We start from the raw sequence: 56,908 nt of genomic DNA on the forward strand, positions 1-56,908 counted from the left end.
CAGGCCGCAAGCCTGCCCCAACGCCAGAGCTCGCCTCGAGGTCGGGCCTCCCACAAAAAGCAGCAAAGCCCCCACCAACCCGTGGGAGGCGCGCCCCCGCGGCGATAGCAGGCCGCAGGCCTGCCCCAACTCCAAAAGCGCGCCCTGAGGGGCGGGCCTCCCACAAAAGCAGCAAAGCCCCCACCAACCCGTGGGAGGCGCGCCCCGCGGCGATAGCAGGCCGCAGGCCTGCAACGAAAAAGCCCGGCATGAGGCCGGGCTTTTTTGCGAACAGTCTGCGAGGCGATCAGGCCTTGACGCGCGACTTGTATTCGCCGGTGCGGGTGTCGATTTCGATCGAGTCACCGATTTCGCAGAAGGCCGAAACCTGCAGCTCTGCGCCGTTCTTCAGGCGGGCAGTCTTCATGACCTTGCCGGAAGTATCGCCACGTACGGACGGCTCGGTGTAAACGATTTCACGAACGATGGTGGTCGGCAGCTCGACGGAGATCACCTTGTCGTTGTAGAAAACCGCTTCGCAGACGTCGGTCATGCCGTCTTCGATGAAGGTCATCACGCCTTCGAGGTCGTCTTTTTCGATTTCGTACTGATTGAACTCTTCGTCCATGAACACGTACAGCGGGTCGGCGAAGTAGGAATAAGTCACTTCCTTGCGCTCGAGAATCACCGGCTCCAGCTTGTCGTCAGCCTTGTACACGGTCTCGGTAGCCGAACCGTTGAGCAGGTTCTTCAGCTTCATCTTGACCACGGCACTGTTACGACCGGACTTGTTGAACTCGGCTTTCTGGATGACCCAGGGTGCGCCGTTGATGATGGCCACCTGGCCGGCACGGAACTCTTGTGCGGTTTTCATACGAATATCCGAAATGGAATTAGAGACAAAAAAACAGGCCGCGTATCATAGCCAATCTGTGTAAAAAAACACCAGCTTTCCGGCCAGATCACCGTTGGCAACCTGCCTGTGGGTCCAATCTTCGGCATGTGCGAGCAATGCGGGGTATTCGCGCTGCAGCGCACTCCAAGCCTCGCCGGCACCCTCGCCGGCATTCCATGCGCGCCAGAACCCACGCAGCGCCGTGCTGGCCACGGGCGACAGATCGTCCGTATAGAGATTCAGGAACGCATTGAGCTTGTCCCAGTGTGCGTCATCCTCCTGCGGATAGATGTGCCACACCAGCGGACGACCGGCCCACTGCGCACGGATGAAGGACTCTTCGCCGCGCACCGCGTTGAAATCGCAGCTCCAGAGCAACAGGTCGTATTCATCCTGCGTCATGAACGGCACGATCGATATCTGCAGACTGCCGCGCTGATGGCATTCTCCCACCCGCACCTTCGCAATGCCGAGCCAGGCCGCGACGTCGCCCAGCACCCGGCCATCCGGCACCAGCAGCTGATTGACACGCGCATCGGCGGCTAGCGCATCCAGCCAGCCGGCGACCGCAGGATTTTCGTAGGCGAACAACGACAGCAGGCGCGCTTCCGGCTGCCTCACCACGCCGAGGGTGGCGAGGAAGTCCGCCTGCTGCTGCGGTTCCCGCTGGAATCTGGCGCGGCGCTGCATCAGGTCGGCTTCGCGAATAAGGCCGCCAGTCTCGGCCTCGAAACCCGGGAAGAAGAAATATTTCTGCAGACCGTTGGCCTGCAGCGAGGGCAGCGCATGGCAGCCAACGATCCAGTCCTCGGCACTGAGGTACTCGAGATTCAGCCAGAGGATGCGCCGGCCACTGCTGGCCATCGCATTTATATAAGCCTGCGGCAGGTTGCAGGCGAACGCCTCGATGACGACGTCAGCGGGCTCGGCACCCGGCCACTGGCTCGCCCAAGGCCTGATCTCCACACCTTCCTGGATCTGTTGCTCGGCATCGGCACTGGCAGTCGGGCAGAGTCGGGCAAAGGTTTCCAGGTCATCGATCCATAGGCGGACGTGCTGCCCATGCTCGGCGGCAAGCTGCCGGGCCAGACGCCAGGTGACGCCGATATCGCCGTAGTTATCCACTACAGCGCAGAAGATGTCCCAGCGTGCTTTTGCAGACAAACCCATGCTCCTCAATCAGACCGGCCAGTTTCGTGCCACGGAAAATGCCGCGCAGGATACAGCTTGCCAGGTCCTCTGGCGCAACCGCCGGGAACACAGGCGGAAGTCGAACGATGGTCAAGCGGATCGCGTGCGAATAGGCCGGAACGTCGCGGGACGTCCGCGAAAAAACGAGAGGGGGATAAGCAAGAACGTTATGGAGGTGAACCCACCAGCCACACCCCGGCACTCGATGTTCCCGCTATGGCTGCTCCCTTCCGGGCCTGACCAGGTGGCATGCAAGCATGCTCGGCAATCAATGCAGGCCATATGGGGCAAGGGTTTCAGGCTGATGAGGTCGTTCACCACCCACCTTCGCAGACACTCAGCGTGGGCGCTCAAAAACTGGGGTGTAGCCAGCACTGTCACACTTTGCTGTAACACTTTGGTGTCACACCTATGGCCTACATCATCAAGCGCGGGGCGCTCTACTACCTGAATTTCAAGCTGCCAAAGCACCTCTTCCCGAGGTGTAACACTTTGCGATTGAGCCTGAACATTCGACATCGTCAGAGCGCCTTGATCGTTGCTACGTCACTTGTACAGCGGCTGCATCACCACCTCATCGAACACCCTCTCGCAGACCTCCAAACGCTTCGTGCGTTGTGTTCACAGTGGCGTGATGCAACCCCTAATCCAGCCATCCAAACCGCTCTACGGACATCTACAGCGGTTGCAGCGAAACGGAACAGCGACAGCCCTACCCTCTCTGCACTCTCCAAGCAGTACGTAGATGAAGGAAAACGCGGGAGCACATGGCGACAAACCAGCACCGAGGAAGTTGAGCGTGCCTTATCCGATCTGTTCGAGTTGCTAGGCGATATGCCCGCTGACGCATTCGACGCGCACCAAGCACGCTTGCTGAAGGATCGGCTAAGTCTCTGCCCGCAGTACTTCGGCTTACGGCCAGAGTTCAAGGGCAAGACACTGAAGCAGGTGATTGAATCAGGCGGTACCTATAAGACCATCACTGCCGTGACAGTGAACAATCGTCTACGCAAACTCACCGCCTTCCTGAACTGGTGCAAAGCGAACGGGTACGTGACAGACAACCCACTGGCAGGCATGAAAGTTATGACAGGATCAGCGAAGGAAGCTCGGTTGTCCTTTGAGCGACACGATCTAGTTGCCCTTCTGAACCATGAGACACTTAGAAAAGAAGCACGGAAGCATACATGGCGCTATTGGCTGCCACTCCTTGGGCGGACCACTGGTGCACGACTTGAAGAACTGTGCCAGTTGCGTGTCGATGATTTGATTGAGCTGCAGAGCACCCCCTGCATTCGCATCGATGACAGCCGTGAAGGCCAGAGTCTTAAGAATGCCAGCAGCCGCCGAGTACTTCCCCTGCACACTTCACTGATTGAGCTGGGATTGTTGCAGTACGCTGAATCGGTAAGGACAGATGGGGCTGATCGCCTGTTCCCCGAACTGGAAGCCGTGCGAGGAAAGCTCGGGCATTCGGCCTCGAAATGGTTTGGACGCTACAAGGCAAAACTCGGCATCACCGATACACGCAAAACCTTCCACAGCTTCCGTCACACCTTCATCGATGACCTGCGTGATGCTGGCGTGCAAGACTCACTGATCAAGCGGATGGTGGGCCACGAAGACAGCTCCGTCACCTTCGGCATCTACGGCAGCAGAACACCAATCAAGGCAATGGTCGAGGCGTTGAAGCACATCGGATAAACTCGAAAAACCCACCAATAACCTGCGTTAAACCTTGCCTTCAGCTCGAAGATATCCAGCCGCCTTTAATGCCAAACCCAATGTTTACGGGGCGAAGGGACGGTGTGGACTAAGCGAAGTGCGTTCCTCTCCACGAATACCGGTTTTTGGTGAAATCTGACTTGTCAAGTCTTACCTTGACCGACCGTCGCAGGACGTGTACAATTCGTCGCCTACCCAGCAGGTAGACAAACAACGTTGAAGCCCCCACTGCAGCCACCGAAATGGTGCCCTTGCAAGGGGGCTTTTTAACGCCTGCGTTTTACCAAACCAATCGGCAATACCCGAGGTAACGCCTATCGAAAATGAACTGAACAAGGAGGACATCCATGCCGTACCCACTCGCCCTGAATTCGCCCACCGCCACTGAACCCACACCTGCACTCAATCTGCTCTCCCAAGCGGAGCTGGAAGCGTTGGATGCGCAAATCTCAGCCAACGCTGATAAGTGGTTGGCAGAAAATGCACCAATGACCAAGAGCAAGATCGAACGCAAGCCCAAGAGCAATCGCGGAGCAAAGCCCAAGGTGATTGAGAATCCGTTCTATGGTTTTATCGGCTGCACAACGCATTGGGATCGCTACCCTGTGTTTGCAGAAAGCATTATCGAAGGAGTTGCACGACTGGACTGGCATGATCGCCCTGATGGGAAAGGTGGAAAATCAATGCCATTGTCTGTACTCAACCTTGCCGTGATTCTGGAAAGCCTGCCAGTCATCTCTAATGAAGCCGTTGAAGACTTGTTGCAACTGGGAGAGCGGCATGCTCGGCGCTATTTCAAAGCGATTCAGTTGATCATTCCCAGCATGATGGAAAGTCGCCCTCAGTCCCTCATCAACGAGATGGAAGGAATCGAGCCTGAACCGAAACCTTGTGAGTGGGAAGATTGGGATGAAGCACGCACACCGAGTGCTGAAGAACTGGCAAAGCTGCATCACGACCTTCGTACCTTGACCGAATACAGGACGGCAGAAGAGTACGAGGCGGACTATCCAACTCAGCCGAGCACAGGTGTCATCGTATCCTTGTCAAACCACCATACACTTCAGCACCGCAAACAGCACCCCAGTAAAGCAGAGGTTTTGGGAATGCTGGCACAAGGTCAAAGTGTAAAAGCCATCGAGCGAGAAACAGGCGTATCAGCAAAGACCATCAGAAAGTGGCGTGATGAGCTGCAGACCGTGCCGGATGAGTTGCAAGCCGCGTAAGCGGCCTTCTCACAGGGGGGGGGAATTAATACGGCCGCATGTATCATAGAAACAATTCAATGCGGAGCATTGGTCGGAACGCCCTTGCATGCGAGGCATTAGCCAGTACAGCAGCCGTATCACCCCGATGCAAGATCAAGCACACCATCCTCTCTAATAGCATCAGCACACACCAAAACTCATCGCTTTTGACCTTGATTTGCTTGGTATGCGGAGCATGGCGTGTGCTCCGTGCAAGCGACGCTTTCAGATTGCTCCCACTGAAAGGAAGGAATGATGAAAGATATGCAATATCATCCACCAAATCTGAAGGCTAACCGCCTTGTGGTGCAAACAGCCAAGCGAAGCTTGTGCAGGCACCACCGTTAGCTCTCTCTAACCACCATTCTTGCACCAACAATCAAGATCAAAGGCAAGAGCTGGATTGATACTGGTTTTTTCTGACTGCTCATCCAACCGACAGATCAGTGGTGATCCGACACGCCAGTCACTTACTCAGGCTTTCGTGAGCAACCCATACGGTGAGCCCATTATCGATTACCTTAACCTTGGTAGCACTGAACAGGTTCAGGTCCAAGATGATCACTTTGTAGTCTTTGTTGGTTGCTCCACAGCCATCAACAAACTCTTGAACATCATTAGCGAGGTACTTCATCTGCTCATCGAATGCCTCTTCCGACGCACAGAACAGTGACCCGCCTTGCAGAATCTTAGGGGCAGCCTGAGCACTGGTAGCGACGAGAAAACCCAAACCCAGTGCAAGAACAGCTTTCTTGATCATCATAGTCCTTGATGTATTGATGGCCTAAAGCCATACATCATAAACACACAACACATCTCCGCCAAGTATCTCTTTACAGTACCTACAAACTACCTGCTCTGCTGATACGAGTAATCGCTCATTCCTCGAAGCGTCAGTCAAATGATGTGCCGATTTCAGTATAGGTCAACGAGCACAGCCAGACGGCAACATCAGGGTGTACCGAATAAACCAGTAGACAACCCTAACGAGCACATCTATAGTCGGTACATCCAAAACGGTACAAGGCATCAGCCATCATGTTCATCCGTGCTTACCTCCGAGCTTCGACCGACTCCCAAGACGCCAACCGTGCCAAAGACGCTCTGGTTCAGTTCGCGACTGACAATGGCCATAAGATCGCCGCCTTCTACACAGAGAACGAATCAGGGACCAAGCTCCATCGCCCGGAACTGTTTCGCCTACTGGATGACAGTCATGATGGTGATGTTCTGCTGATTGAGCAGGTTGACAGACTGTCTCGCCTCTCTCCTGATGACTGGGCAAGCCTGAAAACCATCATCGCAGCCAAGAAAGTCACCGTGGTATCCCTCGACTTGTCTACCAGCCATGCCGCATTGAAGCCCACCCAAGGTCAAGACGACTTCACCAAGGGCATGATCAACGCCGTCAACGGGATGTTGCTCGATATGCTCGCGGTGGTAGCACGAAAGGACTATGACGACCGTCGCCGCCGTCAGGCAGAGGGCATCAAGAAAGCCAAGGACAGAGATGTGTACAAAGGCCGACAGGTGGATCAGTCACTTCATAACCGCATCAAAGAATGCCTTGATGCAGGCAAAAGTATCCGCAAGACTGCCGAGATTGTCGGTTGTGCAGTTTCAACGGTGCAACGAGTGAAGGCAGCGTAAAAACTCTGCCGCCAGCCCCGCCTCTGCCACTCAGATCAGGGGCGACGAAACAGAACTACCCCAACTTATTAGGGATTCAAGAATGATCCCTATTGCCCACCTCGCACTTGGCTTATTGCCTCGGGCAATACCGCCACATTACATTTCAGCCGTAGAATCAGACATTCATGAAAGCGCACTTGAATTTCTCGGGGCGGGACAAGGCTTTGCGTGCAGAAACACTGATCCTACGAATGCAACCCTCATTTCTCCCAATGAAGCGATGCAGCGCTTTAGCGGCTACTCGTCATCCTCATCGTCATCACTTGAAGAAGCCACTCCGCTGCCACCTTCCACATACGACTGACAACCTTCGTTGAATGATTGGGATGGCGTATCACAGGCATCTTCGTCATCAATATCGTTTTGCTCGGCCCAGTCATAACCTGCTTGATGACCCGAGCAGTCATCAGAGCATTCATAACCGTCGAAGGTATTGGCGTTAGCCGACGTGCTGCCCAGTATCAGCAAGGCCATTACAAAAACCGCCTTCATCATGATCCCCTATTACGCTGCTCACCATTCCCACTGATATCGGTAAGCAGGCCATCAAAGGCTTCTACCAGCCAAACGAAGCCATCCCTATGGGTATCCCACTCAGAATCTGTCACATGTAAACTTTCCATAGACTTGGGATGAACCAAGCGATTCCTGATCTTCATACTCGGCCCTACATGGCGCCAGTCAGCCCCGTTCCCAATGTTACATTCAGGCACGCTGAAGACCTTGGCGACCAGCTTGATTGTCTGCTCGATATTCGTGAGTGTCGCCGTTCTTGGCCGCTCTAGAAAAGCTGCCTCCTTTGGCTCCAGCTTACATGCACCCTCACTCACTAGCATACTCACCATAAGCTTGAACGCGTGCGTAATGGCCTCGACATATGCCCACGAGGCACGTACGAAGTTACGCCGAAGCACCTGACTGCGTTGATCCGGGAACGCGTCGAGTAGTGCGTTCAAGTCGTCCCGCAGAATGCCGTTCATATCCAGCAAGCTGATCAGCGCCTTGTCGAATCGCTCGCAAAGGCCTTGTGACTCCATGATCATTCCCCCAGACAAACTGAGTCATCAGTAGAGCATAGAGGCAAGGAACGGAGGTACTGACTTGGAGAGAGATGTAGAGCGAGCTAGAATGCCAGCACAGTGCACCACTTAGGTGTACCTAAACGCTGTCACACTTCGAGATTTTTAAGCGAGAAACCCTTGAGAATTCAAGGGCTTGCGTAATGGAGGCGGCCCCTACCAGCCACACCCCGGCACTCGATGTCACCGCTGCGGCTGCTCCCTTCCGGGCCTGACCGGGTTCACGGCTGATCAATGCGAGGGGACCGGCAGGGCCCACCATAACGAAACCCGCCTGGCGGCGAGCGGCGCCATTGTACCGGCTTGTCAGCAACTTACAACCACTGCCTGCGGCAGGCCATTGGCATTGAACGGGACGACGGGCTACCGCCGGTCAGCACCGGGCAGAATCGGGAGCTCGTTTGCCGCATTGCGTCGAAACTCCTCTAGCCAAAGGGCGATCTCTGTCCGAGGATGTGCTGGCTCAAGCGGTATCGAACGCTTGTCATGAAAACCTGCTGCGCAGCGCTTCGACTGTGTGGCGGATGGCATCAGCACACGAGGTAATCATGAGCAAGGCTCCAATCGCCATCATCGGAACCGGGATCGCGGGACTGTCAGCGGCCCGCACGCTTCACGAGGCCGGGCAGGCCGTGCATCTGTTCGACAAGAGTCGCGGCAGCGGCGGTCGCATGGCCAGCAAACGCAGCGACGCAGGCTCGCTCGATCTCGGTGCCCAGTACTTCACTACCCGCGACCGTCGTTTCAGCGAAACCGTGCGCCAGTGGCAGACCCAGGGCTGGGTCGATCAATGGTCACCTAATCTTTTCCAGGCAAGCGAAGGCCAGTTGCGCCCGTCCGCCGATGAGCAACTGCGCTGGGTCGGCGCGCCCACCATGAGCGCAATCACCCGTGGTCTGCTGGGCGAGCTGCCGGTGACGTTCAACTGCCGCATCACGGAGGTGTTCCGGGGCGAGCGGTTCTGGACGCTGGTCGATGCCAACGGTGCCAGCCATGGCCCCTTCAGTCAGGTGGTCATCGCGGCCCCCGCACCTCAGGCTGCCGCACTGCTGTCTGCCGCGCCCAAGCTCGCCGCCGTGGCAGCCAGCGTCGCGATGGAGCCGACCTGGGCCGTCGCCCTTGGCTTCGCCACGCCACTGGACACCACGCTGGAAGCCTGTTTCGTCCAGGACGACGCACTGGACTGGGTGGCACGCAACCGCAGCAAGCCTGGACGAGACGGCGACTTCGACACCTGGGTGCTGCACGGCACCAGCCACTGGAGCCGTCAGCATGTGGATCTACCCAAGGAGGCGGTGACCGAACGCCTGCTGGGCGCCTTCGCGGAGCTGATCGACTGCGTGGTGCCGGCGCCGGAATTCACCGTGGCGCATCGCTGGTTGTATGCCCGGCCGGCACAGGGCCACGAATGGAATGCGCTGGCCGATGGCGGGCTGGGGCTGTATGCATGCGGCGACTGGTGCCTGTCGGGCCGGGTCGAGGGTGCCTGGCTCAGCGGCCAGGAAGCGGCGCGCCGACTGCTGGAAAATCTCTGATACCACATGCTGTGTGCGGCTGACCCAGGTCAGCCGCACAAACAGGCCAACTGCTATCATCGCGCGCTTTCTGAACTTCCCCTTCAGCGGAGTCTCGATGAACCCCTCCACCCTGATCGGTATTCTCGCGAGCATCGGCCTGCTTGCCGTGGTCATGCTCTTTGCCGCCAAAGAGCCTGCCCTGTTCGTCGACCTGCCCAGCCTCGGCATCGTTCTGGTCGGCACGTTGGCGGCCACGTTCATCAGTTATCCGCTGCGCGAAGTCACTCGGGTTTTCGGCTTGCTGTGGACGGTACTGCGCAACGAACGCCTGTACACCCGCCAGGACCTCGAAGAGCTGGTGCAGATATCGCGACTATGGATCAGCGGCGATCTGCCTGCGGTGGAAAAGGCCGTCGAGGAAGTCAGCAACCCGTTCCTGCGCACCGGTGTTCAGTTGGTCATCGACAATACGCCAGAGGAGGACATCCTCGAGGTGCTGCAATGGCGCATCGCTCGCCTGCGCGCCCGGGAAAACGCCGAGGCGCAGCTGTTTCGCGCCATGTCCAGCTATGCCCCGGCGTTCGGCATGATCGGCACCCTGGTCGGGCTGATCAACCTGATGTTCATGCTCGGCAGCGGCGACGTGGAGCAGATCGGCCGCAGCCTTGCCGTGGCCCTGATGACCACCTTCTATGGCGTGCTGCTGGCCAACCTGGTCCTCAAGCCGGTAGCGGTAAAGCTGGAACGCCGTACCGAGCAGCGGGTGGCGCTGATGAATCTGGTCATGCAGGGCATTTCCATGATGTGCAATCGCCGCAGCCCTGCGTACATGCGCGAAACCCTGAAGTCGTTCATCGCGCATCACGATGATGAAATTCGCGACGGCGGCTCTGGCGCTCCACGTGTCAAGCCACAGGACGCCTGACATGAACGGACAGGCATCACCTGGTAGCCGTTTCTCCAGATGGCATATCGATCCGCAACGCGAGGAAGAGCAGGAAGCCTGGCTGATCACCTATCTGGACATGCTTACGCTGCTGCTGGTCATGCTGGTGATCATGCTGAGCATGGCCGGCAAGGGCGATGGCGAAAGCAACCAGACCGCCAACCCGGTGGCCGCTCCGCTCATGGCGAGTGGACAGTTGCCTGTTGAACGCCAGCCGGCAGCCCCGCCCATCGCCATCGACGTCCCGGTGCCGACGGACGCCACCCAGGCGCCCGACGCAGACAGCCGCGAAGCAGCGGCGGCATTGGCGCTGGGCGACGACATCGAGGTGATCGTCAACGACAGCAGCATCAGCTTTCGCATCAGCAGCGAGATCCTCTTCGCCTCCGGGCAGGCAGAGCTCGAGGACAGCGGACTGGACGTGATCGACCGCCTGGTGCCGACGCTGGCAGCGAGCCGCCATCGAATCGTCGTCGAAGGTCACACCGACAACCTGCCGATCCAGACCGAGCGTTTCCCGTCCAACTGGGAGCTCTCCGCCAGCCGCGCCAGCAGCGTGGTGCGCTACCTGCAACTGGCCGGCATCGAGGCGAGACGCATGAGTGCGACAGGCTATGCCGATACCCGCCCGATCGCCGACAACGGCGACGAGCGCGGCCGTGCGAGCAATCGCCGGGTCGAACTGATCATGCGCACCGTGCCGGACGGTGACTGACGGCCGATTCTGATGAAAGTCGGCCTCTGCGAAACTGCTTTTTCAGCAGTCAAAAATCGCTCGATCTTGGAGCTGCTACGTAAACCGAGAATGGTTCCGCTCTCAGGCGAGCCAGATGTCAATGTCGACCGATCCATCGTGGCCCGGTTTTTTTCAACTGCATCAGCCGGGAGGAGATGCCGGCGAAGGGGCAGCACCGGCCTTCTCTCTCCTTTCCAGGCCGACGTTCGGACCAGTCAGCCCAACGCGGTATCGAGGAACATCATTACCGCAAAACCAACCATCAGCCCCAGCGTGGCGGGCGTCTGATGTCCGTTGCGATGCGTTTCCGGAATCACCTCGTGGGATACGACGAAGATCATCGCCCCAGCGGCCAGGCCAAGGCTGACCGGATAGGCGATGGCAAAGCCGCTCGACATGCCGATGCCGACCAGGGCGCCGATCGGCTCCATCAGCCCGGACGCGGCTGCGATCAACACCGAACCCAAAGCAGACAACCCGGTCGTCCGCAGCGCCAGCGCAACAGCCAAACCTTCGGGGATATCCTGAATGGAGATTGCGGTGGTCAGCGGCAAACCGACGCTCAGATCGCCATTGGCGAAGCTCACACCAATGGCCATGCCTTCCGGGATGTTGTGCAGCGCGATGGCCAGCACGAACAGCCAAACCCGATTGAGTCGCTCGCATTCCGGGCCACAGGGCCCGCTGCTCTCATGCTCGTGCGGGGTGAAATAATCGAGGCCAAGCATTAACAGCACGCCAAGACCGAGCCCCACCACCACGGTCAGCGCAGCCGCCGGACCGCTGCCGAACAACTCGCGCCCCGCCTCCAGACCCGGCAGGATCAGGGAGAACGCACTGGCCGCCAACATCATCCCGGCTGCGAAGCCGAGCATGCTGTCCTGCGTGCGGGTCGAGATGTCGCGCAGGCCGATCGCCAGGAACGCCCCTACAGCGGTGGCAAGAAAGCCCGCGCTGCCACCCAGCATGGCGTAGCGAATGTTGCTCGTCTGGCCGCTTTGCAATGCATTGACGGCACCTGCCAACAGCAGAAGCAGGACCGCAGCAGCCGTTGCGGCAAGGCCGAGCGTGATCCAGGGTTTGGCCTGGGCCTGAGCGAGCCAGGCGGAGCGCAGGGTGGCAGCGGGACTTTGAGCAGTGGTGGCCATATCACGAATCCTGAAAGCGGGCCGCCATTGTACGCCGCCCTGCCCTGTCTCAGAGCCTATGGCCGCGATAGAGGCGCACCATCGAAGACATCGGTTGCCCGCGCAGTGGCTGCGACCGCCCGGACCGTACCCACGGCGACTGTTTGATCGTAAGCTTGTGGTGTCTTCGACGGCCATCACGGGCCGAATCAGGGAGTGGTCCGTCTTGCCAGCCGCAAAAACCGTCCGCCGCGCATTGCCACTGCTCGCTGCACTGCTGCTGCTCGCCGGCTGGCTGGCCTGGCATCAGTCGCAAGGGCCGCAATTGCCCGGTTATCGCCTGCAAGCGCGGCCTCTGGTGCAACGTGTGGTGGCCAGTGGCGAGGTCGACAGCCAGTCGCTGGCGCAGGTGGGCAGCGAGATCACCGGTGTCGTCGCGGCGCGTCATGTGCGCGAAGGCGACGAGGTGAAAGCCGGCGACCTGCTGCTGGAATTGCGCGACCACGAACAGCTCGCCCGTTTGCGCGAAGCCGAGGCCGCCCTGCGGCAACTAACCGACTCCACGCGTCCCCAGGCCGAAGCGACATTGCGCGAGGCCCAGCACAACCTCGAACAGGCGAGCCGCGAACTGAAGCGCCGGCAAACCCTTTTCGAGCGCAAGCTGCTCGCTTCCGAAGCGCTGGAACAGGCCCGCCGTGCGGAATTGAGCACCCGTGCCATCCGCGACCGGGCACGCATCGCGGCCGCGGCGCTGGCCGAGAAAGGCAGCGAAGAACAGCTGCTGCGCCAACGTCTGGAAGCCGCTCGCGCGACGCTGGCGAAGACGCGCATTCACGCGCAGGTGGATGGCGTCGTGCAGACGCGCGACGTCGAGCCCGGCGATCTGGTTCAGCCGGGCCGCACATTGCTCAGCATCGCCCGCGCGGACAGCAGCGAGATACTGCTGCCGCTGGACGAGAAGAACCTGGCACCGGTCCGGCTCGGCCAGGCAGCAAAGGTCATCGCCGATGCCTATCCGGAACGGGTGCTACCGGCCCGGGTCAGCTTCATTGCACCGGCTGTCGATACGGCGCGCGGCACCATCGACGTCCACCTCGATCTGCCGCAGCCTGCCGACTTTCTGCGTCAGGGCATGACCGTGTCGGTGAATATCGAGACCGGCCGCCGCGAACAGGCGTTGGTACTGCCCAACGATGCACTGCGCGCCCGCGACGGTACCCGCGCCCAGGTGCTGAGGGTCAAGGATGGTGTGGCCGAGCGGGTGAACGTGCGCCTGGGCCTGCTCGGCACTGCCCTCAGCGAAATCGTCGAGGGGCTGGCAGCCGGTGATCTGGTACTGCGCGCCGATGCCGAAGAAGGCCAGCGCGTGCGCGTCGCCGAGCAGCCGATACCCGGCAATATCCGGGACTGACCGCCGTGCGCCTGGCCGATTCGCTGTGGACCGAATGGAAGATCGCGCTGCGCTTCCTGCTCGACAACCCCATGCAGACCCTGCTGATCATCTTCGGCATCGCCGTCGGTTCGGCGGTGATCGTGTTCATCACGGCGCTGATCACCGGCCTGCAGGCCAACGTCATCGAGCGCACCCTGGGCACCCAGGCGCATATCCGCATCCTGCCGCCGGACGAGGTCAACCGCACCCTGCCCGCCGACCAGGACAGTTGGTCGCTGATACTGGAAAGCCCGCGGGCGCAGCGCCTGCGCTCGATCATCAACTGGCAGGACGTTCGCGACGTGCTCGATCAGGACCGGCAGATCCTCGCCGTTTCGCCGGTAATCAGCGGCCCGGCCATCGCCCGGCGCGGCGTGGCGCGTGCCTCGGTGGCGCTGCTCGGCATCGACCCGGTGCGCTACCAACGCATCATTCCATTGGCCGACGATCTGATAGCCGGGCAGTTCATGGTCGGTGCCGGCAAGGCGGTGATCGGCAAGGAGCTCGCTCGGGATCTGGGGCTCGGCATCGGCGACAAGCTGCGACTGGACGCTGGCGAAGGCCGCGAGGCGGTGATCGATGTCGCCGGCATCTTCGAGCTGGGCGTACGCGAACTGGATGAGCGCTATGTCTATCTCGATCTGAAGCAGGCGCAGACGCTGCTCGACCTGCCCGGCGGTGTCACCGTGATCGACACCACCGTCGGCGAAATCTTCCAGGCCGACCAGGTTGCCGAGCGCCTCGCGCGCCTCACCGGACTGCGTGCTGAAAGCTGGATGGAAAGCAACGGGCAATTGCTCAATGCGCTCAGTTCGCAAAGCATGACCACCGAGATGATTCGCGTGTTCGTCGGCATCTCGGTGGCCTTCGGCATCGCCAGCGTGCTGGCCGTGAGCGTGGTCCAGCGCACCCGTGAAATCGGGATCCTGCGCGCCATGGGTAGCCCACGCGGACAGATCCTGCGGGTTTTCCTGCTGCAGGGTGGCCTGCTGGGCTGCCTCGGCTCGGCGTGCGGTGGCGGCGTCGGCTGGGGCTTGGTGCAGGTGTTCAATCTGTTCGGACCGCGTTTGTTCTATATCCCCGTCGACCCGCTGCTGGTGCCGCTGGCCATGCTGGTCGCAACGCTCACCGGCGTGCTCGCTGCAGCCATGCCGGCGCGACGCGCAGCGCGCTACGACCCTGCGGCGGCAATCCGCTATGTATAAAGCCGTACCGACCCATGCTGACGAAGTCCTGCGCCTGGAGCAGCTGTGCAAGGCTTTCAATCCGGGCACAGCACTGGAAACAGAGGTCCTGCATAGCATCGACCTGCGCCTGTGCCGTGGCGAGCTGGCGGCGCTGATCGGGCCATCCGGGTCAGGCAAGAGCACATTGCTGAACGTCATCGGCCTGCTCGACACCCCCAGCTCGGGTGAGCTGTATCTGCTCGGCCAGCCGACCCGCAACAGCGATGACGAGGCGCGCAGCCATTTGCGCAACAGGGCCATCGGCTTCGTTTTTCAATTTCACCACCTGATTTCGGCCTTCAGCGTGCTGGAAAACGTGCTGATGCCACTGATGATCCGTCACGGCAAGCCATCCAGCGCGGATATCGACCTGGCCCGCGGGCTGCTCGACGAGGTCGGGCTTAGCCCGTTCGCCGACAAGCGCCCCACGCAGATTTCCGGTGGCCAGCAGCAGCGGGTCGCGATTGCCCGCGCGCTGGTCACGCGCCCACCGCTGCTTCTGGCGGATGAGCCTACCGGGAATCTCGACAGCCGCACCGCGCAAAGCGTGTTCGAGCTGTTCCACAGGATCAATGCCCAGTTCGGCTGCGCCGTGCTGGTAGTGACCCACGACCCGCGACTGGCCGCCGATTGCGAACGGACCATCCAGCTGGTAGATGGCCGCATCGTCCGCGACGATGCGCGCCCTGTCGGCCGTTGACTGATGCCCTCGCCTGACGGGAACCCACCCTGCCGAGCCCTTCGTTCGGTCTCCGAATTGGTTTGCCTCGGCTAATAACTATTAATTCTAAGCATATAACCTTACCTGGAGCTAAGATCGCCTCAAGGATACCCCTATGGGTATTCCGTACAAAGAGGACCCACTCATGAATGCCCATGTTGAAGCGTTCTTCGATCCCGCAACGTTCACCTACAGCTATGTCGTCAGCGACCCGGCAACGCGCCAGTGCGCATTGATCGATTCGGTTCTCGATTACGATCCTGCGTCCGGCCGCACGTCGCATGACACGGCCGACCGACTGATCGACTACGTACGCGAACACGACCTCAAGGTGCAGTGGCTACTGGAGACCCATGTGCACGCGGACCACCTGAGCGCCGCGCCCTACCTGAAAAAGCGGCTGGGTGGCCAGCTGGCGATCGGCGACCGGATCACCGTGGTGCAGGACACCTTCGGCAAGCTGTTCAACGCTGGCAGCGAGTTCGCCACCGATGGCCGGCAGTTTGACCATCTGTTCCACGATGGCGACAGTTTTCAGGTAGGCAACGTCCAGGCGCGGGCGATCCATACGCCTGGACACACGCCGGCCTGCATGACCTACATCATCGGCGATGCCGCCTTCGTCGGCGATACGCTGTTCATGCCGGACTACGGCACCGCCCGCTGTGACTTCCCCGGCGGCGATGCGCGCACGCTGTACCAGTCGATCCAGAAACTGTTCACGCTGCCAGACGAGACACGCGTGTTCATGTGCCACGACTACAAGGCGCCGGGGCGCGATGAGTTCCTCTACGAAACCAGCATCGCTGCCGAGCGCGAGCACAACGTGCACGTACACAGCGGCATCAGCGAGGAACAGTTCGTTGCCATGCGCACCGCGCGGGATGCCACCCTGGCGATGCCCACGCTGATCTTGCCTTCGGTGCAGATCAACATGCGCGGCGGCGAGCTGCCAAAGCCCGAAAGCAACGGAACGCGCTACCTGAAAATCCCTCTGGACGTGCTGTAGCCACTGGTGCGGAGGATGTCCCATGCAAACGATAAAGCGCCTGACGCCTTTCATTTCCGTCGCCGCTCAGCTGCAGCCGGCCGACATGGCGCTGCTGGCCGGTAGCGGCTTTCACTGCGTCATCAACAACCGCCCGGACAACGAAGGCGACGAGCAGCCCTCCAGCGAGGCCATGCGCGCGGCCGCCGAGGCCTCGGGGCTCGTCTATCACCACTTGCCGGTCGTATCCGGGCAGATCGGTGATGCCGATGTCGCCGCCTTTCGTGCACTGCTGGAGCGGGCCAGGGGGCCGGTGCTGGCGTTCTGCCGAACCGGCACGCGCTCGGCATCGCTCTGGGCACTGGCCGAGTCTTACCATCTGGACCCGCAGGTGCTGTTGCAAACCGCCCGGCAGGCGGATTACGACCTGGCGGCCCTGCTGCCCCGCCTGGAGCAATACTGGCGGTCCCCGGCCGGACAGGCGTCGAGCGCCGTGCCGAAATTCGCCGCAACGCCGCGCTATGACGTGTTGGTAGTTGGCGGCGGAGCAGCCGGCTGCGCGGTGACCGCCAGCCTGCTCAAGCGCGACCCCGACCTGCGTGTCGCCATTATCGAGCCGCGCGAGCAGCACTATTACCAGCCGGGCTGGACACTGGTCGGCGCCGGTGTGTTCGATCGGGCCAATACCGAACGCGCGATGAGTCGCTGCATTCCTTCCAAGGCACAGTGGATCCGTGCTGCCGCCGAAGGCTTCGAACCGGAGCATCAGCAGGTGATTCTGGAGGACGGCAGCCGCATCGGCTACCGCGCGCTGGTGGTCTGCCCGGGCCTTAGCCTCGACTGGGACGCCATCGAAGGCGCGCGCGCCAGCCTGGGCAAATACGGCGTGACCTCCAACTACGCCTTCGAGCTGGCGCCCTACACATGGCAAATGGTGCAGAAGCTGCGCCGTGGCAAGGCTCTGTTCACCCAGCCGCCGATGCCCATCAAGTGTGCCGGAGCGCCGCAGAAGGCCATGTACCTGTCCTGCGACCACTGGCTCAAACAGGGAGTGCTACAGGACATCCAGGTGGACTTCTGCTCGGCCGGTGCCGTGCTGTTCGGCGTAGCGGACTTCGTACCCGGCCTGATGAAGTACGTCGAACGCTACGGCGCCCAGCTCAACTTCAACAACCGCCTGACAGCGATCGATGGCCCGGCACGCAAGGCCTGGTTCAACGTCACCGATGGCGACGGCCAGAGCCATACGGTGGAACGCGAGTTCGACCTGCTGCACCTGGTGCCACCGCAGCATGCACCGGACTTCATCCGGCAGAGCGCACTGAGCAATGCCGATGGCTGGTTCGAAGCCGAGCATGAAACCCTGCGCCACCCGCGCTTTGGCAATATCTTCAGCCTGGGCGACGTCTGCTCCGCGCCCAATGCGAAGACTGCCGCAGCAGTCCGCAAACAGGCGCCAGTGGTGGCCGAGAACGTGCTGAGTGTGTTGAGCGGAACCGGCCCGCGGGCGATCTACGATGGTTACGGCTCCTGCCCGCTGACCGTCGAGCGCGGCAGGGTGATCCTCGCCGAGTTTGGATACGGCGGCAAACTGCTGCCCACTTTCCCCGTCGACCCCAGAGTGCCGCGCCGACTGGCCTGGAAGCTGAAGACGCAGTGGATGCCGTCGATCTATTTCGACATGATGCTCAAGGGCCATGAATGGCTGGCCGAGCCGAAACACCTGGATTTCGAGCCGCGGCCGACCGAGGCAGTCAACGCCTGCGACTTCACCCAGGAGAACAAGGGATGAAGCAGCGCCTGGCCCGCCACCTGCCCATGCTGGAGTGGGTCAGGGACTATGATCGCGCGGCCGCGGCCAGGGACAGTCTGGCCGCGCTGATCGTGACGCTGATGCTGATCCCGCAGAGCCTGGCCTACGCCATGCTTGCGGGCCTGCCCCCGGTGACAGGTCTGTACGCCAGCATCCTGCCACTGGTCGCCTACACCCTCTTCGGCACCAGCCGCACGCTGGCCGTCGGCCCGGTAGCGGTGGTATCGCTGATGACAGCTGCCGCGCTGGGCCCTCTGTTTGCGCCGGGCAGCGCAGAGTACGCAGGGGCGGCCATGCTCCTGGCCCTGCTTTCCGGGGCACTGTTGCTGACCATGGCGGTGCTGCGCCTGGGCTTTCTGGCCAACTTCCTCAGCCATCCGGTGATATCCGGATTCATCAGCGCCTCGGGCGTGCTCATTGCCCTGGGCCAACTCAAGCATATCCTCGGCATCTCCGCTGCCGGTGAAAACGCGCTGGAACTCGCACAGGGCCTGATCGCCGGGCTGCCGCAAACGCATCTGCCGACCTTCATCATCGGCACCGCGAGCCTGCTGTTTCTTTATCTGGTACGCAGCCGGCTCGGCGACTGGCTGGAGCATCTGGGTATGAGCCCGCGCATAGCCGGCACACTGACCAAGATCGGCCCGGTCGTTGCCTTGTTGCTGGCCATAGCCGCCGTGCATGTCTTTCAGCTTGCCGATGCCGGAGTACGTGTCGTTGGCGAAGTGCCCCGGGGATTGCCGTCGTTAGCCCTGCCTTTGCTGGATCTGAAGCTCGCGATGCAATTGCTGCCAGCCGCCTTGCTGATCAGCCTGGTTGGTTTCGTCGAATCGGTATCGGTGGCGCAAACCCTGGCGGCCAAGCGCCGGCAACGCATCGAACCCAATCAGGAACTGGTCGCGCTCGGGGGTGCCAACATTGCCGCAGCCATGAGCGGTGGGTTCCCCGTGACGGGCGGCTTCGCCCGCTCCGTGGTCAATTTCGACGCCGGCGCCCAGACGCCGCTGGCAGGCGCTCTCACAGCAGCGGGAATCGGCATAACCGTGCTGCTGTTCACGCCGCTGTTCTATAACCTCCCTCACGCGGTACTGGCCGCCACCATCATCGTGGCGGTACTCAGCCTGGTCGACCTGGCGGCACTCAGGAGGACCTGGAGGTATTCCCGCCAGGATGCCGCCGCCATGGGCGCCACCATGCTCGGGGTCCTGCTGGTCGGTGTGGAGAGCGGCATCCTCCTGGGGGTGGGCCTGTCGTTGCTGCTATTTCTCTGGCGCACCAGCCAACCGCATATCGCCGTGGTCGGGCAACTACCCGGCAGCGAACATTTTCGCAACATCGAACGCTTCGCCGTGGTGCAGAGCCCCAAGGTGCTTTCGGTGCGCGTCGACGAGAGCCTGTACTTCCCCAATGCACGCTTCCTCGAAGACCGTATCGCCGAACTGGTCGGTCGCTATCCGCAGGCCGAGCATCTGGTCCTCATGTGCCCCGGCGTGAACCTCATCGATGCCAGCGCACTGGAGAGCCTCGAGGCCATCACCACCCGCCTTCGCGCCGCCGGTATCCAACTCCATCTTTCCGAAGTGAAGGGGCCGGTAATGGATCGGCTGCAGCACACCGACTTTCTCGAGCATTTTGGCGGGCAGGTTTTCATCAGTCAGTACGAAGCGTTGCGCGCGCTGGACCCTCGAACTACTGACCATGCACTTGAACGAAAGCGGGACTACCTTTCCGGCACGAAGGAGAAAACAGGATGAAGAATGCACATGATCTGGTCGAGCAGGCTCGCAGCCATATTCAGGAGGTATCGGTCGCCGACGCCGACGCAGCGATCCAGGCGGCCGACGTGCTGATCGACGTGCGCGAGGCAGACGAGTTCCGGGAGGGCCATATCAATGGCGCCCTGAACATTCCTCGCGGCCTGCTGGAATTCAAGCTCAGCGGTTCGCCGGAGCTGGGGGCGCGCGATCTGGACATCGTCCTTTACTGCAAGACCAGCGGTCGTGCTGCCCTGGCGGCAGCATCGCTGCAGGAGATGGGTTATCTGCACGTCAAGTCGATCGCTGGCGGTTTCGATGCCTGGACTGCAGCCGGCAAACCTGTAGTGAAGCCGAGCCTGCCGAGCTTCGAGTAGATCGGCCGGTCGCAGAAGGCCGACATCGACGGCGGCCTTCTGCCGGAGCGCGGTTCGAATACTGTCAGGACTTGCTGCAGGTCTTGCAGGTCTTGATGCCGAGCAGCGTATAGGCCGGGCAGAAACGGAAGATGCCTGTAGCCAGCGGCAGCAGGCCGATCCAGCCCCACATACCAATCACTCCCGCCAGGGTCAGGCCGATAAGCGCCAGTCCGACGACGATGCGCAGTGTCCGATCGATGGTTCCAACATTGGCTTTCATAATGACCTCCCGGTCAGCAGGTGCGCCGGCGTTCCAGCGCAGAGAACAAGAGCATTCCAGCAAGCATGGCGAGCACGAACAGCAGGATCTGCCAGTGGCCAGTGAGCAGCACAGCGAGCGCAGGACCCGGGCAGATTCCGGCAAGCCCCCAGCCCACGCCGAACACCAGACTGCCACCGATCAGTCGCCCGTCGAGTTCGCGCTTGTTCGGCAGTTGCATCGGCGCGCCGAGCAACGAGCGCGACCGCCTCTTCGCCCAGGTGAAAGGCAACACTGCCGTAGCGATGGCGCCGGCCATGACCAATGCAAGCGAAGGGTCCCAGGCGCCGGCCAGATCGAGAAACCCAATGACCTTGGCCGGGTTGGCCATCCCCGAAAGCAGCAGCCCCAACCCGAACAACAGGCCGGCGGCGAACGAAGTCAGTTTGCGCATATTCAGCCTCCCAGTAGATGACGCAGGACATACACCGTGGCGAAGCCGGCGACCATGAACACCAGAGTGGCAACGATGGAGCGCGGCGACAGCCGCGAAATGCCGCAAACCCCATGACCGCTCGTACAGCCGGAGCCGTAGCGGGTACCTACGCCAACCAAAAGACCAGCGACCAGCAACCCAACCCAGCCGGACTGAAACTCCAGGGCCGGCAAGGTGCTGAACGACATCCACAGAACGGGCGCCAGCAGCAGACCGAGAAGAAACACCATTTTTTCCGCCCGCCCCTCGGCACCGGGTTCCAGCAGGCTGGCGAGCAAGCCGCTGATTCCCGCGATACGACCATTGAGCAGGACGAACAGGCTGGCGGCAGCACCAATCAGTACGCCACCGGCAAGCGCACTCCAAGGCGTGAAATTGACCCAATCGATAGTCATTGCTGGCCCCTCTCGCAAAACAGTTGATACAGCGTGGCGATCACCGCCAGGGCTTCTGGGCTGCTGATCCGATAGTGGATCAGCTTGCCCTCGCGTCGGGTCGCCACCAGCCCCTCGCGCCGCAGCACCCCCAGCTGCTGGGACAGTGTCGGCTGCTGGATACCCAGAAGCTGCTCGAGTTCGCTGACACTGCGTTCGCCCTGAGAAAGCTGGCACAGCAGCAGCAGGCGATCGGGGTTGGCCAAGGCCTTCAGCAGCGCGGCTGCCGAGGTGGCGTTGGCTTTCAATTGCTCGATATCCAGATTGGCGGTCATGGTCGCGGACTACAGTTAAGACAAAAACAATATATTTTTTTATATATCGTTAAGCAAGCGCCATCCGAAAGATGTTGGCCGCACAGATGCGCGCCGTTAGCATGCCCCTACCCGTATACGAGCTCAGCAACGTCCGGCCGAAGGACGGCCCGCTGGCGCCCCTCTTGTGATTCGAGGTAGTACACATGAACGAGCAGACGACTTCCGCCGTGCCGGTAGAGCTGCAGGAACAGCAGCAGGCAATGCTGAAAAGGCTTGCGAGAGTCGAAGGCCAGGTACGCGGTATTCAGGCCATGATCCGGCGTGGCGAGGACTGCGAAGCCATCGCCCAGCAGTTCTCCGCGGCCCGCAGCGCGCTGGACAAGGCGTACCGGCTGATGCTGACCTGCCTGATCGAGGAAGCCCTTCACGATCAAGCCCAGGACACGAGTGAAACGCTGGCACGCGTGCGGGGGATCTTTACCAAGTACACGTGACGAACGAAGGCGTGCCTGACGAACGTTCAGGCACGCAAGTGTGACGCCGGCCTATCACGCCGCAGGCCCTGTAGCGATGAGCTGCTGCCTGCCGCGCAGGCTGGCTGGTTGGCATCGGCAGCGACACGTCGCCCGGAATGCAGAAACGAAAAAAGCGACCCTGAGGTCGCTTTTTTCATACTTCGAAGGCTGCATGCAACCCTTGAAGCGAATTTGGAGCGGGAAACGGGACTAGCACTGACGCGCTAAGCGTATGTTTTCCAACTCTTTTCTTCGCTGAGGGTCTCAACGAAGGCCTCAATTTTAGCCTCGTTTTCGGGCGTCGTCAACGAAGACCGTCCACCAATTTCCACTCGCCGCCAACACCATCCGCTCACCTGCGTGCTACCCCGTGCCGAGGCAGTCCGCTGCATCGCGTACGTGTGCGCGAACTGAGTGCGCATCTCTCAGCCTTGCACAGCTGATCATGCGCAAGGCGGAGCGAGGCAGTCAGTTGCTATGTCGATCTATCAGGATGCCGTGGAAGTCTCACCGGCATCGCCTCCCCCCTGGCCAGCACCAATCAAACCGCATAGACGCAGCGCCGAGGCAAGTCGGTTAGACCCCTTATAGAACACGCGATACGAAATGAGTCTTGATGAAAAAATCAAGGCCGACGACGCTGACAAGCGTGTACAAGCGCAACCAGGTGCGGTCACTAATCGCTCGATGGTCGAAGCATCGCGATTTTCACATATCGAGCGGGCAATGGCCACTGGCCTTGAGCATGTGGACCCAACATGCTTCGGCATACCCCGCCAACGTGCGCCCAAGAAGCCAAACAACAAATGCCGTGACCATACGTCGATCGGCAGCAGAGGAGTCGGTGATGTAGCGCTCCCGCAAGGAGATGGAGACATGCATGAAGAGCTGCCAGCTTCAAAGGTGTTCTATCGTCCGATTGAGGCCGCCATACGCTGGGCAGGATTATGGCGTTACTCGCAAGAAATCCTGTCCTCCATCTCGTCGCCTAGAAATCTGCCGAGAACGCTCAATTGCCCCCGATGGGATGAACTGCGACTCTGCACGGAACGCATCTACGATGCCATCGTCAACGGTGAGCTTCCCTATGGTCGAAACGGCATCACGTTGAACGATGAATCCCTGCTTGATTCCCATGAGTTGACCGTGCGCCACCTCGATCTCAAACACTGGATGCAAACCCACTACCCAGGGCATCGACCTGCTTTTCTTTTCAGTCGCATCGAGCGCATCGCGCACCCCGTCATCACGCTGGAAGCCGGACAGGCCATGTTGGTGGAACGCCAAGCCATGAAGGCGGAGCTTGAGCTTTGTCGTCGCGAACTGCGGAACCTCAAGGAGCGTCACGAAGAACTGCTCAAGCAATCTGGGGCAATCCCAGCCTGCGGCCAGTGTTCTCTCAGTGATCGTGCGGAGGCCACCTACCTGCACATCATTGGCAGCATGTTGGAGCTGATGCTGAGCAGATCTCCTTCGGGCAAGCCGCACTCTTGCTTCAGCACCCAGGAGGCCATCGTCAGTGCGTTGATCGCTCATCGTGGCGGCACCATGGGCATCACCGAGCGCACGCTGAACGGCAAGTTCGCCAGCGCACGGAGGAAGCTGGGCAGCGCTAGCGTAGTTGCTTGAGGTTTTCCAGCTTGTATCTGCAGCCCCGGAAATTGCATTTGCAATGTCTTTCCGCATCCATGTCTATTGAATAGAGGTCACCCCAACAAACGCCACTGAGCGTTAAGGAGTGACCACTATGTCGCAGCCCACTGCACTGCTGCCCGGCGAGCGCCGCATCCTGCGGCTGGACGAAGTCGAGGCCAAATCCGGATTCAAACGCGCGCATATCTACTCGCTCATGAAAAAGGGTGAGTTTCCCCAATCGCTACGCCTCGGCGTTCGTGCTGTCGGATGGGATTCCACCGAGATCGATCTGTGGATCACCGAACGTCTCAAGAACCGTGCGCAGCAGCCAGCTCTCCCGAGCGATGTCTGAGGAGAGCCCTATGCAGGTCGTATCCATCATTTCGACCAAAGGCGGCGTGGGCAAGACCACCGTCGCGGCCAACCTCGGCGCATTCATCGCCGACGCAGGTCTGCGGGTGCTGCTGCTCGACCTGGACATGCAGCCAACCCTGTCGTCCTACTACGAGCTGAAGCATCGCGCACCGGGCGGCATCTACGAGCTTCTGGCTTTCAACGAACGCGACCTGGCGAACCTGGTGTCGCGCACAGTCATCGACAACCTGGATCTGGTGCTGTCCAACGACGAGCACCGGCAGCTCAATACCTTGCTGCTGCACGCCCCAGATGGACGCCTGCGGTTGCGCAACCTGATGCCAACCTTCCAGCCGCACTACGATCTGGTGGTCATAGACACCCAGGGCGCGCGCAGCGTATTGCTGGAAATGGCACTGCTGGCATCCCAGCAGGCCGTGTCGCCCGTCACACCGGAAATCCTGGCTGCACGCGAACTGCGGCGTGGAACCCTGCAATTGGTCGAGGACATCACGCCGTACCGAAAGCTGGGCATTGAACCGCCCGCACTGCAGTTGCTGATAAACCGCGTCCCCGCCGTCTCGTCCAACGCGCGCCTGATCCAGCAGACGCTACGCCTGATCTTCCAGGAGCAGGCCAGCATCCAGGTACTGGCCACTGAAATTCCTGCGATCGAAGCTTTTCCGCGCGCAGCCACCCGAGGCCTGCCTGTTCATCGCGTCGAGCATCGACGGCCTTCGGGCCGTCAGGCATTGGCCGCGTTGGAGATCGTGCGCGGCCTGGCAAATGAGCTATGCCCTCAGTGGCAGGAACGGTTCGCAGCGGTCACCGGCAAGGCCGGAGGGAGGTTCGCCCATGTCGAACGCCCATGAACTGGCCCGCGGCCACAAGCGGTTGCTGCCGCTGATCGAGTATGCCCTGAGCGAAGGATGGGAGGTCGTTCGTACCCCAGGTGGACATCTCAAGTTCACCCGGCCGGGCCTGCCACCGATCTTCACCAGCGCCACCGCCAGCGACCACCGAGCGGGGCTCAACGCCCGCGCCATGCTGCGGCGAGCCCAGCGTGGGCTCGAACCCTCGGAGCTTCCTACGCAGGAAGGAGATGGCCATGCCTGACATCTCCCCCCAGGACGTTGCAAACAAGCTCCTGAGCGATGGCTTCACGCGCAGCGGCCCCGTCGCGAGCAGCTTGAGCGATCCGATTGAGGATACGCCGATGGTCGTGACGCTCGATGAACTGCGGCCGTATGAGCTTGATCCGCGCCTCACCCGCAACCCGCTTTACGACGACATCAAGGCGTCGATTCGCGAACGCGGACTCGACGCTCCCCCGCCCATCACGCGGCGTCCAGGCGCGGATCACTACATCATCCGCAACGGCGGCAATACGCGTCTGGCGATCCTGCGCGAACTCTGGAGCGAGACACGGGACGAGCGCTTCTTCCGCATTGCCTGCCAGTTCCGGCCATGGCCAGAACGCGGAGAAATAGTTTCCTTGACGGGCCATCTCGCGGAAAACGAGCTGCACGGCGGCCTGTCGTTCATCGAGCGCGCATTGGGCGTGCAGAAAGCCCGGGAACTGTATGAAGAGGAAACCGGCAAACCCTTGTCCCAATCCGAGCTGGCACGCCGCCTCAAGGCGGACGGCTATCCCGTGCCGCAACCCCACATCAGCCGGATGCAAGAGGCCATCCAATATCTGCTGCCCGCCATCCCGACCGTGCTTTACGCCGGCCTGGGGCGGCACCAGGTCGAGCAACTGACCAGCCTGCGGCGCGCCGCCGACAGAGTCTGGTCGGCCCGCAATCGCCAGGCCCACTCCCACCTCGATTTCCCCACGTTGTTCCAGGACGTGTTGGCACTGTTCGACAGTGCGGCGGGCGGCTTCAGCGTTCAGCGCGTCCAGGACGAACTGGTCGGCCAGATGGCCGATCTGCTCGACATGGAATACGACACGCTGCTCTTCGAGATTACCGACTCGGATCGGCGCTGGCAGGTCCTCAGCAGCGAGCCTGCCGGCGAACCCGAATCACCTCCCGCGCCAGCACCATCCCTGTCGTCGCCATCGACAGCGTCGACCGGGCAGCCATCCTCGCCCCCGCCACCGGAGCAGACATCGACGACGCCTTCGGCGCCGACAGCCGCGCCGCCCGCACCGGGTCCGGAGGAATCCGACGATGCGCAGCGTGCCACCCTGTTGCAGGAGCACATCGTATCGCCAGCCGGCACAACCGAGCGGCTGCAATCCATCCAGCGCCTGGTCGCGGATCACACCGGCGAGACGTTGCCGGATTTCGAGCGCAACGTCTTGCAGTCGATCCCGATTCAGGCAGGAAGTCTCTATCCGATTACCGACGTCTGGTACATCGAACCCGCGCTGGACGACCCCGATCGCCTGCGCACGCATATCGCGCAGTTCGCCCGCGAGATTGCCGGCGAAGCCGCTCTGCAAGACCTGGTCGAGGCGTGCCAGGAAGGCATCGGTTTTCGATGCCGGCAGCCCGAGGCCGAGCCAACACCCGATCGGCACGCCCAGGCGACGCTGGCACTGCTGCATGCCCTGAGCACGCCTTACTTGGCGACCGATCAGTCGGTCACGAGCATCGATCTTTCGATTCTCACCGAAATGCTGGGAGCGCTTCTACAAGGTACCCCGGCAGTCACCGGAGCGCAGCAAGGCTTGCCACACAGGCTCAGCGACAACGCCCTGGTGAAACTGTTCCGCCTGCTGCGGCTTGCCCGTCGCTTGAGGGACATCGAGACCGGCATCGCCGATGGCGACCATGCCATCACCGGATCATGAGAGGCGTAGCCATGTCCGGACCTCACCCACTTAACCAGGCAGTGATCGCCCAGGCACTTCATGATCTACGCAACGGCCAGTTGCGCCGGGCCAAGTCGATGGGGTTCGACGACAAGGATCTGGATGCCCTCAAGCATCCCGCGATGGCCAGCGTGCTGGCCAACGCCAACGTGTCGTGGTGCTCGGTAGTCGTCAACCGCGATGTGCTGCGTCGTCTGCTGCACCAGGTAGAAGACGTCACCGAGGAGGTGGTGAAGATCGATCGGCTACTGCGCCTGGGCGCCAGCACGGAGCTGATCAGCAAATTCTTCGGCTTGACCCACCAGGAGATCGCCTTGCGTCGCAGTGTCATCGGCCTGCCGAAACGCAAGGGGCGGCATCCGGTATTGACCGAGGAACAGGACACCGACCTGTGGAAGCGCTGGTCCTCGACAGTGAAGGAGCAGGAAGTCGACAGCAACGACGACATGGGAATGCTGGGCGTCGCGGCGGATCTCGCCGAGGCCACTGGGCTGCCTCTGTCCGTGATCTGGAATGCCTTGCGCGGATGGATCGATGAAGGGCTGACCTGATGACGGATGGGCCACACCCTACGCGCGGCCCCGTCCGGCTGGGCGAGCTGTTCGAGCAGGCGCTCGGCCAACTGGCACCTCAACAGCCGCCGCCGGCCCCATCTGCAGTCTCACCACCGACCGACGGCTTTCTCTATAGTGGCAATCGACACGACAGCGTGCCGCGTGCATTGCTGCTGGACCGGCGCCTGACACCGCTTGAACGCAACGGCTGGCAGGTGTTCCGCCTGATGCTGGCGGACGACGGCATCACCGCCATGCCCACCTACGACCAGCTTGCGCCTTGGCTGGCCTCCATGCCTTGTGCCGAGAGGGCATCGCACGAGACGGTGGCCCGAGCGCTGACCGTGCTGCGACTGACGCGCTGGATCAGCCTGGTGCGGCGCCGGCGTGATCCCAGAAGCGGGCGCATTCAGGGCAACCTCTACGTCCTGCACGACGAACCGCTCACCCCTTACGAAGCCATCCAGCTCGATGCCGATTATCTGGAGTTGGTCAGCCAGGCACTGACGCATGCCAGCAAATCCGTCCAGCGCGTGGGCGCGACCACCCTGCAGGAGTTGACGCAAGACCCCATGCTCAGCGGCCGAGTGCTGCCGAGTCGCCTGGAGATTCTGTCACAGCGGCTGTCAGCGCAGGGCTGGAACGGCACATCGAGTTATCCACAGGGCGGCGGCGAACACGATTCCGAAGACGGCTCCGACGACCGTCTTCGGAATCTGGCGAACCTCTCTTCGGATTCCGAAGCAGGCCGGAAAAGCCCGGAAAACGGCGCACTTCGGAATCCGAAGTCGAACCGTACAGTACGTATAAAAGAAAGTATTAAAGAAGTACGTACAGTACCGCGCGCGCAAGAAGAACGTCAGCAACTGCAGTTGCCCAGGCGCTTCCTGGCGCTGAAGGCGGAGCAGCAGAACGGCGCGCTGGCCGCGATGCAGTCAGTGGATCACGATCTGCGGCAAGCCCTGCTGGACGAATGGGATGCACGCTGCGCCTCCACGACGGTCCGCAATCCCACCGGCTACCTGTTCGGCATCATTCAGAAGGCCTTACGGGGAGAATTTCGCACCTGGGCTGCACAGAAGGCGCCTGCGGCGCCAGTCAACAGGACACCAGAGCCCGATCCGCCGCCCGCCACACCTGCTGATGCGGAAGTCGCGAAAGCTCATCTGGCGCGCCTGCAGGAACTGTTGCGCTCGACCTGACACGCCCGCGAGCCGGCACGGCGTCGAGAGTCATCAGCCCGGAAGCTGCTCTGCAATGTCCAAGGTGTTCCACCGTCGCCTATACCCCGGGTATAGCGGAACACACCGCCTTCCGCCCGCAGCGGCCCTGATCCACACCGTGCTCCCCCGGCAGCATCCACTGAGCGCCATGGACGCCTATACCCCGGGTATAGCGCAACACGCAGCCTTCCGGTGCGGCATCGCAACGGTGCTTCCGAACGATGCGCGCGGCTGGCCGCTCCGACAAATCAGGCAAGCGGCGGGTTCGGTTTGATGACTGACGGCCTTCCGGCCAACCCGGATGCTGACGACTCATTCATCACCGAGAGTCGTCACCATGGCCCAAGAGAACAATGCCACCGAATCCCTTCAGTTGAACCTGGGATCGCTGCGCAGCGCGATGTCCCTGACCCTGCACACCCACCATGCGTCCCGCATCTGGCATGGCCGCGCCCCGGCCGAAGGCAGGCCCGGCATCATCGGCCTCAACGGCTTTGTCTCCATCATGAACAAGCTCAAGCGCGGCGCCGAACAGGACGACCCCTATTCGGACTGGTGGATGCTGCGCATCGAGGACAAGCTATCCACCACCAAGGAACAGCTCCAGACCCTGCGCCAGCAAGTAGACCAGGCACTGGCCGGCGTGCCGCCTGCGTTGAGCCTGGGCGAGAACCTCAACGTCCAGCCGGTCAAGCTGCCGCTGTTCGTGTCCTCGCAGTTGGGCTTCATGGCGGTGTATCTGCTGGCGGACTACGACGATCTTGCCCGACGTCTGATCCTGGCCCACCACACCGCGCTGATCGATCGCTCGACGCTCGAACGCTGGCTCAACGACGGCGCGCACTCATTGCGCAGCCTGTTCTCTCTGGCGCAGCAGTACCGGTATTCCGGCACCACGCGCGACGACTTCGCGGCGAAGAATGCCGCAGCACGGGCGGCGCTGGAAAAGTACGGTGAATTGCCCCAGGACGTGCTCGAAGGTACCCGGCGCAGCCGCTTCGCGCCGCCGATCGCACGCCGTGGCCTGCAGCAGCGCACCGCCCCCGAAACCGAACCAGCCAGCGAGCCGGATGCTGCGGCAGACCCCGCCGAAGCAGCCTCATCCGACGAGGGTGAGTCAGCATGACAGTACGCGAACCGAACCAACGCCGGCACTTCCAGCCCCTGGAACAGGCGGACTTCATCCAGTTGGAACAGGCGGGCTATCTAAAAGGCCTTTTAAGGGCTTTTAAGGGTAAAGGGGATCTCGAAGACTGGGTCAACCGGTGTCACGCGCTCAGGGATGAGTTGATTGACCTGGCGCAGCGGCGCGTGCTGGCGCAGGCGCGAGGCTATCCCTTCCGTCTGCTGTCCATTGAACTGGCCCAGCAGCGTACCGGCGCAGGCACGACCTTTCTGCGCTGGCGCAAGCACGACCGCTCGGCGATGGGCGTCGCCCTCTGGCAGGAGGTCATGGCCTCCACGGCCACGCCGGTGAATCTGCTGGAGGATCTGCTCGCGCTGGAACAGCAGCGCATCGCGTTGAACATGCAGATCAGTCTGCTGCATACCCTCGGCCGGCAGGCCCAGGACTGCGCCGGCAAGATGGCCCAGGCCGAGGACGCTTATCTGCGCCGGCTCAAATCCATTCCCGCCGCAATGCACGATCGGTGATTGCGCCAGGCATCCCAGCACGCGCCCGGGGCCGACTTGGCACGGGCATTTCAACCACCACGGAGATCACAACATGAGCACGCATTTTTCTGGAGAAGGCAACATCGGCTCGCCGCCCGAGTACCGCGAGTTCCCGAATGGCAACGACGAACCCAGTCGCCTGCTGCGCCTGAACGTCTATTTCGACAACCCGGTGCCCAAGAAGGACGGCACCTTCGAGGACCGTGGTGGCTTCTGGGCGCCGGTCGAAATCTGGCACCGCGATGCCGAGCACTGGAAGGATCTGTACCAGAAAGGCATGCGCGTTCTGGTCATCGGCCGCATGGAGCGCGAACCCTGGGAGGACAAGGATGAGAAGCCGCGCGAGACCTGGCAGATCAATGCGCGCAGCGTCGGCATCCTGCCGTACCGGATCGAGTCGGTCACGCTCAGCCCGAAGCCGACATCAGCGGAGCAGCCGCCACCGTCGGAGTAGGCGCATCTCCAGGGGCGAGCCTACCGAGGCTCGCTCCGTCTTCCTGTCTTCGGGAAGCGAGGTTCCACCAACATCCACCGCGTTTTCGCGCGCCCAGCGCAAGAAGCTCCAGTACACATCAACACTTCGCACGCCCAACGCCCCCGGTCGGATATGCCGCCGTTTCCGTGATCAAAGCGGGTGCCTGCACATTCCTCTTGTTTGCGGTGAGGTTCGCAACATCCAGACATGCTGCTGCCCAGATACATCGGCAATGTGATTTGGATGGACAGGCATGCGGCTATTTCTCTGCGAAAAACCTTCGCAAGGCAAGGACATCGGGCGCCTGTTGGGCGCAAGGCAGCGCGGCAATGGTTGCCTCAACGGCCCCGGCGTTGTCGTGACGTGGTGCATTGGCCACCTTGTCGAAGCCGCGCCGCCGGAAGCCTATGACGAACAGCTCAAGCGCTGGACGATCGAGCAACTTCCCATTATTCCCCAGCACTGGCGGGTTGAGGTCAAACCCAAGACCGCAGCGCAATTCAAGGTCGTCAAAGACCTTCTGAGCAAGGCGACCGAACTGGTCATCGCCACCGACGCCGATCGCGAAGGCGAACTGATTGCGCGCGAGATCATCGATCTCTGTGGCTATCGCGGCCCCATTCAACGGCTGTGGTTGTCAGCACTGAACGACGCCTCGATCCATGCCGCGCTCGGCAAGCTGAAGCCTTCGGGCGACACGCTGCCCATGTATCACTCGGCGCTGGCGCGCTCCAGAGCGGACTGGCTGGTGGGGATGAACCTGAGCCGCCTGTTCACCCTCCTGGGGCGCCGGGCCGGCTATGACGGCGTGCTGTCGGTCGGACGCGTGCAGACCCCCACGCTCAGACTGGTGGTCGATCGCGATCGTGAAATCGCGGCCTTCGTCTCCGTCCCGTTCTGGTCCATCGAAGTGGCGCTGTCCTGCACAGGCCAGACATTCACCGCGCAGTGGCTGCCGCCATCGGCCAGTACCGACGATGCAGGCCGTTGCCTGCAGGAGCCTGTTGCGCAGCAGGCGGTGCAGCGCATCCGCGCCGCTGGCGCTGCTCAGATGGTATCGGTCGAGACCGAACGCATGCGCGAAGGCGCGCCATTGCCGTTTGATCTCGGCACCTTGCAGGAAGTGTGTTCCAAGCAGTTCGGCCTCGATGTCCAGGAGACGCTAGAGATCGCCCAATCCCTGTACGAGACGCACAAGGCCACCACCTATCCACGTAGCGACTCCGGCTATCTTCCCGAAAGCATGCATGCCGAAGCGCCCACGGTGCTCGACAGTCTGCTCAAGACCGATCCGAGCCTGCGCCCGATCATCGACCAGCTCGACCGCACCCAGCACTCGCGCGCCTGGAACGACGCCAAGGTATCGGCCCACCACGGCATCATCCCCACGCTCGAACCCGCCAACCTGTCGGCGATGAGCGAGAAGGAACTGGCCGTCTACCGCCTGATCCGCGCCCACTACCTGGCGCAATTTCTTCCGCCGCACGAGTTCGACCGCACGACAGCAAGGTTCTCTTGCGGCGACCAGACATTGCAGGCCGTGGGCAAGCACGTAGTCGTGCCGGGTTGGCGCCTGGTACTGGCCGAGCCGCAACCCGACGATGCCGGCGATGACGCCGCACCCCGCAGCCAGGTGCTGCCAGCGCTACACCAAGGGCTGGCGTGCCAGGTGGCTGGGGTCGATCTGAAGGCGCTCAAGACGCTGCCGCCGCGCCCGTACACCCAAGGTGAGTTGGTCAAGGCGATGAAAAGCGTCGCCAAACTGGTGTCAGACCCACGCCTGAAACAGAAGCTGAAAGATTCCGTGGGCATCGGCACCGAAGCGACCCGCGCCAATATCATCGGCGGCCTGCTGAACCGTGGCTACCTGATCAAGAAAGGACGGGCCATCCGCGCCTCGGATGCCGCCTTCACGCTCATCGACACCGTGCCCGCCGCGATCGCCGATCCCGGCACAACCGCGGTGTGGGAACAGGCGCTCGACATGATCGAAACCGGACAGCTCGCGCTCGATACCTTCATCGACAAGCAGGCGGCCTGGGTCACGCAGTTGATTGCGCAGTACCGTGGCACCTCGCTGTCCATCAAGATTCCCGAGGGGCCAGCATGCCCGCAGTGTGGCGGTGCCACGCGCCAGCGCAGCGGCAAGAGCGGTCCATTCTGGTCCTGCGCGAAATACCCCGACTGCAAGGGAACGCTGCCCATCGAATCGGGCAAGCGTGCCGCGCCGCGCAAGCGCCGCGGTGGCCCGAAGGCCTCCTGAAAGACAGAGAACCCGTCGTCGCGTTGACCACCCCCGGCAACGTGACCACCGCCCCGCAGCCCTGCGAGGCTCCCAGCACGCGATACCTTCTGTTGCGGTGTGCGCGCCCCTTGCGAGGGGCGAGAAGGCCTTTTTTCCTCGAATCACGCACCGCGTATTCCCTCGATCAGTAACAGTCCCGCCCGCTGCGAAGGGTCTCCTGATGCCTTGCCTGCCATGGGGGTCGAGGCATCAGGAGACCCTTCAGGGTTGGCGGTATTCGACACCGGCGCCCACCGGTGAAAAGAACGGGCTCCCTTTGTGCGCGGATGTGCGCCAGACGATGCCGGCCCCAACCACGACAAGGGCCGGGTGAATGCTGAGACAGCGAACGGTTCCACCGACGACCGCAACCTGAACCAGTACACGGGTGGTTTCCTCCTCCAAGCCGAAGGCGGCCAGCCTTCGGCGTGTTTTCTCCTGCGCATCCGCCATGACGACCCGGCAATTCTGCCTCGGTCACACGAACAGGAGACACCCGAACGAATCCTCAACCACAAGCCGGCCGCCGAGGCGCCGCGCTACAAGGCGATTGGCAATTCGATGGCGGTGCCGTGCATGGCCTGGCTGGGCCGGCGCCTGCTGCAGACTCTGGACAACGCGGGGCGCACGACTGCGCATTGATCAGCGACACCACGCAACGGCAGGCGCATTGTCGGGCCTGCATCGCTGATTCGTCAGCCGTTGCCAGCAGCCAGGGTCGTGCAGGCTGCGTCGCGGACCCTCCGCGCCGACCGTCCTTGTCCGCATCGCATCGTGCCGCGGACACGCGCCCATTCCGGGCGTCGATGCTGCTTCTCCCTCGGGCCGACCGGCCCATTCCCCTTCCCACCGGCATCCGCCTGTTCAGTGCCCCGTCGCACCGGGCAGCGCTGTGCCTGTCCGGTGCAAACCATTATCCAAGGAGTCATCTCATGAGAACCCTTCGTCTCAAGACCAACCAGCACAGCCTCATCGCCAATCTGCGCCATGCGTTCAACCAGGGCTCGATGCTGGGCGAACTGTTACAGAACGCCCGCCGCGCCCAGGCCAGCGCGATCCACATCACGGTGAACCAGGACAGCCTGACCATCACCGACGATGGCATCGGCATTAGCGACCTGCAGACCTTGATCTTCATCGCCGAATCCGGCTGGGACAAGCAACTCAAGGCGCGCGAGAACGCCTTCGGCCTCGGTGTGCTCTCGACCTTGTACTTCGCCAAGACTCTGACGGTGCATTCGCGCGACAAACTGTTCAGCGCGCGAACCGCCGAGATCATTGCCGGCGAGCCGATCGAGGAAGACATCGCAGGCTTCCATCTGGAGGGCACCGCCATCCACCTCGAAGGCGTCAAGCCGGTGCAGGCCGGGCAGGATCTGCCCACCTGGGTGGAGCACGAGCTCCAGCGTCTGTGCGAAGCCTTTCCGGTGCCGGTCTGGCTCAACGGCGCTGAAGTGCCACGCCCGTTGGCGAAGCCCGATCTGCACTGGCGCGAGACGTCCATGGGCAAGGTCTTGATCAATCTGTCCGGTACGCGCACGCAGTGGCGCTGCTTTCTTCAGGGACTGCCCATCGGCGGACGACCTATCGACAGGCTGCCCACGAGCCAGGAACGCCAGGTCGTCCTGCTGCCTGACAACACGCTGGCGAAGCTCCCGGATCGGCAGCACCTGCTGAACGAGACGGAAGATCATCCACGTATCCAGGCTGCGGTCGATCAGGCCTACCGCGAGGCACTGATCGAGAAGAAGCAGGCGCTTGCCGCCAGCGACTTCGTCACGCACTACGCGCATGTCTGCCTCAACTCGTCGAACGCCGATCTGCTCAACGACGTGCCCTTCGTTCCTCTGTCCTGGTTCCGGGACTGGGACGAAGAGCCGGCCGGCTATCGTCAATACTGGCGGCGTTATCTGGGCGGAAATGGCGTGATCGCCCAACAGGCCCTGGAAGTGCTTGGTGTCTGGCAGATCGAGCCCGACGACGAAACCGCGCCGACCGCCGAGATCTACCTGGAAGCGGCCAAAGCGTATGTACTCGACGAGCCCGGTCTGGATGACGGCCACTGGCTCAAGCGTCTGATCAAGGTCGTCAGCCCTGAGCAGGTGCGCATCAGAACCGGCACCACCTTGCATCGAGAGGTCAATCCCGGACTTGCCGACTACGAGGTGGAGCTGGAATTGGTCGATACCCTGCATGTCGGGCTGGAGGGCCATCTCGGGACGGTGGAGTACGCAGTGGAGGCCGTGCGCAAGGGATACACGCTCTACCTGACCCCCTCGGCGGGGGCCAGAACCGGGCTGGTCTGCGACTATGTGTTCGACGATCGCTACGGTGAGGATCGTGAAGACGAGGACGCACTCCTGATCGAAACCTTCATCGCCGTAGGCTGCTCGTCATCAGCCGATCGCGTGGTCCAGGCGCTGCTGCCGTACGCGCTGCGCCATGGCGTGCAACCCAAGCTGGCCGGCGCCACCGTGCGCCTGGTCTTCGATGACACCGGCAAATTGCAGGCGGTCACTGCCTGATCGGTGCCATCTCTCCACGCCCCCGATTTCGGGGGCGTTTTTTCTTCTTGTGGGCCGACGAAAAACCGGTTCTCGCTACCGGGTGCGGGCGAATCCGGCTGTGCTGATTTCCCGTTTCCGGATGACGCGGACAGTACCAGAACCGATGCTGGCATCCGCTGTTGCCGACATTGTCGGCTTCGCCAGCAGCCAGGGTTTCAGGCTGCCGTGGAGCTTGCTCCATGCCACCCGCCAGTTCGCCGTCGCATCGCTCGGGCGAACGCTGCCCATGCGGGCATCGATGCCTCTTTCTCCAACCTACGGGATGAGCGCTTCGTCCCGCAGGGGCGTGGCGTTTCCCGACTGATCTCAAGGAATGTCCATGGAAACCATCACCACGCAAGACCGCATCACCCTGATACACCTCAAGGTCGCAGATTTCGCCAGCGAAGAGACGCTGTGCTTCACTGCCACCGTGCTGTTCGATGGCGTTGCCATTGCCGATGCCCGCAACGACGGGCACGGCGGTTCCACCTGCATCCGCGCACTCGACGGCCAGGCTGCATGGCTGGCCGAGGCCGAAGCCTTCGCCAGGAGCCTGCCCCCCGATACGCTGGAGGGCGGCATCTCCGGCGAGGACGACGACCCGCTGGTCATCGACATCACGCTCGACTATCTGGTCGATCATCTGGCTGAAGCACAGCATGCCGAACGCAAGCTACGCACCGCCTACACCCGCGACATCGCCAACAAGGTGCTGTTCATCAGGGACGGCAAGCTGCTGTTCCTGAAAGGCATCAAGCTCAAGGCCATCGCCGACCGCGCCGGGTACTTTGCGGCGCTGCGCGCACGGCAGGAAACACCCATCATCATTCTGGCCGAGCTGCCGCCGGATGAGGCTTTCGCCTTGTGGAAGCAGCATGTACTGGGCGGCGAATCGTCCTGATCCCCAAGGCTTCCCGAGCCTCCACAGCCCCGCGATTGCGGGGCTTTTTTTCGTCCATCAATCGGGACGCCTCGGATTCCCATTTGCGCATGACGCCGGCCTAGCGCCGGCGGAAGCTGTCGGCATGCGTCGCTGACCTCGTCAGCACCATGCCAGCAGCCAGGGTTTCAGGCTGCCGCGGGATTCCCCTCCCGTGCGACCCACACCAGTCCGCCATCGCATCGAGTCCGCGGACGCGCGCCCTCACGGCGCCGATGCCGATTCATCCACCGCCAGCGGGAGCAGCCATCCCGTCCAGGGCCATGGCGATCCTGCTTCCTGAAAGGAGCTCCGCCATGTCCCAGCAAGCCTCGTTCGGCCACTTGGCCCTGATCTACGCCGGCAAACACCTGCCGCTCCAAGTGCTTCACAGCGCCGCCGGCCACTACATCGGTACGCGCGACATCGAAGGCCCCGTCTCCCGCGAGTCGGCCGAGTACTTCCGCAGTTCGGCGGCAGCCCAGCGAGCCCTCGACCGAGGCGGCTGGACCCAGCTGCCCACCCCTTGATCCCCATCCATGAGGAGACCGTCATGAATCAGCTTCTACCAACCGACGTCGTCGATCAGATCATGCGTGAAACGCGCCATTTCGAGCGTGCGCCCGAGGCCTTTTTCGAGGCTTGGAAACGCGGTGCGGAAATCGCCGGGCCCGAGTGGTTTGGCGATGGCACCCGCGAAGGCCTGCGCCGTGCCGCCAGCAAGTGGGACTTGCGTCCGAACCTGCTGGAACTCAACGACGCCCTGGGCGTTTTGAGCGGCGGACAGCGCATGTTCCTGTCCGCGATGGTGAGCTTCTACAACTCGCGCGAGGGCGCCGCGATGCTCAAGCGCTGCGGCTTCGAGGGGCTTTCCGACCTCGGTGGCCTGGATCTGGAGCGGCGTCAGGTGATCGCCGATCTGGTACTCAACTACAGCGGCTGGTAGGTCCGAACGACCGACCACCGCCATTTTCTCAACCCCCAGCGAGGGACATCCGTCCCTTCGGGGCGGTGTCCCTCCATTCTTCCCACAGGAGCGACCCATGTCCCGAAATCCATCCTTTGCCGTCGTCCTCGAAGGAGGCCTGGTGCAGGCCATCGTCGTGCAGGACTGGCCCGATCATCTGCCGCTGCCGCCATTCGCGGTAGTGGACTACGACACCGAAGGCGCGGCCGACGACGAAATCGTCTGCTTCGACATCGGCAACTCCGAAGCCGAAGCCCTGTGCCGCAGCGACACCCCCACGGTGTTCGAGTCCTTGCCGGACGCGCTGTCACCACGGGTTGTGCTTGCCGCACTGGGCGAGCCCGTCCTGGATGACGCACCCAAACCGCTGGCGATCGCCCGCCGGGTGCGGCAGAACGTCCTCGATCTGGATGCCCGGATCAACACCAGCGAGCAGGCACCGACGGGCGACGACTACAACGCGCTCTAGGTCTTGGCCAACTGCGGCCTGATCGAACTGCTGAAGTCTCTGGGCGACCCCACCGACTTCGGCGAATAGCGCTTTTCCACCTTTGCCCGAAGCCACGGTTTCGGGTTCATCCCCGCGGATGCCATGTCCGCAGGGGCTGGCTCCGCATCACCAACCAGGAGCCACCCCATGGCAAACAACTACTACGACGCCACCGGCGTCCTCGTTCTCGACCAAGTCACCCCGGTGATTACCGCGCTGTTCGGCGGTTTGAAGCTGGATGCCTCATACCCCGGCGACGGCGAGGTCTACATCGCCCAGATTGCCGAAGACAGCGGCGCGCATTGGGACGATGTCTGCGAAGACCTCGTTGCACTGGCCCAGTCGCTGGGGCTGTCCGTGCCCAGCGAGGGCCCTCCCACGATGGACGACGTTCTGGCCGTGCTTTCCAGGCATTTCGGCACCGACCAGGACGAAGATCTGCAGCACCTGATCGAACACCATCGTTTCGAGGACGACTCGGATCTCGACGCGCTGTTCCTGATCGCCACGCGACTCGACGATGGTCACGGCCTCAAGGAGATTCGCTTCGAGGGTTGCTGGTATTGCAGCAAACCACGCCTCTTCAACTTCGGCGGTGACGGTTCTTTCATCAGCCGCGAGTTCTCGGTCTTCGGTGCCTCCGGTCAGGTGCTCGATCTCGGCAACCGTATCCGGCAAGCCCTTCTGATTCAGAACCTGGAGGCTGCTGCCAATCTGTTCGCCCGGGAAACACAACGCCTGCTCGCCGGCATCACCGACGAAACGCAGCGCCGGCAATTGCAACACCGCCTGTCCGAGCTGTTGAGCTGACAGGCCGCGATACGACGCTTGATCCATACCGGTGCCGCCTGCCGGCACCACTTCCTTTCCCACTGGGTCGATCCCCGGTGGGGGTTGGCCCTGCGTCACCCCTCACCGGAGAATCAAACCATGGACCATTCATCCAATCCTTTCGCCCGCGGCTACTACGGTTTCGAGATTCGGCGCCTTGCCGTCATCAGCTACGACGAGCGCCACCCGCAAACCTTTCTGCCGCTGCATCCATCGCAGGCTCATCTACCCGATGACAAGGTGGCGTACCAAGCGTGCATCTTCAACGATGATTTCGTGCTGATCACCGAAGGCCAAACGGTGCCCGCCGAACTCGATGCCTTGTGCGGCGGCAGCGGCGCCGTGCAGGCCGTGTACCACAGCATCTATGGCCGAACCCTCGATAGAGGCTTCATCCATGTGGGCGACAGCTACACACTGGAATATGCCCAAGCGGTGGTGCGCAATCTGCAGTTCGAGACGGGCTTCTACAGCCGTGCCTGGGAGATCAGCACGGCCCACATCACCGAAGCATCGGGCCGCTACCTGTGCGAACTGGCGGATATCGCCACACCGAGCGGGTTCCTGTTCGTCGCCTTTCGCATCCCGTACAGCCCAGCCATCGGCGTCAAGCTGATCGCCACACCCTGGACGGATGAGAACCTGATGCACGTCGAAGGCATCACCGCCGAGCAACTGCGCCGGGAGCACCTGTCCAAGGGTATGCCCGAGGATCTGGCCGACGTACTGGCGCTGGCCGGACAGGCTGACGTAAGGGTGCTGGTATTCGATGCTGATGCCAACGAGCTGGACGGTCTGACCGTCTTCGAGGAAGAGGACGACACCCCCTCTGTGGACACCTGACCAGTCATGTCCCCCCGAGCCCCTCCGATGAGGGGCTTTTTTCTGCCTCGGGAATGCGGTGCAGGCCGGTTCGGTTTATCGCAGGCCGGGCCGGCCAGGCTCTGCCATCCTGCTGCCATGTTCGCTGGCGTAGCCGGCAACATCCCAGGCGGTCAAGGCCATCGAGACCGCGGCATGCCGATCGCGTGCTGGCTTTCATCCTCTTCCGGACGCACCGCGTCCATCCAATCCACCCACTTGGGACAACCCGTCCCCTGTGGCCGGGAAGTCCCTTTTTTCTGGAGATTTCCCATGGACCATCAACTCATTCGTCAACAACTCCCGACGCTGGTTTCCGGCCATGTGCCGTCCAATGCCCGCGGCTTCAAGTTCGTCATCTTCGACGGTGAGCCCAAGGTATCGACGATGGGCTTCCATATCGATCCCAAGCCTTTTGAAGGCAAGGTCATCGCGAGCACAGACGAGGCCATTGTCGTCAAGACCGGACGCACCCAGTTCATGGTGCTCGACCGGTCGCGCGTGACCGAGGAACCCGACGAAGGTGCCAAGGTACAGGTCGAGCCTTATGCCAGACGCCGCTTCGACGGCTTGCGGGCGGATACCCCCGAGGAACGCACCGAGTACACCCACGACGGCCAGCCCTACAAGCTGCAGACGTTCGTGCTCGGTTCGGCTCCGGCGAAACTGCCGGTCCCGCAGCCGCGCTGCCTGGAACTGCAGCAACTCATCGAGCAGTTGGAAACGCTGCCGGCGCCCGACGGCTACCGGCGCATCACGCACCTGCTGGTCGATGCTGGCGCGTGCGACTTCACTTGGGTCGATCCACTGCCCAAGGACATCATCGCCACGCCGCCGGCCATCAGTTTCAACGTGGTCACTGCGAAGTTCCAGGGGCGCGTCACCGTGCTGTACGAACGAGGCGACGATCTCTATGCGGTGGAACTGCACCGCGACGGTGAGCTGGTGGAGCGCGTGGATGAGGTGTTCTTCGATGACCTCGGCAACACGTTGGAACGCCTGATCGACGATGGCAGTTGGCGCCAGATTCGCGTCAGCACCGTGCAGAAGCCCGCACGGCGCAAGCCGCGGGCGGTATCCGCATGACTGCGCGAAGCGGCTGAGTCCGTCGGCGGCATTTCGTCCTTTCCGCACCGCCTTGTCGGAGCATTCATCCACCACGGCACTTGCCCCGGAAACTGGCCTCGCGCCAGCTTCCGGGGCTGTGCCTATCTGCTGGGAAATATCTCATGACCGTGTCGGCAGAACGTCTGAACAGCAACTTAGATCCTCTCGGATCTTAATGGACACTAAACCCCTTGAGGAATGCCGCCTTAAGGGTTTTTCTTATCCAGCAGCGTCCATCAAACCTCTATGCGATCTACTGAACAACCGGGTACGCTACCGGGTACAGCGAAAACGTACCCACCCCATTAACCGGGTACAGCTAGAAAGGAGCAGTCATGCCGCTTACTGACACTGCGTGCCGTACCGCAAAGCCGAAGGAAAAGCCCTACAAAATGACTGACGGAAATGGGCTCTACCTTGAGGTGAAGCCCAACGGGGTCAAGGCATGGCGCTATAGATTCGAGCTAAGCGACGCTGGTGCCAAGAAAGAAAGCGTGTTCGCCATCGGGGATTACGTGATCGCTCCAAAGGGCGAAACGCCTGAGCAGACGGAGGACCGCCGCAAAGGGCGTCGATTTACTCTTTCGGAAGCCAGAGAAGAGCGCATCAAAGCACGCTCACTGGTCGTACAAGGCATCAATCCAGCCCATCACCGCCAGCAAGAGCGAGTCAAACGCGACTACGAAAAAACCATCACCTTTGAAGCGGTCGCGAAAGAGTGGTTGGCTCTGAAGGATTGGGAGGACATCACAAAATCCAGGCGACTCAGAATGCTGGAGCGAGTTGTCTTTCCAAAGATCGGCAGCCAGCCGATCAAGGCCATCACCCCCGCCCACATTCTTGAGGTGCTCAAAGGAGCAGCCCAGGACAATGGGCCGTCCGTTGCCGCTGAGGCAAAGCGAACCATGACTGGCGTGTTCGAATTGGCGATCTCGACGCTGCGCGCCACCAGCGACCCTGTGCATCCGGTTCGCAAAGCGCTCCCAGCCAACAAGACGCAGCACAAGCGCCCACTATCCACAGATGAAATTGGCCAGCTACTGCACGATGTCGAATCCCACGGCGGGCGCCACGAAACGCTCTGCGCGTTCCGCCTTATGTGGCTGACTCTGTGCCGCCCAAGCGAAGCAGTAGAAGCTCAATGGTCGGAATTCGACCTAGAAAAGGCGCTTTGGAAAATCCCTGCCGAGCGGATGAAAAAGCGCAAGGAGCATACGAATCCCCTGCCCCAGCAAGCGGTAGAAATGCTGCGAGGCCTTCATGCCATTACCGGAAAATACACCCATGTCTTTCCGCACCGAGACGTACGTACTCGGCCAATGGTTTCCGCATCATTTCGCCAGATGCTTAACGTCTTGGGCTGGGCCGGCAAGTACAGCCCGCATGCCACGCGCACGACAGGCAGTACCCGACTGAATGAAATGGGCTTCTCAGCTGACTGGGTCGAAAGGCAGCTCGCCCACATCGAACCCAATGCAGTTCGCCGCACCTACAACCATGCTGAGTACCTAAGTGATCGGGCAGAAATGATGCAGAAATGGGCTGACATGCTGGATGCATGGAAGAAGGCAGCACTAGCTACATCGAATGCTGCCGCTCAATAATGACAGACGGAACAAGTACGTTTTAGACGACTGCTTCCGGCCGATTCTGTTGAAAAAGTAGGTTTAGCGGCAGCAAGGCGGTCGGATGTACCTGCTGTCGAAGTGGCTGCAAGCCACTTCAAGTTACCTTTCGGCGTTTCACTGAGCGTCCTTGCTCAGGTTTGAGGGTTAATTCGAGGGTTTCTGCTCGCCACAGGCGTACCTATCCCGTGAGCGGTGGCCCTTGAGGCAAAAGCTTGGCCATGCGGCGCAGGTTCTGCACCATCGCAGCCATGGTGAATTCGTCAGTGGCGCCTGTCAGGCCACGCAGTCGTAAACGGTCGAGTTTCATGATCCGTTTAAGATGGGCGAAAAGCATCTCCACCTTCTTCCGTTCGCAACGTGAGACGAGGTATTCCGGTGTCTTGGCGATGCGTCGAGCCACATCGCGGGCAGCCTCATGGATGCTGCGAACGATCTTCCGATTCGGTGTGTTGGGGCAGCATTTCGCTTTCAACGGACAGGTGACGCAGTCGGTTTGGCTGGAGCGGTAGATGATGGTGTTGGCCTTGGTTACCCGCGATCTTTTCTGGGTGAAGGCGCGCCATTCACTGCGTAGCGGTTTGCCGGTTGGGCAGCGATATTCATTGGCTTCCTGATTCCAGTGGAAGTCGTTACTGGAGAGACTGTCGTCCTTGCGCTCAGTCTTGTCCCACACCGGCACATGCGGCTCGATGTCCTTCTCTTCGACCATCCAGGCCAGCATCGGGGCAGTGCCATAGGCGGTGTCGCCGATGAGGCGTTCCGGTGTGAGGTCGAACTGCGCTTCGACACGCTCGACCATCGTCCTGGTCGAGTCGACTTCGGCGGTACGGTGCGCCGGGGTCGCTTCCACATCCATGATCACACCGTGCTCAGTGTCGATCAGGTAATTTGTGGAGTAGGCAAAGAAGGCCGGGCCGCCTGGTGCTGCTGTCCAACGGGACTGAGGATCGGTGAGCGAAATCTTCTTGGGAAGAGCCTCAGCCAACGCATCTTCATCAAGTGCTTCGAGGTACTCGCGCACGGCGCGGCTGCTGAGCTTTGGATCGCTCCAATCGACTTCATCTCCCACCACCCCACGTTGGCGGCTAGCATCGGCCTTGATGATGCTGGCGTCCACAGCGAAGCCTTCGCCTTTGACCAGGCCAGCCGCCATGCAGCGGCGCAGCACCTCATTGAACAACCAGCGGAACAGGCCACTGTCACGAAAACGGCCGTGCCGGTTCTTCGAGAAGGTCGAGTGATTGGGTACTTCGTCTTCCAGACCCAGCCGGCAGAACCAGCGATAGCCAAGGTTCAGGTGCACCTCTTCGCACAATCGACGCTCGGAACGAATGCCATAGCAGTAGCCGACGACGAGCATACGCACCATCAATTCCGGGTCAATCGAGGGACGCCCGATGGGGCTATAGAAATCCGCCAGATAGGCGCGCAGATCACTGAGATCCAGGCACTGGTCGATGCTGCGCAGGAGATGTTGGGCCGGGACGTGATCTTCGAGATTGAACGAGTAGAACAGGCGCTGCTGTCCTCCCGGTAACTGTCCCATCATGCTGTTCGCCTCCACGCCCGCTGACAAAGCAATTTTGCCAACGGCATGGGGAGGTCGCTACTTTTTCAACAGAATCGACCCAAAGCTGCCGCTCGCCCGGGCGAACAATCGGCCAAAAGCGGTCATCAGGTGCTCACGAATGCAGGGCTGATTGATTTTATGCAACTGGCCACTAAACTTGGGACTAGCCCACCATGAGGTAGAGATTCAAAACTGAGTGAAGCTAATTGCTTAACTGCCGTCGCGCTCCGATGTAGTGCACGCTGGAAACTCATTGATATATTACCTCACCGTAGTTAGCAACGAGCATCGCAGATTCATAGACAGTAATGTTGAGCTGCAGGCGCAGGTGTCGTGAAGACGCACGTACTCAATATCGATGCAATGTTGCTGCTACAAAAATGCAGTGGCAAGGCAGATCCAGTTGCGACCAAGCTGGTGCTGTTTGTAGCTCTTGCGCGAGTTTGCGTGCGCCAGGCAGTTTCGCTACATACCATGCCCTTTCGAGAGGCGCCGCCGACAGTCCTCAATTACGTTGAACACTCTATCCAGTTCGAGACGTGCCAGGCGGCAGGTAAGAACTCCGCTCCCTCATGTGTTCGGGCAATTTCCTGATGCCACAGACACTTTTAACAAATGCTCAGGTGGCGACTTGATCAGACAGAGCAGTGATTCGAGCACGGAACGTATTAGCGACTCTTTGTTCTCTGGCTGTTGCAGGCACTCATATAAAAGACCGCTGATAGCGCTCTGAAATAGCGCCTCGACCATTTCAAGATTTATGTCTGGAGAAATTTCGCCATTTCTAGAAGCGGACTCGAGGATGGCCGCAATTTGCCGCATGAACTGCTTGCGCAGCCGCGTTAAGCCGTCCCGAATGATTCCGCATTCGCCTGTAGGACCTTGAAGGAACATGATGCTCAAGAGCTTTCGAGCCGTGTCGTCGCCAACCGTATTCAGCAGAACGCGCGCCAGCCACGTCCATGCGTTGTCAAGGCAGGCATTGCGAGGCACCGGCTGTCGAAGCGGAATCGATAACTCGTCGAACAGCGCGTTCAAGATGGCGTGCTTGTCTTTGAAATGCCAATAGACCGCACCGCGTGTGACGCCCGCCATCTTGGCCACCGTCGCCAACGCGGCGTTATCGACCCCTTCATCCCAGAACACTTCATTGGCAGCCATGAGAATCTTGCGTCGGGTCAGCTCCGCTTCAGCGGCGGTTCGTCTGGCCATGCTTTCGCCTCTCAGGATGTATGCGTGGCGCGCCGACCGATCGCCCGCTCGACGCTCTGCTGGCAGCGGTGCAGCGCCTGTTGAAATGGCTCACGACGAGTCACTAGCCGCGCTGTCGGTCCGACGATTGCGATCGAGTACCGACCCAAATAGGTTTCCAGCGTGATCGCAAACGAGCTGAGTCCCTCAATCAGCTCGCCATGTTCTTCGGCAACGGCGCCCTCAGCGATCTGGTCGAGCTGCTCAAGCAGCGTAATCCGGTCAGGCGTGCATGGAGTCACGATCGGCAGCGGGTCGGGCAGCAGCTGTTGCCGCCACTCATCGGCCAGGACCGCCAGCAGCGCCTTGCCGCTCGCAGTCGCGTAGGCCGGCGCCTTGATACCAATGGGAAACACGACACGTAGCTCACGCTCGGCCACGACGCGGTCGACCACGTAGGCTTTCGCGCCGACCAGCGTGCTGACGCAAACCGACTCGCCCAACTGCTCGGAGAGCTCGAGCATGTAGGGCTTGAGCAACGTGATGATGTCCGTCTGGGTCTGGCTGATCAGCTGCCCGAGTGCCGGCCCCAGGCGGAAGCCGCCACTGGGGCCAAGGGTCTCGACCAGGTACTCGGCCTCCAGCGCGGTGATGATGCGCTGCACCGTGGAGCGGGGCAGGTCGACGATCTGCGCGATAGCAGCCAGGCTCAGTCCCTGGGGGTTGTCGCCCAGGGCCCGCATGATCGCTCCTGCGCGGGCGATTACCTGAATACCGTTGTGCCGGCCGGCTTCAGCGGCCTGGTCTGTCTGTGTCATAGCATCCTCTTATGTACTACGCCCACTTGGGTTGCGGGGATTTTCCAGCAGCTTCGCAAGAGTGAACAGGCATTCTTCAACGTCGCGGACCGGAGTTGCCAGTTCCTTGTTCAGGCCTGTTACATATTCCGAGTTGTCTCTACTGAACTGTATAGTGATACACTGAATCGCTATATGGTACAGCCTTTGTGCATTTGAGGGGAGACAACAGGTGAATCACCGAAAAGCTAAATCGCGCGCATGGCATTCCGTTCCGCTGGCGGCACTGTTGCTGGCCGGCTGCGTGGAGTCGGACAAGACGCAAACCGCGGCGCCGGTGCCCGAGGTCGGCGTCTACACCGTACAGGCGCAGCCGCTGACCCTGACCACCGACCTGCCGGGTCGCACCAGCGCCTACCGGGTCGCCGAGGTGCGCCCGCAGGTTTCCGGCATCCTCCAGCAGCGCCTGTTCACCGAGGGCTCGGAGGTGAAGAAAGGCCAGCAGCTGTACCAGATCGATCCGCGCACCTACGAGGCGCGCCTGGCCCGCGCCGAAGCCAACCTGACCACCGCCGAGAACCTGGCCCGCCGCTACGAGCGCCTGCTGAAGACCAATGCGGTCAGCCAGCAGCAGTACGACGACGCCCAGGCCGCCTGGAAGCAGGCGCAGGCGGAAGTGCAGGTGGCACGCATCGACGTGCAGTACACCAAGGTGCTGGCGCCGATCTCCGGGCGCATCGGCCGCTCGGCAGTGACCGAGGGGGCGCTGGTCACCAACGGCCAGGCCCAGCATCTGGCCACCGTGACCCAGCTCGATCCGATATACGTCGACGTCAACCAGCCGATCACCAAGCTGCTCGGGCTCAAGCGCGCACTGGAATCCGGGCGCCTGCAGAAAACCGGCAGTGACCAGGCCGAGGTCAGCCTGACGCTCGATGACGGCAGCGCCTATCCGTTGCCCGGCACCCTGAAGTTCTCCGAGGTGAGCGTCGACCCGACCACCGGTTCGGTGACGTTGCGCGCCGAGTTTCCCAACCCGGACCGCAAGCTACTGCCGGGCATGTTCGTGCATGCGCTGCTCAAGGAAGGCACCCAGCAGGACGCCATCCTCGTGCCGCAGCAGGCGGTCAGTCGCGATGCCCGCGGCGTACCCAGCGTCTGGGTGGTCAAGCCGGACGACAGCGTCGAGCGGCGCGAGGTCGAGACCCTGCGTACCGTCGGCAATGCCTGGCTGATCGGCAAGGGTGTTGCTGATGGCGAGCGGGTGGTCACCGAAGGCACGCAGCGGGTACGCAGCGGCATCACGGTCAAGCCGGTGGCCGCCAGTAACGTCAAGCTGGTCGCCGAGTTCGCTCCGAAGACCGACGCCGTCGCCAACTGAGGAGCAAACCGTACATGTCCCGTTTTTTCATTGACCGGCCGATCTTCGCCTGGGTGCTGGCGATCGTCGCCATGCTCGCCGGCGCGTTGTCGCTGGTGAAAATGCCGATCAGCCAGTACCCCAACATCGCCGCACCGGCCGTGGCCATCGATGTGTCCTATCCCGGCGCCTCCGCGCAGACCGTGCAGGACACCGTGGTGCAGGTGATCGAACAGCAACTCAGCGGCCTCGACGGTTTTCGCTACATGTCCGCGGAGAGCAATTCCGACGGCAGCATGACCATCATCGTGACCTTCGAGCAGGGCACCGACCCGGATATCGCCCAGGTCCAGGTGCAGAACAAACTGCAGCTGGCTACACCCAGGCTGCCTGAGGAAGTGCAGCGCCAAGGGCTGCGCGTGGTGAAGTACCAGCAGAACTTCTTCCTGATCATCGGGCTGGCGGACAGCACCGGCAAGATGAGCAACTTCGACCTCGGCAACGTGATCGCTTCGCAGCTGCAGGACCCGATCTCGCGCATCGACGGCGTCGGCGACTACATGCTGTTCGGCTCGCCCTATGCCATGCGCATCTGGCTCGACCCGGCCAAGCTCAACAGCTACCAGCTGACCCCCAGCGACGTCGCCAACGCCATCCGCGAGCAGAACGTGCAGGTCTCCTCCGGCCAGCTCGGCGGCCTGCCGACCCGCTCGGGTGTGCAGCTCAACGCCACGGTGCTGGGCAAGACCCGCATGACCACGCCCGAGGAGTTCGAGGAAATCCTGGTCAAGGTCAAAACCGACGGCTCGCAGATCCGCGTCAAGGACGTTGCCCGGGTCGCGCTGGGCGCCGACAACTTCGCCATTTCCAGCAAGCACAACGGCAGACCGTCGGCGGGCCTGGCCCTGCGCCTGGCCAGCGGCGGCAACCTGCTGGAAACCGTGAAGGCGGTGAAAGCCGTGATGGAGAAGCAGAAGGCCTATCTGCCGGAAGGGGTCGAGGTGTTCTATCCCTACGACACCACGCCAGTGGTGGAGGCCTCGATCAGTTCGGTGATTTACACCATCATCGAAGCCGTGGCGTTGGTATTTTTGGTGATGTACCTGTTCCTGCAGAACTTCCGCGCCACACTCATCCCGACCCTGGCGGTGCCCGTGGTGCTGCTCGGCGCCTTCGCCCTGCTGCCTTACTTCGGCCTCAGCATCAACGTGCTGACCATGTACGCCATGGTGCTAGCCATCGGTTTGCTGGTGGATGACGCCATCGTGGTGGTTGAGAACGTCGAGCGCCTGATGCACGAAGAAGGGCTGACGCCGCTGGAAGCGACGCGCAAATCCATGGGGCAGATTCAGGGCGCGCTGGTCGGCATCGGCCTGGTGCTGTCGGCGGTGTTCGTGCCGATGGCCTTCTTCGGCGGTTCAGCGGGCATCATCTACAAGCAGTTCGCCGTGACTATCGTGCTCTGCATGAGTCTCTCGGTACTGGTCGCGCTGATTTTCACCCCGGCGCTGTGCGCCACCATCCTGAAGAAGCCCAAGGGCGACGCCCACCACGAGAAAAAAGGCTTCTTCGGCTGGTTCAACCGTATTTTCGACCGTGGCACGAATCGCTTCGAACGCGGCGTCAGCGGCATGCTCAAGAATCGCGGGCGATACCTGCTGGCATTCGTGTTGATTACCGCCGGTACCGGCTATCTGTTCACCCAGATTCCCAAGGCCTTCCTGCCCAACGAAGACCAGGGCCTGCTGATGGTCGAGGTACGCATGCCGGTGAATTCCTCCGCCGAACGCACCGAAGCGGTACTGCAGGAAGTGAGCGACTACCTGCGCAATGAGGAAGGCCAGCTGATCCAGCACGTGCTGACCGTCAACGGCTTCAACTTCGCCGGTCGCGGGCAGAACTCCGGCCTCGGTCTGGTCATGCTCAAGGACTGGAGCGTGCGCGCCGCGGAAGGCCAGGACGTGTTCAGCCTGGCCCAGCGCGCCAACGCCCGCTTCGCCCAGATCAAGGACGCCACCGTCATGGCCTTCGTGCCGCCGGCGATCCTCGAGATGGGTAACGCCATGGGCTTCAACCTGTACCTGCAGGACAACTCCGGCGTCGGTCACGCCGCGCTGATGGAGGCGCGCAACCAGTTCCTGCAGCTGGCCAACCAGCATCCGAAGCTGCGCGCGGTGCGCCCCAACGGCAAGGACGACGAGCCGCAGTTCCAGGTCAATATCAATGACGAGAAAGCCCGCGCCCTGCAGGTCAGCATCGCCTCAATCAACGAAACCATGAGCGCGGCCTGGGGTTCGATGTACGTCAACGACTTCATCGACCGCGGTCGGGTCAAGCGTGTCTACATCCAGGGCCAAGACGATTCGCGCATCTCGCCGGAAGACTTCGACAAGTGGTACGTGCGCAACGCCCTCGGTGAGATGGTGCCCTTCTCGGCCTTCGCCACCGGCGAGTGGGTGTTTGGCTCGCCGAAGCTGGAACGCTACGGCGGCATCTCTTCGCTGGCAATCCTCGGCGAGCCGGCACCCGGCTACAGCACCGGCGACGCCATGGTCGCCATCGCCGAAATCATGCAGCAGCTGCCGCCGGGTATCGGCCTGAGCTACACCGGGCTGTCCTACGAGGAAATCCAGACCGGCGACCAGGCGCCGATGCTCTATGCGCTGACCGTGCTGATTGTGTTCCTCTGTCTGGCCGCGCTCTACGAGAGCTGGTCGGTGCCGGCTTCGGTGATGCTGGTGGTGCCGCTGGGCATCCTCGGCGCGGTGCTCGCCACGCTGTTCCGTGACCTCACCGCCGACGTCTACTTCCAGATCGGCCTGATGACCACGGTCGGTCTGTCGGCGAAGAACGCCATCCTCATCGTCGAGTTCGCCAAGGATTTGTATGAGAAGGAAGGCATGCCGCTGGTCGATGCTGCCGTTCATGCGGCCAGGCTGCGGCTGCGACCGATCGTCATGACTTCCTTGGCCTTTACCTTCGGTGTATTGCCCATGGCTCTGGCCAGTGGCGCCGGTGCCGGCAGCCAGCACTCGGTCGCTACCGGCGTGGTCGGCGGGATGATCACCGCCACGGTGCTCGCGGTGTTCTTCGTGCCGCTGTTCTATGTGGTGGTGGTCAAGTTGTTCGAAGGCCGCAAGAAGGCTCAGGCCGATGGCGAAGGAGAATCCGCATGAGACTCAAGCATCTGACCGTCGCGATGACGCTGGCGCTGTCCGGCTGCAGCCTGATTCCGGACTACCAGCGCCCGGACATGCCGGTGCAGGCGCAGTGGCCGGAAGGCGCGGCCTATGATCAGGGCGTGTCGGCGAGCACCACTGCCACGGAGCTGGGTTGGCGGCAGTTCTTCGTCGATCCGACCCTGCAACGCCTGATCGGCCTCTCGCTGGAAAACAACCGCGACCTGCGTCAGGCGGCGCTCAACGTCGAAGCCTACCGCGCGCAATACCGCATCAGCCGCTCCGACCTGTTCCCCAGCATCGGCATCGACGGCAGCGGCCAGCGCCAGCGTCTGCCGGCCGACCTGGCGAACACCGGCGAGGCGGGTATCGCCAGCCAGTACGGTGTAACGCTTGGCGTCAGTGCCTACGAGCTGGACTTCTTCGGTCGCCTGCGCAGCCTGGAGGAAGGCGCGCTGGCGCGCTACCTGGCAACCGAGGAGGCGCAACGCAGCGTGCAGATCGGGCTGGTCAGCGAGGTCGCGATGGCCTACCTGACCTGGCGCACCGATCAGGGCCTGCTGGAGCTGACCCACGACACGCTCTACAGCTATGGCAAAAGCCTGAGCCTGGTGCAGGCCGCCCACGACGTTGGCACGGCATCGGCATTGGATGTGCGTCAGGCCCGCAGCCTGGTGGAGCAGGCGCGCGTGCAGTTCGCCCGCTATTCGCGCCTGGTCGCGCAGGATGCCAACCTGCTGCGCCTGTTGCTCGGCACCGAGCTGCCGGCCGATATCACGGATGAACCCGGCAGTGATCGCATGTTCGCAGAATTGCCGGTGGGCATGCCGGCCGACCTGCTGCTACGCCGCCCGGATATCATCGCAGCCGAGTTTCGCCTGCATGCGGCCAACGCCAACATTGGCGCAGCACGCGCGGCGTTCTTCCCGAGCATCCGCCTGACAGCCGCCGCCGGCACCCTGAGCGGTGAGCTAGACGGCCTGTTCGAGGGCGGTTCGGGCACCTGGAGTTTCATGCCACAGATCAACATCCCGATCTTCACCGCCGGCCGGCTCAAGGCCAACCTCGATTACGCCGAGGTGCAGAAGGACATCAACATCGCCGAGTACGAACAGACCATCCAGACCGCATTCCGCGAAGTCGCCGATGGCCTGGCCGCACGCGGCACCTTCGAAGAACAGCTGCAGGCCCAGGCCGACCTGACCACTACCACCCAGGAATACCTGGAACTGGCGCAGCAGCGCTATGACGAGGGTGTCGACAACTACTTGGCCGTGCTCGATGCGCAACGCGAACTGTTCTCTGCCCAGCAACAGCTGCTCAGCGACCGACTGCTGCAGCTCAACAGCGAGGTGCAGCTGTTCCGAGCGCTCGGCGGCGGATGGACGGAGAACATCGCGCACCGCGACGAGTCCGCGCAATAAAAAGGCGGTCGGCGTTACGCCGGCCGCTATGACAACGTTTGATTGTTTTGGAAAGCCAGAGGAGAGAAAGCATGAAAATCCGCTTCGCACTGTCGTTGGCAATCGCACTTCTTACCGGCACAGCCACCGCTGGCGCCGCCGAGTTTTCCGGCGCGCTGGGCATGACCGGTCAAGGTGACATGAGCTACCGCGCCGGCCTGGCGTTCGACTGGGACAAAACCTGGCTGAACAGCGGCACTGGCCAGCTGACCGGCTACTGGGAAGCTGCCTATACCTATTGGGAAGGCGGTGACGACTACAGCGGTGCGCACTCGCTGTCCTTCGCCCCGGTATTTGTCTATGAGTTCAGCGGCTTCAAATACACGCCCTTCGTCGAAGCCGGGATTGGCGTTGCATTCTTCTCCAAGACCGATGTCGGCGAGCAGCAATTGGGGTCCTCGTTCAACTTCGAAGACCGCATCGGCGCCGGCCTGAAGCTGCCGCACGAGCAAAAGGTCGGCATACGCGCCATCCACTATTCCAATGCCGGCATCAAACAGCCGAACGACGGAATCGAATCCTACTCATTGTTCTACAACAAAGCCTTCTGATATCTGGGGCTTCTGCGCCGGACGGAGTCGCAACGTGGTAATCACCTTGCCGCAATTGTCCCTTATACCTAGGGATGGTCTGAAGTAGTCAGGTATTTCTGGCTGACTCCAGCCCTTGCCGATTTCAAAACGGTGATTCGGCTAAAAAACGATCAAATCATCCCCTCTTTCCGGATTTATAGCCGGCGCGAGCACCTCGCGCCGGCCATTTCCCGCATTACAGACGCACCTCTCCTGCATTCGTCAGCAAATGTCGGCGCGCCATCCACAGGTTCGACAGCGCGAACAGTGTCACCAACTGCGCGGTGTTCTTCGCCAGGCCACGGAAGCGTGTCTTCACGTAGCCGAATTGGCGCTTGATCACCCGGAACGGGTGCTCGACTTTGGCGCGCACCTGGGCCTTGGATTTCTCGATCTTGCGCTTGGCTTTGTACAGCGCACTGCGCTTACTCAGCTTCTTGTACGTACTGCGGCGGGCCGCAATCTGCCAGATCACCTCCCGGCCTTCATGTTCCGGGCGTTTCTCTACGCCGGTGTAACCCGCGTCGGCGCCGACCATGTTTTCCTTTCCATGCAGCAGTTTGTCGACCTGGGTAACGTCAGCAACGTTGGCTGCCGTCCCCACCACGCTGTGCACCAGGCCAGACTCGGTATCCGCGCCGATGTGGGCCTTCATGCCGAAGTAATACTGATTGCCCTTCTTGGTCTGGTGCATTTCCGGGTCACGCTTACCGTCCTTGTTCTTGGTCGAACTCGGCGCATGGATCAGCGTGGCATCGACGATGGTGCCCTGGCGCAGCGACAGGCCCCGATCGCCCAGGTAACCATTGATCACCGCCAGAATCCCGGCCGCCAACTCGTGCTTCTCCAGCAGGCGACGGAAATTGAGGATGGTGGTTTCGTCGGGAATACGCTCTAGGTTCAGCCCGGCAAACTGGCGCAAGATTGTGGTCTCGTACAGCGCCTCCTCCATCGCTGGATCGCTGTAGCCGAACCAGTTCTGCATCAAATGTACGCGCAGCATCGCCATCAGCTGATACGCCGGACGACCACCTTCACCCTTGGGGTAGTGCGGCTCGATCAGGGCAATCAAACCCTTCCACGGCACCACCTGATCCATCTCGATCAGGAACAACTCTTTGCGGGTCTGCTTGCGCTTGCCGGCGTACTCGGCGTCGGCGAAGGTCATTTGCTTCATCGGGAAACTCGGGCAACGGGATCGGCGTATTTCACCAGATTCGGGAAGTCTTTTTCAGACCATCCTTAGGAGAGCTCGATAAACTCAATACGCTATGGGATGGCAGCAGCGTAATTGTTGACCGCATTTCTAGAGAAGGCTTCGTACTCCAAAATGCGCGCCTCACCCTATCATTGATGGCACAGCCAAGTGTGATCAGCCGCTTCATGGCCAAACGCGGCGAAGAGGCACGCGGCACCGGCTTCTTAGCACGCTTCCTGATCGCGAAGCCTCGCTTGATGGCCGGACAACGCACCGATCAACAGCTATCTGAATTGCTCCGCCTAAGGAGCTTTAATGCCCGCATCCACGAACTGCTGAACTCTCCTTTATTGACCGAGCGACAAGTACTGTCTTTTTCCGAGCAGGCAAAGGATCGTTGGTTCCAGTACAGCCGTTTTCTCGAATTGCAGATGAAGGAGAACGGGCTGTATTTCTATCTTAAGGATCACGCTTCTAAGCTGCTAGAAAACACCAGCCGCCTAGCTGCAATAGTGCATACCTTCGAGCGCACCTCGAACAACCAAACCGAGATAGATTGTTCAACACTGGAATTCTGCTGGAAGTTTACTCAGCACTGCTCCAAGCATTTTATAGCCCACTTGGCAAACGAACCACAGATCGTCATTGATGCGAATCACTTAGCGCACTACTTACTAAAACTTGCAAGCAAACAAGACCCTTTCGCTCTTAATAAAGAGGAAAAACACAGCAGAGCCTCTTCCAACGACACACGCGCTGAACTACCTAGGGATCTGATTTCTGGAGCCAGAGCCACTTTCACCATAACTCAACTTAAACAATTCGGACCCAGCAGCCTTAGAGGACGCGCCAACACGGCTCGCTTAGAAGGAGCGATTGATCTGTTATGCAAACTTGGCCACATCGCAAAAGAAGGAAGCCGTTACCGGTTTCAAGAATCGATACTGCTTAGACAGGAACCCGAACTAAAGAATGGCGAGATAGTTGAGGTCAAAGAGCTACCGCTGTTCAACGAGCAAGAATTCTGGACGCCCCAGCGAGGTTATGGCTATACCGCCGGCTACTATATTAAAGTTCGCTAGCGACTCAGCTTTTTATGTACCTATAAGGTCGCGACACTATTCAGGCATTATCTCAGCAAGGAAAAAAACTTACCATAAATGATATGTTATAACGTTTATATTGGGAGAAACCAAAGCTACCTTTGTGGCAGCGTCGCCGTCGGTCGGTCGCGCTCCCCTTTCAGATCGCTGCAGCAGAGTGCTTGCGCCGCCAGGCAGCCTGGATTTAATTTGAACTCCTCTGCGGCACGAGAGGGAACCAGGAAACTAAAACCGGGTACAGAACCGGGTACAATTATTAATGCAAGTTGGAAAACACCTGTATTTAAAGACCCAGACACCGACACTTGCCGTCTAACACTGAACCTGCCTCAGCCCCCCGGTTCCGCCGCGAGTGCGCACTTAGCTGGCCTGTTTTACCGAACGCCAGGACGACCTGTTTGACCCTGCCGAAGAGACCATCGGCTGCTATTGCGGCGATTGAATGCGGTCAGGCGACAGTACTCATTCCCGATGGTGTGCGAAGCCGCGCGGTGTGAGGCTTGCCCCATGCTTGCTGACGTTGTCAGCGACATGCCAGGCAACCATCGGTCTTCGAGGTTGCGGCGCGGCACCCGCCGCGTGACCGAGCCAGTTCGCAACGCATCCCTCCGTGCGAACGACCATCGGCTTGCCGGTGGTGGATGCACCTTCCTAGTCCATTCGCCTTATCAACCCACCGCGGGGTTACGCACCCCCCCGCGCAGTCGGGTCCGGTGTGTCTCCGCTTCATTCCCATTGGAGATTCACCATGACCAATACGACTTCCAACGCGAAGAGCTACTTCGATCTTCACACCGAGGGCTACGCCCGCTTGCAGCGTGTCCGGGAGGTTCCTGTCCGTGGTGGCCGCCGTGCGCAGCCGTTCCTGGCTTGCACTGTCGCCGCACTCGTCGGGTCCGCCAAAGACCCCGTCACCCGCTACTTCGACGTCAAAGTCTCCGGTGCCGACGCCAAGAAATTGGTCGAGGGTTACATCGGCGTCGATGACCCGAGGCAGCGTCCGCTGGTCAAGTTCCGGCTCGGCGATCTCTGGGCCGATGCCTTCATTCGTACCAGTGGTGACCGCAAGGGCGATCCGGCAGCCAGTCTCAAGGGCCGACTGTTGAAAGCCGAACTGATCGATCGTGCCGAACTGGCGCAGATCGAGCAGTACGAGCTGATCACCCGGGGTATCGGTTATCTCAACCGTCCGCGCGAGGTTACGCCGAAGGATGGCGATCCGTTCCTGTCGTGCTCCATCGGGGCGCTGGCCGGCCCGGTCGATGAGCCGGATTACCGGTACATCAACACCATCGTCGCCACTGCGGACGCCCAGCATCTGGTGCGCCGCTGCGTACAGGCCATCGAGGCCGAGCGCAAGGTGCTGATCGCCTTCCGTCTCAACGACATGAAGGCCGATGCGTACCTCCGCACCAAGGGCGAGCGTGCCGGCGAACCGGCGGCGAGCCTGGAATCCAAGCTGATCCACATCGGCCTGATCAAGATCGATGGCCAGCAGGTCTTTCCGGCCGCCGCACCGGCGCCCGTTTCCGAGGGCGCTGCGGCGACCGAGGATGCGGATACCGCCGATGGCACCGTCGAGGCGCCGACCGCCGAGTCCGTTCAGGACGAACCCGTGCCGGCACCCGAGGCCGAGGAACCCGCACTCGCGGCTTCCTTCTGATCCACCCCCGCAAGGCCCCATTCCGGGGTCTTGCTTCTTATCCCCAACC

At 61.4% G+C, this 56,908-nt stretch carries 55 protein-coding genes and 1 other RNA gene; 41 read left to right on the forward strand and 15 right to left on the reverse strand.

Annotated elements, in window-relative coordinates:
* Nucleotides 1–286: 286 nt before the first annotated feature.
* Nucleotides 287–853, reverse strand: a complete 567-nt coding sequence (efp, locus tag B597_RS24410; RefSeq protein ID WP_003296422.1) for an elongation factor P — start codon at nucleotides 851–853, stop codon at nucleotides 287–289.
* 45 nt (nucleotides 854–898) lie between these two features.
* Entirely contained in the window at nucleotides 899–2,038 is a 1,140-nt protein-coding gene (gene earP, locus B597_RS24415; protein ID WP_024161555.1) for an elongation factor P maturation arginine rhamnosyltransferase EarP, read from the reverse strand.
* A 438-nt stretch (nucleotides 2,039–2,476) separates the two neighbouring features.
* On the opposite strand from earP, the gene B597_RS24420 reads away from it, so the two are divergent.
* Nucleotides 2,477–3,769 carry a site-specific integrase gene (locus B597_RS24420; RefSeq protein ID WP_003296424.1) on the forward strand — a complete coding sequence of 431 codons (1,293 nt, stop codon included), beginning with the start codon at nucleotides 2,477–2,479 and terminating at the stop codon, nucleotides 3,767–3,769.
* A 368-nt stretch (nucleotides 3,770–4,137) separates the two neighbouring features.
* Nucleotides 4,138–5,016, forward strand: a complete 879-nt coding sequence (locus B597_RS24425; protein ID WP_003296425.1) for a helix-turn-helix domain-containing protein — start codon at nucleotides 4,138–4,140, stop codon at nucleotides 5,014–5,016.
* 487 nt (nucleotides 5,017–5,503) lie between these two features.
* Here the strand turns inward: B597_RS24425 and B597_RS24430 are convergent, their stop codons facing one another.
* A complete protein-coding gene (locus B597_RS24430; protein WP_152028124.1) occupies nucleotides 5,504–5,797 on the reverse strand; it encodes a hypothetical protein in 294 nt (97 codons plus the stop codon).
* Between the two features lie 278 nt (nucleotides 5,798–6,075).
* On the opposite strand from B597_RS24430, the gene B597_RS24435 reads away from it, so the two are divergent.
* A complete protein-coding gene (locus B597_RS24435) occupies nucleotides 6,076–6,687 on the forward strand; it encodes a recombinase family protein (protein WP_003296427.1) in 612 nt (203 codons plus the stop codon).
* A 279-nt stretch (nucleotides 6,688–6,966) separates the two neighbouring features.
* Here the strand turns inward: B597_RS24435 and B597_RS46140 are convergent, their stop codons facing one another.
* The 3 genes from B597_RS46140 to ffs form a co-directional block, all read right to left on the reverse strand.
* The gene (locus B597_RS46140; RefSeq protein ID WP_226924936.1) at nucleotides 6,967–7,203 is read right to left on the reverse strand and encodes a hypothetical protein; all 237 of its coding nucleotides are present in this window, start codon (nucleotides 7,201–7,203) and stop codon (nucleotides 6,967–6,969) included.
* Nucleotides 7,204–7,220: 17 nt separating this feature from the next.
* Nucleotides 7,221–7,766 (reverse strand): hypothetical protein, encoded by a 546-nt coding sequence (locus tag B597_RS24440; RefSeq protein WP_192939373.1) that lies wholly within the window; start codon nucleotides 7,764–7,766, stop codon nucleotides 7,221–7,223.
* A gap of 196 nt (nucleotides 7,767–7,962) precedes the next feature.
* Nucleotides 7,963–8,059, reverse strand: an RNA gene (gene ffs / locus B597_RS46145) — signal recognition particle sRNA small type.
* 297 nt (nucleotides 8,060–8,356) lie between these two features.
* Here ffs and B597_RS24445 point away from each other — a divergent pair.
* The 3 genes from B597_RS24445 (at nucleotide 8,357) to B597_RS24455 (ending at nucleotide 10,986) form a co-directional block, all read left to right on the forward strand.
* Nucleotides 8,357–9,343: an NAD(P)/FAD-dependent oxidoreductase gene (locus B597_RS24445; protein ID WP_003296429.1), complete on the forward strand. Its 987-nt coding sequence runs from the start codon at nucleotides 8,357–8,359 to the stop codon at nucleotides 9,341–9,343.
* 97 nt (nucleotides 9,344–9,440) lie between these two features.
* Complete coding sequence (locus B597_RS24450) at nucleotides 9,441–10,250, forward strand: motility protein A (protein ID WP_003296430.1); 810 nt, start codon at nucleotides 9,441–9,443, stop codon at nucleotides 10,248–10,250.
* A 1-nt stretch (nucleotide 10,251) separates the two neighbouring features.
* On the forward strand, nucleotides 10,252–10,986 hold the full coding sequence (locus B597_RS24455) for an OmpA/MotB family protein (RefSeq protein WP_003296431.1): 735 nt from the start codon (nucleotides 10,252–10,254) through the stop codon (nucleotides 10,984–10,986).
* Between the two features lie 236 nt (nucleotides 10,987–11,222).
* Here the strand turns inward: B597_RS24455 and B597_RS24460 are convergent, their stop codons facing one another.
* Entirely contained in the window at nucleotides 11,223–12,155 is a 933-nt protein-coding gene (locus B597_RS24460; protein ID WP_003296432.1) for a ZIP family metal transporter, read from the reverse strand.
* Nucleotides 12,156–12,360: 205 nt separating this feature from the next.
* Between B597_RS24460 and B597_RS24465 the strand changes: the two genes are divergently transcribed.
* The 7 genes from B597_RS24465 (at nucleotide 12,361) to B597_RS24495 (ending at nucleotide 20,445) form a co-directional block, all read left to right on the forward strand.
* Nucleotides 12,361–13,545 carry an efflux RND transporter periplasmic adaptor subunit gene (locus B597_RS24465; RefSeq protein WP_003296433.1) on the forward strand — a complete coding sequence of 395 codons (1,185 nt, stop codon included), beginning with the start codon at nucleotides 12,361–12,363 and terminating at the stop codon, nucleotides 13,543–13,545.
* A 5-nt stretch (nucleotides 13,546–13,550) separates the two neighbouring features.
* Nucleotides 13,551–14,771, forward strand: coding sequence for an ABC transporter permease (locus B597_RS24470; protein WP_003296434.1), 1,221 nt, complete (start codon nucleotides 13,551–13,553; stop codon nucleotides 14,769–14,771).
* Nucleotides 14,764–15,492 (forward strand): ABC transporter ATP-binding protein, encoded by a 729-nt coding sequence (locus tag B597_RS24475; RefSeq protein WP_024161557.1) that lies wholly within the window; start codon nucleotides 14,764–14,766, stop codon nucleotides 15,490–15,492. The genes B597_RS24470 and B597_RS24475 overlap by 8 nt, the downstream gene beginning before the upstream one ends.
* A 166-nt stretch (nucleotides 15,493–15,658) precedes the next feature.
* On the forward strand, nucleotides 15,659–16,522 hold the full coding sequence (locus B597_RS24480) for an MBL fold metallo-hydrolase (RefSeq protein ID WP_003296435.1): 864 nt from the start codon (nucleotides 15,659–15,661) through the stop codon (nucleotides 16,520–16,522).
* 22 nt (nucleotides 16,523–16,544) lie between these two features.
* Nucleotides 16,545–18,293 carry a bifunctional protein tyrosine phosphatase family protein/NAD(P)/FAD-dependent oxidoreductase gene (locus B597_RS24485; RefSeq protein ID WP_024161558.1) on the forward strand — a complete coding sequence of 583 codons (1,749 nt, stop codon included), beginning with the start codon at nucleotides 16,545–16,547 and terminating at the stop codon, nucleotides 18,291–18,293.
* Entirely contained in the window at nucleotides 18,290–20,068 is a 1,779-nt protein-coding gene (locus B597_RS24490) for a SulP family inorganic anion transporter (RefSeq protein ID WP_024161559.1), read from the forward strand. Before B597_RS24485 ends, B597_RS24490 begins: the two co-directional genes overlap by 4 nt.
* The gene (locus tag B597_RS24495; protein WP_024161560.1) at nucleotides 20,065–20,445 is read left to right on the forward strand and encodes a rhodanese-like domain-containing protein; all 381 of its coding nucleotides are present in this window, start codon (nucleotides 20,065–20,067) and stop codon (nucleotides 20,443–20,445) included. Before B597_RS24490 ends, B597_RS24495 begins: the two co-directional genes overlap by 4 nt.
* 64 nt (nucleotides 20,446–20,509) lie before the next feature.
* On the opposite strand, the gene B597_RS24500 is transcribed toward B597_RS24495, so the two are convergent.
* Genes B597_RS24500 through B597_RS24515 form a run of 4 tightly spaced genes read right to left on the reverse strand, consistent with a single transcriptional unit; the run spans nucleotide 20,510 to nucleotide 21,891 of the window.
* Entirely contained in the window at nucleotides 20,510–20,707 is a 198-nt protein-coding gene (locus tag B597_RS24500) for a YgaP family membrane protein (RefSeq protein WP_003296437.1), read from the reverse strand.
* A 13-nt stretch (nucleotides 20,708–20,720) separates the two neighbouring features.
* Nucleotides 20,721–21,140 (reverse strand): YeeE/YedE family protein, encoded by a 420-nt coding sequence (locus B597_RS24505; RefSeq protein WP_003296438.1) that lies wholly within the window; start codon nucleotides 21,138–21,140, stop codon nucleotides 20,721–20,723.
* 2 nt (nucleotides 21,141–21,142) lie between these two features.
* Complete coding sequence (locus B597_RS24510; protein WP_003296439.1) at nucleotides 21,143–21,577, reverse strand: YeeE/YedE family protein; 435 nt, start codon at nucleotides 21,575–21,577, stop codon at nucleotides 21,143–21,145.
* Nucleotides 21,574–21,891: an ArsR/SmtB family transcription factor gene (locus B597_RS24515; protein ID WP_003296440.1), complete on the reverse strand. Its 318-nt coding sequence runs from the start codon at nucleotides 21,889–21,891 to the stop codon at nucleotides 21,574–21,576. The genes B597_RS24510 and B597_RS24515 overlap by 4 nt, the downstream gene beginning before the upstream one ends.
* A gap of 185 nt (nucleotides 21,892–22,076) precedes the next feature.
* Here B597_RS24515 and B597_RS24520 point away from each other — a divergent pair, with 185 nt between their 5' ends.
* The 22 genes from B597_RS24520 to B597_RS24630 all read left to right on the forward strand — a co-directional run bounded on the left by B597_RS24520 (nucleotide 22,077) and on the right by B597_RS24630 (nucleotide 42,739).
* The gene (locus B597_RS24520; protein WP_003296442.1) at nucleotides 22,077–22,367 is read left to right on the forward strand and encodes a metal-sensing transcriptional repressor; all 291 of its coding nucleotides are present in this window, start codon (nucleotides 22,077–22,079) and stop codon (nucleotides 22,365–22,367) included.
* Between the two features lie 897 nt (nucleotides 22,368–23,264).
* Nucleotides 23,265–24,017 (forward strand): hypothetical protein, encoded by a 753-nt coding sequence (locus B597_RS24525; RefSeq protein ID WP_003296443.1) that lies wholly within the window; start codon nucleotides 23,265–23,267, stop codon nucleotides 24,015–24,017.
* A 118-nt stretch (nucleotides 24,018–24,135) separates the two neighbouring features.
* Nucleotides 24,136–24,375 carry an AlpA family transcriptional regulator gene (locus B597_RS24530; RefSeq protein WP_003296444.1) on the forward strand — a complete coding sequence of 80 codons (240 nt, stop codon included), beginning with the start codon at nucleotides 24,136–24,138 and terminating at the stop codon, nucleotides 24,373–24,375.
* A 10-nt stretch (nucleotides 24,376–24,385) separates the two neighbouring features.
* Entirely contained in the window at nucleotides 24,386–25,249 is an 864-nt protein-coding gene (locus tag B597_RS24535; protein WP_003296445.1) for a ParA family protein, read from the forward strand.
* Nucleotides 25,233–25,493, forward strand: coding sequence for a type II toxin-antitoxin system HicA family toxin (locus tag B597_RS24540; protein WP_003296446.1), 261 nt, complete (start codon nucleotides 25,233–25,235; stop codon nucleotides 25,491–25,493). Before B597_RS24535 ends, B597_RS24540 begins: the two co-directional genes overlap by 17 nt.
* On the forward strand, nucleotides 25,486–27,180 hold the full coding sequence (locus B597_RS24545; RefSeq protein ID WP_003296447.1) for a ParB family protein: 1,695 nt from the start codon (nucleotides 25,486–25,488) through the stop codon (nucleotides 27,178–27,180). The genes B597_RS24540 and B597_RS24545 overlap by 8 nt, the downstream gene beginning before the upstream one ends.
* Nucleotides 27,181–27,191: 11 nt before the next feature.
* Entirely contained in the window at nucleotides 27,192–27,752 is a 561-nt protein-coding gene (locus tag B597_RS24550; protein ID WP_003296448.1) for a DUF2857 domain-containing protein, read from the forward strand.
* Nucleotides 27,752–28,957, forward strand: a complete 1,206-nt coding sequence (locus B597_RS24555; protein ID WP_003296449.1) for an STY4528 family pathogenicity island replication protein — start codon at nucleotides 27,752–27,754, stop codon at nucleotides 28,955–28,957. The genes B597_RS24550 and B597_RS24555 overlap by 1 nt, the downstream gene beginning before the upstream one ends.
* 358 nt (nucleotides 28,958–29,315) lie before the next feature.
* Nucleotides 29,316–30,104, forward strand: a complete 789-nt coding sequence (locus tag B597_RS24560) for a PFL_4669 family integrating conjugative element protein (RefSeq protein ID WP_003296450.1) — start codon at nucleotides 29,316–29,318, stop codon at nucleotides 30,102–30,104.
* Nucleotides 30,101–30,631, forward strand: coding sequence for a DUF3158 family protein (locus B597_RS24565; RefSeq protein ID WP_015879464.1), 531 nt, complete (start codon nucleotides 30,101–30,103; stop codon nucleotides 30,629–30,631). The genes B597_RS24560 and B597_RS24565 overlap by 4 nt, the downstream gene beginning before the upstream one ends.
* A gap of 73 nt (nucleotides 30,632–30,704) precedes the next feature.
* Nucleotides 30,705–31,106, forward strand: coding sequence for a single-stranded DNA-binding protein (locus tag B597_RS24570; protein WP_003296452.1), 402 nt, complete (start codon nucleotides 30,705–30,707; stop codon nucleotides 31,104–31,106).
* Between the two features lie 274 nt (nucleotides 31,107–31,380).
* Nucleotides 31,381–33,390 carry a DNA topoisomerase III gene (locus B597_RS24575; RefSeq protein WP_003296453.1) on the forward strand — a complete coding sequence of 670 codons (2,010 nt, stop codon included), beginning with the start codon at nucleotides 31,381–31,383 and terminating at the stop codon, nucleotides 33,388–33,390.
* A 351-nt stretch (nucleotides 33,391–33,741) separates the two neighbouring features.
* Entirely contained in the window at nucleotides 33,742–34,053 is a 312-nt protein-coding gene (locus B597_RS47475) for a hypothetical protein (RefSeq protein ID WP_003296454.1), read from the forward strand.
* A gap of 290 nt (nucleotides 34,054–34,343) precedes the next feature.
* Nucleotides 34,344–35,936: an ATP-binding protein gene (locus B597_RS24585; protein ID WP_003296455.1), complete on the forward strand. Its 1,593-nt coding sequence runs from the start codon at nucleotides 34,344–34,346 to the stop codon at nucleotides 35,934–35,936.
* A 361-nt stretch (nucleotides 35,937–36,297) separates the two neighbouring features.
* Nucleotides 36,298–36,861, forward strand: coding sequence for a hypothetical protein (locus B597_RS24595; RefSeq protein WP_003296457.1), 564 nt, complete (start codon nucleotides 36,298–36,300; stop codon nucleotides 36,859–36,861).
* Nucleotides 36,862–37,196: 335 nt separating this feature from the next.
* Complete coding sequence (locus B597_RS24600) at nucleotides 37,197–37,409, forward strand: hypothetical protein (RefSeq protein ID WP_003296458.1); 213 nt, start codon at nucleotides 37,197–37,199, stop codon at nucleotides 37,407–37,409.
* A 23-nt stretch (nucleotides 37,410–37,432) separates the two neighbouring features.
* The gene (locus B597_RS24605; protein ID WP_003296459.1) at nucleotides 37,433–37,825 is read left to right on the forward strand and encodes a hypothetical protein; all 393 of its coding nucleotides are present in this window, start codon (nucleotides 37,433–37,435) and stop codon (nucleotides 37,823–37,825) included.
* Nucleotides 37,826–37,922: 97 nt separating this feature from the next.
* On the forward strand, nucleotides 37,923–38,315 hold the full coding sequence (locus B597_RS24610) for a hypothetical protein (protein ID WP_003296460.1): 393 nt from the start codon (nucleotides 37,923–37,925) through the stop codon (nucleotides 38,313–38,315).
* A 168-nt stretch (nucleotides 38,316–38,483) separates the two neighbouring features.
* Nucleotides 38,484–39,146: a hypothetical protein gene (locus B597_RS24615; RefSeq protein ID WP_003296461.1), complete on the forward strand. Its 663-nt coding sequence runs from the start codon at nucleotides 38,484–38,486 to the stop codon at nucleotides 39,144–39,146.
* Between the two features lie 120 nt (nucleotides 39,147–39,266).
* Nucleotides 39,267–40,010: a DUF5983 family protein gene (locus tag B597_RS24620; protein ID WP_015879472.1), complete on the forward strand. Its 744-nt coding sequence runs from the start codon at nucleotides 39,267–39,269 to the stop codon at nucleotides 40,008–40,010.
* Between the two features lie 291 nt (nucleotides 40,011–40,301).
* On the forward strand, nucleotides 40,302–41,114 hold the full coding sequence (locus B597_RS24625) for a hypothetical protein (RefSeq protein ID WP_003296462.1): 813 nt from the start codon (nucleotides 40,302–40,304) through the stop codon (nucleotides 41,112–41,114).
* A 356-nt stretch (nucleotides 41,115–41,470) separates the two neighbouring features.
* On the forward strand, nucleotides 41,471–42,739 hold the full coding sequence (locus tag B597_RS24630) for a tyrosine-type recombinase/integrase (protein ID WP_003296463.1): 1,269 nt from the start codon (nucleotides 41,471–41,473) through the stop codon (nucleotides 42,737–42,739).
* Between the two features lie 202 nt (nucleotides 42,740–42,941).
* Here B597_RS24630 and B597_RS24635 read toward each other — a convergent pair whose 3' ends face one another.
* The 3 genes from B597_RS24635 to tbtR form a co-directional block, all read right to left on the reverse strand.
* Nucleotides 42,942–44,312: an IS1182 family transposase gene (locus B597_RS24635; protein WP_003296464.1), complete on the reverse strand. Its 1,371-nt coding sequence runs from the start codon at nucleotides 44,310–44,312 to the stop codon at nucleotides 42,942–42,944.
* 591 nt (nucleotides 44,313–44,903) lie between these two features.
* Nucleotides 44,904–45,545 carry a TetR family transcriptional regulator gene (locus B597_RS24640; protein ID WP_003296465.1) on the reverse strand — a complete coding sequence of 214 codons (642 nt, stop codon included), beginning with the start codon at nucleotides 45,543–45,545 and terminating at the stop codon, nucleotides 44,904–44,906.
* Nucleotides 45,546–45,556: 11 nt separating this feature from the next.
* On the reverse strand, nucleotides 45,557–46,342 hold the full coding sequence (gene tbtR, locus B597_RS24645; RefSeq protein ID WP_003296466.1) for a tribuytltin resistance regulator TbtR: 786 nt from the start codon (nucleotides 46,340–46,342) through the stop codon (nucleotides 45,557–45,559).
* A 211-nt stretch (nucleotides 46,343–46,553) separates the two neighbouring features.
* Between tbtR and B597_RS24650 the strand changes: the two genes are divergently transcribed.
* The 4 genes from B597_RS24650 (at nucleotide 46,554) to B597_RS24665 (ending at nucleotide 52,874) form a co-directional block, all read left to right on the forward strand.
* Nucleotides 46,554–47,702, forward strand: a complete 1,149-nt coding sequence (locus tag B597_RS24650; RefSeq protein WP_003296467.1) for an efflux RND transporter periplasmic adaptor subunit — start codon at nucleotides 46,554–46,556, stop codon at nucleotides 47,700–47,702.
* 14 nt (nucleotides 47,703–47,716) lie between these two features.
* Entirely contained in the window at nucleotides 47,717–50,857 is a 3,141-nt protein-coding gene (gene tbtB / locus B597_RS24655) for a multidrug efflux RND transporter permease subunit TbtB (RefSeq protein ID WP_003296468.1), read from the forward strand.
* Nucleotides 50,854–52,284: a multidrug efflux RND transporter outer membrane channel subunit TbtM gene (gene tbtM / locus B597_RS24660; RefSeq protein ID WP_003296469.1), complete on the forward strand. Its 1,431-nt coding sequence runs from the start codon at nucleotides 50,854–50,856 to the stop codon at nucleotides 52,282–52,284. The genes tbtB and tbtM overlap by 4 nt, the downstream gene beginning before the upstream one ends.
* Nucleotides 52,285–52,355: 71 nt before the next feature.
* A complete protein-coding gene (locus B597_RS24665) occupies nucleotides 52,356–52,874 on the forward strand; it encodes an acyloxyacyl hydrolase (RefSeq protein WP_003296470.1) in 519 nt (172 codons plus the stop codon).
* 217 nt (nucleotides 52,875–53,091) lie between these two features.
* On the opposite strand, the gene B597_RS24670 is transcribed toward B597_RS24665, so the two are convergent.
* Nucleotides 53,092–54,072, reverse strand: a complete 981-nt coding sequence (locus B597_RS24670; protein ID WP_003296471.1) for an IS5-like element ISPst5 family transposase — start codon at nucleotides 54,070–54,072, stop codon at nucleotides 53,092–53,094.
* 38 nt (nucleotides 54,073–54,110) lie between these two features.
* Between B597_RS24670 and B597_RS24675 the strand changes: the two genes are divergently transcribed.
* Together B597_RS24675 and B597_RS24680 are read left to right on the forward strand one after the other, a co-directional pair.
* Nucleotides 54,111–55,175 carry a DUF3987 domain-containing protein gene (locus B597_RS24675; RefSeq protein WP_226924949.1) on the forward strand — a complete coding sequence of 355 codons (1,065 nt, stop codon included), beginning with the start codon at nucleotides 54,111–54,113 and terminating at the stop codon, nucleotides 55,173–55,175.
* A gap of 769 nt (nucleotides 55,176–55,944) precedes the next feature.
* A complete protein-coding gene (locus tag B597_RS24680; protein ID WP_003296473.1) occupies nucleotides 55,945–56,859 on the forward strand; it encodes a DUF3577 domain-containing protein in 915 nt (304 codons plus the stop codon).
* Nucleotides 56,860–56,908: the final 49 nt, after the last annotated feature.

It is taken from the genome of Stutzerimonas stutzeri KOS6 (assembly GCF_000307775.2).
Taxonomy (GTDB): Bacteria; Pseudomonadota; Gammaproteobacteria; order Pseudomonadales; family Pseudomonadaceae; genus Stutzerimonas; species Stutzerimonas stutzeri_B.

Bases quoted from the DNA above. Each gene is read 5' to 3' on its own strand.
- efp (WP_003296422.1), bottom strand. From the start codon at position 853: ATGAAAACCGCACAAGAGTTCCGTGCCGGCCAGGTGGCCATCATCAAC.
- B597_RS24420 (WP_003296424.1), top strand. From the start codon at position 2,477: ATGGCCTACATCATCAAGCGCGGGGCGCTCTACTACCTGAATTTCAAG.
- B597_RS24425 (WP_003296425.1), top strand. From the start codon at position 4,138: ATGCCGTACCCACTCGCCCTGAATTCGCCCACCGCCACTGAACCCACA.
- B597_RS24430 (WP_152028124.1), bottom strand. From the start codon at position 5,797: ATGATCAAGAAAGCTGTTCTTGCACTGGGTTTGGGTTTTCTCGTCGCT.
- B597_RS24435 (WP_003296427.1), top strand. From the start codon at position 6,076: ATGTTCATCCGTGCTTACCTCCGAGCTTCGACCGACTCCCAAGACGCC.
- B597_RS46140 (WP_226924936.1), bottom strand. From the start codon at position 7,203: ATGGCCTTGCTGATACTGGGCAGCACGTCGGCTAACGCCAATACCTTC.
- B597_RS24440 (WP_192939373.1), bottom strand. From the start codon at position 7,766: ATGGAGTCACAAGGCCTTTGCGAGCGATTCGACAAGGCGCTGATCAGC.
- B597_RS24445 (WP_003296429.1), top strand. From the start codon at position 8,357: ATGAGCAAGGCTCCAATCGCCATCATCGGAACCGGGATCGCGGGACTG.
- B597_RS24450 (WP_003296430.1), top strand. From the start codon at position 9,441: ATGAACCCCTCCACCCTGATCGGTATTCTCGCGAGCATCGGCCTGCTT.
- B597_RS24455 (WP_003296431.1), top strand. From the start codon at position 10,252: ATGAACGGACAGGCATCACCTGGTAGCCGTTTCTCCAGATGGCATATC.
- B597_RS24460 (WP_003296432.1), bottom strand. From the start codon at position 12,155: ATGGCCACCACTGCTCAAAGTCCCGCTGCCACCCTGCGCTCCGCCTGG.
- B597_RS24475 (WP_024161557.1), top strand. From the start codon at position 14,764: ATGTATAAAGCCGTACCGACCCATGCTGACGAAGTCCTGCGCCTGGAG.
- B597_RS24480 (WP_003296435.1), top strand. From the start codon at position 15,659: ATGAATGCCCATGTTGAAGCGTTCTTCGATCCCGCAACGTTCACCTAC.
- B597_RS24485 (WP_024161558.1), top strand. From the start codon at position 16,545: ATGCAAACGATAAAGCGCCTGACGCCTTTCATTTCCGTCGCCGCTCAG.
- B597_RS24490 (WP_024161559.1), top strand. From the start codon at position 18,290: ATGAAGCAGCGCCTGGCCCGCCACCTGCCCATGCTGGAGTGGGTCAGG.
- B597_RS24495 (WP_024161560.1), top strand. From the start codon at position 20,065: ATGAAGAATGCACATGATCTGGTCGAGCAGGCTCGCAGCCATATTCAG.
- B597_RS24500 (WP_003296437.1), bottom strand. From the start codon at position 20,707: ATGAAAGCCAATGTTGGAACCATCGATCGGACACTGCGCATCGTCGTC.
- B597_RS24505 (WP_003296438.1), bottom strand. From the start codon at position 21,140: ATGCGCAAACTGACTTCGTTCGCCGCCGGCCTGTTGTTCGGGTTGGGG.
- B597_RS24510 (WP_003296439.1), bottom strand. From the start codon at position 21,577: ATGACTATCGATTGGGTCAATTTCACGCCTTGGAGTGCGCTTGCCGGT.
- B597_RS24515 (WP_003296440.1), bottom strand. From the start codon at position 21,891: ATGACCGCCAATCTGGATATCGAGCAATTGAAAGCCAACGCCACCTCG.
- B597_RS24520 (WP_003296442.1), top strand. From the start codon at position 22,077: ATGAACGAGCAGACGACTTCCGCCGTGCCGGTAGAGCTGCAGGAACAG.
- B597_RS24525 (WP_003296443.1), top strand. From the start codon at position 23,265: ATGCATGAAGAGCTGCCAGCTTCAAAGGTGTTCTATCGTCCGATTGAG.
- B597_RS24530 (WP_003296444.1), top strand. From the start codon at position 24,136: ATGTCGCAGCCCACTGCACTGCTGCCCGGCGAGCGCCGCATCCTGCGG.
- B597_RS24535 (WP_003296445.1), top strand. From the start codon at position 24,386: ATGCAGGTCGTATCCATCATTTCGACCAAAGGCGGCGTGGGCAAGACC.
- B597_RS24540 (WP_003296446.1), top strand. From the start codon at position 25,233: ATGTCGAACGCCCATGAACTGGCCCGCGGCCACAAGCGGTTGCTGCCG.
- B597_RS24545 (WP_003296447.1), top strand. From the start codon at position 25,486: ATGCCTGACATCTCCCCCCAGGACGTTGCAAACAAGCTCCTGAGCGAT.
- B597_RS24550 (WP_003296448.1), top strand. From the start codon at position 27,192: ATGTCCGGACCTCACCCACTTAACCAGGCAGTGATCGCCCAGGCACTT.
- B597_RS24555 (WP_003296449.1), top strand. From the start codon at position 27,752: ATGACGGATGGGCCACACCCTACGCGCGGCCCCGTCCGGCTGGGCGAG.
- B597_RS24560 (WP_003296450.1), top strand. From the start codon at position 29,316: ATGGCCCAAGAGAACAATGCCACCGAATCCCTTCAGTTGAACCTGGGA.
- B597_RS24565 (WP_015879464.1), top strand. From the start codon at position 30,101: ATGACAGTACGCGAACCGAACCAACGCCGGCACTTCCAGCCCCTGGAA.
- B597_RS24570 (WP_003296452.1), top strand. From the start codon at position 30,705: ATGAGCACGCATTTTTCTGGAGAAGGCAACATCGGCTCGCCGCCCGAG.
- B597_RS24575 (WP_003296453.1), top strand. From the start codon at position 31,381: ATGCGGCTATTTCTCTGCGAAAAACCTTCGCAAGGCAAGGACATCGGG.
- B597_RS24585 (WP_003296455.1), top strand. From the start codon at position 34,344: ATGAGAACCCTTCGTCTCAAGACCAACCAGCACAGCCTCATCGCCAAT.
- B597_RS24595 (WP_003296457.1), top strand. From the start codon at position 36,298: ATGGAAACCATCACCACGCAAGACCGCATCACCCTGATACACCTCAAG.
- B597_RS24600 (WP_003296458.1), top strand. From the start codon at position 37,197: ATGTCCCAGCAAGCCTCGTTCGGCCACTTGGCCCTGATCTACGCCGGC.
- B597_RS24605 (WP_003296459.1), top strand. From the start codon at position 37,433: ATGAATCAGCTTCTACCAACCGACGTCGTCGATCAGATCATGCGTGAA.
- B597_RS24610 (WP_003296460.1), top strand. From the start codon at position 37,923: ATGTCCCGAAATCCATCCTTTGCCGTCGTCCTCGAAGGAGGCCTGGTG.
- B597_RS24615 (WP_003296461.1), top strand. From the start codon at position 38,484: ATGGCAAACAACTACTACGACGCCACCGGCGTCCTCGTTCTCGACCAA.
- B597_RS24620 (WP_015879472.1), top strand. From the start codon at position 39,267: ATGGACCATTCATCCAATCCTTTCGCCCGCGGCTACTACGGTTTCGAG.
- B597_RS24625 (WP_003296462.1), top strand. From the start codon at position 40,302: ATGGACCATCAACTCATTCGTCAACAACTCCCGACGCTGGTTTCCGGC.
- B597_RS24630 (WP_003296463.1), top strand. From the start codon at position 41,471: ATGCCGCTTACTGACACTGCGTGCCGTACCGCAAAGCCGAAGGAAAAG.
- B597_RS24635 (WP_003296464.1), bottom strand. From the start codon at position 44,312: ATGATGGGACAGTTACCGGGAGGACAGCAGCGCCTGTTCTACTCGTTC.
- B597_RS24640 (WP_003296465.1), bottom strand. From the start codon at position 45,545: ATGGCCAGACGAACCGCCGCTGAAGCGGAGCTGACCCGACGCAAGATT.
- tbtR (WP_003296466.1), bottom strand. From the start codon at position 46,342: ATGACACAGACAGACCAGGCCGCTGAAGCCGGCCGGCACAACGGTATT.
- tbtB (WP_003296468.1), top strand. From the start codon at position 47,717: ATGTCCCGTTTTTTCATTGACCGGCCGATCTTCGCCTGGGTGCTGGCG.
- tbtM (WP_003296469.1), top strand. From the start codon at position 50,854: ATGAGACTCAAGCATCTGACCGTCGCGATGACGCTGGCGCTGTCCGGC.
- B597_RS24665 (WP_003296470.1), top strand. From the start codon at position 52,356: ATGAAAATCCGCTTCGCACTGTCGTTGGCAATCGCACTTCTTACCGGC.
- B597_RS24670 (WP_003296471.1), bottom strand. From the start codon at position 54,072: ATGAAGCAAATGACCTTCGCCGACGCCGAGTACGCCGGCAAGCGCAAG.
- B597_RS24680 (WP_003296473.1), top strand. From the start codon at position 55,945: ATGACCAATACGACTTCCAACGCGAAGAGCTACTTCGATCTTCACACC.